The organism is Ilumatobacter sp. (genome assembly GCF_030065885.1).
In the GTDB taxonomy this organism is placed as follows: Bacteria; Actinomycetota; Acidimicrobiia; order Acidimicrobiales; family Ilumatobacteraceae; genus Ilumatobacter.
The window spans coordinates 1-56,247 of sequence record NZ_JASJCS010000016.1 but is presented as its reverse complement, the minus strand read 5'-3'; the positions used below and the strand labels follow the sequence as shown (position 1 = coordinate 56,247).

Genomic DNA, 56,247 nt, shown 5'->3' with positions numbered 1-56,247 from the left:
CGGTCGCGGCCGCCCTGGTGAGCGTGTCCGGCCGGATGCGACCACCCGTCAGGAACTCGTGGTTCTCCTCGGTGTCGGAGCGGGTGACCTCACCGGCGGCGCGGGCCGTCTGCAACCGGAGGCTCGTCAGCAGGTTGATCTCGTCCACCTCGGAGCGGAGCGCGACCGCCGCTGCCGACTCGTCGTCTGCGAGGACCTCGTCCAGCCGCTTCGCGAACGCGCGGTTGAGCGCCGACTCGAGCACCACCAGATCGCCGGATCGCTCGTAGGCGGGCCACGCGTCGCGCACCGCTTGCGCCGTGGCACGAGACGGGATCCGCCAGGCGACCATGAGATCGATCACGTACCGCAGGCTGGGCTGCATGGCGAGCTCGCTCAGTTCGGCGGTGCCGAGCCGGCCGATCGGCACGGTCATCCGGAGCATCTCGTCGGCCGCCTCGAGGCGCGACGCGCCCCGGATGATGGTGCGGAGGTTCTGGAGGTCCCAGCGGTCGGTGAGCAGGCCGACGATGCCGTCGTGGGGGCGCTCGTAGAAGCGGGGCAGGGCGCCGAGCACGCGCACGAGGTGGTGGCGCACGACCTCGTCGAACCGGCGCAGGCCGGTGAACCGCGGCAGTGCCGCGTCGAGGTCGGCGGCGTACGCCGTGGTCGCGAGGGCGGCGACCAGGCCGTCCATCGACTCGACGGCGACGAGGCCGTCGTAGTCCGCCTCCGACAGGAGTCGCGATCGCATCGCCCGCAGCCGGGCGTTGCCGTAGTCGAGGCCGACCATCATGCACCTCCACCGAGCGGTGGCACCCTCGCCGCGGCGAGCGACCGGAGCGCGCGGTCCGCCCGCCAGGTTCGCGACTCCAGCGTGTTCCGGACCGACCGGCGCCCGTCCGCAGTGGCGATCTCGAGACCGCCAGCAGATCTCAGCGTGCCGTCGATGGTGAAGCCGTCATCGGTCGCCAGCACGTCCCGGCACAGCGGCTCGTCCGCCGGATCGATGCGAACGACCCGACCCTCGGGCAGGACGGCCCGGCACTCCTCGAGCAGACGGCTGAACAGGTCCGCATACTCGGGCTCGCCGCGCAGCTCCACGAGGCGCCGCTCCACCGCGGTCAGTAGGTCCTGATACACGTCCTCGACCGCCGCGCTCAAGCGCCGCTCGACGACGAGGTGGGCCCGGTTGACGATCTGGGCCCTGCGCCGCGCGCTCTCGTCGTCGAGCGCCGACGCTGCAGCGCGCTCGGCCATGTCCGCCTCGTCGCGGGCCTCGTTCCGGATCTGCGCCGTCTGCTCGGCCGTCTCCGCCACGACGCGCGCGATCTCCTGGTCGGCCTCCGCGTCGATCGCGGCGAGGATGTCCGCGAGTGCCATGCCGCGCGCCGGTCAGGGCGCGAGTATCAGGATCACCATCGCCGCGACGGCGAAGCCGAGGATCACCAATGTCTCGGGGATCGCCAGGAGCAGGATCACCCTGCCGGTCAGCTCCTCCTTCTCCGCGATCGCGCCGATGCCGGCGGATCCGATCTTGCTCTGCGCGATCCCGGTCGCGATCGCCGCCAAGCCGACGGCGAGACCGGCCCCGATGGCGATGAGTCCGAGCTCCATCTCCCTCTCCTCTCTGTTCACCTGACGTTGCGATCGCTTGCGGCGTCGTCGGCACCGAAGGGACGGAACGCCTCGCCGCCCGTCTCGTGGAACTTGTCGAAGAACTCGACGTAGTGCAGACGGAGCGACTGGATGGTCGGGCTGAAGGCGCCGAGCGCGAGGTTGAGCGCGTGGAAGAGCGCCGCGACGATGATCCCGAAGGCGAGTGGGGCCGCCGCCCCCAGCTCGTTGGCGACCCTCGCCAGGTACACCGACGCGAGCCCGATCGCAGCCAGCCTGAGGTACGACAGCACGTTGCCGACCGTGCCGATCAGTTCGAGCGGTCCGAGCAGCGCTCCCATCGGCCCGCCGAGCGCGATGAGGACGGCCAACCCGACGGCGACGGCAGCCGCGGCCGGTGGCACGACACCGGACGGGAGCGCGTCGGCAGCGACGCCGACGATGAGGAACAGCCCGATCAGGGAGACCAGCATGGCGACGCGCTCCGAGAGCACGTGCCGGTTGCGAGCACGGATCGCCTGCACGCCACCGAGCACCAGGCCGAGCACGACGTGGGCCGCGCCGATGGCCAACGCGAACACCAGCAGCGGTTCGATCGCCTCCTCCCGGTTGATCCAGATCGGTTCCCAGCCCCAGAGCCGGTGGCCGAGGTCGCCGAAGAACTCGCCGTACACGATGCCCCACAGCGTCGCCCAGCCGGCCGACATCATCAGCACGATGGTCAGGTCGCGGCCGACCGCCGACCGATCGCGGACGGCTCGATGGCCGAGGTACGACAGCACCAGCAGCAGCACGCCGTACGCGACGTCGCCGAGCATGATCCCGAAGAAGAACGGCAGGAACAGCGCCATCAGTCGGGTCGGGTCGATGGTCCCGTACTTCGGTAGCCCGAGCAGCCCGACGAGGAACTGGAACGGCCGGGCCGGTGCCGGGTTCCGCATGAGGACCGGCGGTTGATCGGTCTCCGCGACGGGGGGCTGCTCGACCACCACTTCCGGGCCGATCTCCCGCACCAGGTCGTCGGGGAGGGACGCCAGCTCGCTCTCGGGCACCCAGCCCGAGATGACGAAGGTGTGCAGCGTGGCGCCGAGGTGGGCGACGGCGTCGAGCTGATCGAGCCGGTCGACCAGGTGTGCTCGACAGGCCGACCAGTAGCCGAGCGGCCTGACCACCTCGTCGATCTCGGCGTCGGTGACCTCGATCTCGCCCGGCAGTTCGGTCAAGCGACGCTCCATGGCCGAGATCGCCTCGCGGAACGGCATGCCGCGGAAACGGACCGGGAGACGGACCTGGGTGAGCTGCTCGCGGCCGAGGAGCGAGCGGATCTCCGCGGCGCGGCCCTTGGGGAACACGAGGACGGCGCCGATCGTGTCGGGTCCGACGTGGTCGGAGATGACCTCGAAGTTGGCACCGAGGATGCCCGCGAGCGACACGTTGAGCTCTCCGAGGACTTCGGCCGAGCGGCTGTCGACGAGCAACGCCGTCGTGTCGTAGCCCGTGAAGTCGGTCATCTCGGGGACGAGCGGCATCAGGCCGCGCAGCGACGACAGATAGCGCGGCAGGACGTCGAGCTCGTTCGTCAGATCGTCCCGGCGACGCACCAGCTCCTCCAGCCGGGGGCCCACCTCCTCGAGCTGCGCGCGCAGCACGTCGAGGTCGTCGGCGCCGGTCGCGTCCGGCCCGCGATCTGGTGGCGGCGGCTGTGGAACGAGGCCGAGCACGGCATCGATGCGCGCCTTCAGGTACCGAAGCTCCTCGATCTCGCGCACCTGGTCTTGGTCGGCTCGCAGCGGCGGCAGTCGCACGTCGGCGTCGTCGGTGACGTCGATCAGGTGGAGCGCTTGCCGCTGGTGCAGGAACGTGAGCACGTCGTCGAGCTGCCGACGGTGCCCGATCACGTGCACCTTGGCCATGGAGACGAGCATCGCTACTTCCCCTCCTCGAGCGGTGGCGCCAGCAAGAGCTCGACCATCTCGGTCACCGCGCCCGCCAGGTGTGGCTCCGCGGCGCGGCGCAACGACTTGATGCGGTCGTCACAGCCGCTCAGGATCGCCTCGGCCTCCCGTTCGGCGTCGGCGACAGCGGCGTCGAGCCGGCGCTTCGCCTCGGCGCGTCCGCGCTGCCGGGCGTCGGCGACCGCCTGCGCGTGCTCCTGGTGAGCGGCGGCGATCGACTCGGCAGCGTCGGTGCGCGCCTGCTCGACGCGTCGAGCTGCTTCCAGTTCCGCGACACGGATCGCGTCGAGGGCGCGGGCGGTCTCGCTCATCGGAGCTCCTCGCCGGCCTCGGCGCGCCGCGCCCGGCGCGTGGAGAACCGCTTCAGTCGGAACCGGTCCTGGCGCTCGCGCTCGTCGAGGATCGCCCGGATCTGGTCGCGCTCGCGCTCGAGCCTCGGGAGCACCACCGACTCCAGCGCGTTGATGCGGCGGGTGGTCGTGCCGATCTCGTCGGCAAGGCGTCTGAGTCGCAGCTCGACGGTGGCGAGATCGAGCAGCAGCGCCAGCTCGGCCTCGAACTGCTCGGCGACGCGGTCGAGGCGTGGACTCGATCCTGCGAGCGAGTAACCGCGAGCCGACCGCGGACGTCCGAGCGGTTCATGCCGGATGTCGGCGATCCGCACGCCCATGACGGACGTGGCCCGTGTCGTGAGGGAGATCTCGCTCGGTTGGGCGAGCGCGGCCGATCGCACCGCCTCGGGTCCGTCGCCGGCCTCGGCAACCGCCAGCGCCCGCCGACCTTCCGCCGCGGCCTCCTCGAGCGCCCCGCTCCCGGTGACCGCGACGTCGACGGTGGCGCGGAACTCGGCCATCAGCGAGTCGCGCTTCTCCTTCAGGACGTCACGGCCCTGCGACGCGAGCGCGATCCGAGCACGGCGTGCCAGCAGTTCGGAGCGCGTCGCCGTGACCTGTTGCACAACCGGCCTCCATCCTCGCCCTCCAGTGTGAGCGGGAGGATGTGGCGACCGAAACGGCCGGAAGTCCTTTGCGATGCCGCGTCCATGGTGACGCAGCCGGCGTCTTGGACGTTTCCTGGACGATCCTTGGCGGTTTGGCGGGCTCCCCTTGGCGGTTCGATGGCCGTGCCGTGAATACCGTCCGGGCTGCGGGTGGCGGCGTGTCCGAGCGCTGAACTGCAACTCACGGAGGGGTGTCCGAGGCATGATGTCGGCACGATCATTCACGCCCGTCGTCGCCAGCACGCTGGCGGCCGGGGCTCTGTATCTGGCGGCTTGGCCGCGGTCGGGAACGGCGCAGACGGTGCCCGTCGAGCGCGGCAGGGCACTGGCCGCCCAGTGCGCCCAGTGCCACGGCCCGGAGGGCAGGTCGGTGTCGTCGATCGACGAGCTGGTCGGCGAGCGGCCAGGCGAGCTGTACGCGGAATTGATCGAGATGAAGTACGGCGGCGGCGACGACATCATGGAGCTGCAAGCGCGTGCGTACACCGACAGCGAGCTGCGCCAGATCAGCGCCTACTTCGACAGCCTTCCAGCCGGCGACGACGACGACAGCAACGACGAGGACGACGGCTGATGCGCCCGTTCACGAGACGGCACTTCCTCGTCGCGGCTGGTGCGAGCACGGTGGCCGCGATGTTCCCGCATGCGGTCCGGGGTCAGGCGGCTCGGCCGCACGTCGTGGTCGTCGGCGGCGGGTTCGGTGGGGCCACGGCCGCCAAGTACCTCCGACACTGGGGCGCCGGCGCCGTCGACGTCACGCTCGTCGACTCGCGGCCCAACCACCCCTCGTGCATCCTGAGCAACCTCGTGCTCAACGATCAGGTCACGTTGCGCTCGATCACGTTCGGCTTCGACGGCTTGTCATCTCGGTTCGGGGTCCGGGTCGTCCGCGACCGGGTCGATCGCATCGAGCCGGACCTTCGCCAGGTCAGGCTCGCAAGCGGCGAACACGTCCGCTACGACCGCCTCGTCCTGTCACCGGGCATCACGTTCGACCGCGTCCCCGGACTGGACTCGCGGCTGGTGCCCCACGCATGGAAGGCCGGCGGGCAGACGCACCTGCTGCGCAGGCAACTCGCAGCGCTCCCGTCGGGTGGCACGTTCGTGATGTCGATTTCGCCGGTGCCCTACCGGTGCCCCCCGGGGCCCTACGAACGCGCCTGCGTCGTCGCCGACTACCTGCGGCGGGAGAAGGGCGGCGGTCAGGTGATCGTGCTCGACGCCAACCCACAGATCATCGCCGAGCGGCACACCTTCACGACGGCGTTCGAGCAGACGTATGCGGGCATCATCGACTACCGGCCCGACACCTCGGTCGTCGAGGTCGACTCCGCTGGTCGGGCGCTCCACACCGCAGCTGGGGAGGTCGTCCGCGGCGATGTGGCCAACGTCATCCCGGCGCAGCGTGCGCCGGGACTGCTCCGTCGCGCGGGGCTCGTCAACGATGCCTCCCGCCGGTGGGCCGGGGTCGACCCGCTCGGCTACGAGTCGACGGCCCACCCGGGCATCCACGTCATCGGTGACGCGCAGGCGACGGGCCAGCCCAAGGCCGGCCACATCGCGAACGCGGAGGCGAAGATCTGCGCCGATGCGATCCTGCGCGCGTTCGAGGGCCTGCCGCCCGACCCCGAACCGGTCACGAACTCGGCCTGCTACAGCCCGATCACCTCCGACACGGCGTCGTGGCTGACGGCGGCGTTCCGCTACGACGCCGCTACGGGGGCGATGAAGGTCGTGCCCGAGTCGTCCGGCGAGGCCGAGTCGCCGACACGCGAGAACTACCGCGACATGTTCGGCTGGGCGAACAACCTCTTCGCCGACACGTTCGGGCTCTCCTGAGCATCCGTTGGTCGATGCCGCCGAGCTGCTCCGCCGCGTTCGGGCTGCACGACGAGGCAGATGCTGACCCGCGCCGAGACCGCAGACACCCCCGACACCGCCGAGCTCGTCGCCGGGTCACGGGCGACGCGCCGCTTGTTCGAGCGCCACGGCGGGCGCGTGGAGCGAGGATCCGACGACGATGAGTCCGATGACGATGACAGCAGCGCATGACCCGGCGTCGCGCCGAGGCTGCCCCAGTTCGTCGGGCTCGGTCCGATGGTGCGGCGATCGAGCGCAGGACCAGACGGACCCGCGACTGCGGACGGGCGCTCGTCGTGCGGCGCGTTCGCCGACGGCTTCAGGCGAACAGCTCGGGGCGGGTGTCGGCGAAGAAGCGCCAGGCGATGTCGATCTCGTCGAGGAACGGCATGCACGCGTTGCCGTCCCCCTTGTTGAAGCCCTCGATGGCGCATCCTCCCGCGCAGATGAAGCGCACCTTGCAGCCGTCGCAGTACGGCATCCGCAGGACGCTGCGAGACGCCCATCGCGACGCCGCCTCCTCGTCGATGACGAACTCGGGGTCGTAGCGGCCGACGCGACGGTGCGGCTCGCCGACTGACTCGAGGCAGACGTACACGTCGCCGGCCGGGTCGAAGATGTACATCCCGCTGATCGCCTCGCAGCGATAGATGACGGGGAAGCGCGGTTCGTGGTCGACGAGGATCCGCTCGACGTAGTTGAAGCCGCGGAAGTGCCGGATGTCGAACACGTCGCGGATGCGCGGCGTCGCCTGCACCTCGTCGAGCAGTGCGGCGAGCAGGTCGGCCTCGTCGGCGGGTGCGGACTCGTCGCCTCCCAGCGACCCGTGATCGGTCACGGGCGAGACGTAGGCGAAGAAGTTGTCGCGGTCGAGCCATCCGCGCTCGACGACGAAGTCCGCCAACTCGACCAACCGTCCGACGACGTACATGTCGAGGTTCACCCGCATCGTGATGCTCCAGCCGAGGGCGAGCGCCCGATCGACACCGTCGACGATGCGGTCGAAGGACGGCTGTCCGCCGCGGAACGCACGGCGCAGGTCGTGCACCTCGCGCGGTCCATCGAGCGTCACCTGGATGTTGCGGCACCGATCGGTGAGCTCGTGACGGTCGACGAACCGAGCGAGCTCCGTGCCGTTGGTGGTGATGTTGAACGGCCAGTCGAGCTCGATCAGCCGCTCGACGATGTAGTCGAGCACCTCGGCGTTGGCGCGGTTGGGGAGCAGCGGCTCGCCGCCCGTGATCGAGATCTTCGGGATGGTCGGGCCCTCGGCCAACTCGGCGACGCGCGTCTCGCACCGCGTGATCGCCGCGATCGCCAGGTCGACCTGCGTCGGCGTGAGGAATCCCACCGAGTCGGCGTGCTCCTGCTGGAAGCAGTACGGGCAGGCCAGGTTGCAGTTCAGCGAGGTGATCAGCCCGTACTGCCCCCCCTTCAGCCCGGCCGCGATCTCGTCGCGCCCTCCGTACGTCGTGCCGAGTCCACGGACCATGTCCTCCTCGGCGTCGGCTTCGCTCCACAGGAAGCCCCGCTCCGTGAAGTGGCGAAGCACCTCGGGGTCGAGTCGATCGTCGTCGATGCCGCCATCTCGCTCGGCTCGGCTGAAGAACTCGAAGACCTCACGGTTGACGAAGTCGGCGCCACCGGTGAAGAGGTTCGAGACGATCCGTGCGTCGTCGCCGGCGCCGGTCGTGACCTCGATGAGGTGGTTGTAGCTGCTGGGATAGAGCATCGTGCCGAGTGCTCCTTGTCGTCGGGTGTCACCGTCTGAGCTGTCGGATGTCTCCATCCGATGCGGACCGGGGCGAGGAACGGCGTTCGCCGCGCCTCGCCCCGGACGAGGGTGTGGACGTCAGCTGATCTGGATGCAGCACCAACTGACGCAGCAGCCCTCGATGCAGCATGAGATGCCGGTCAGCGACGGGTCGCGAAGCATCTCACCGATACGATCGACGACTCCGTTGCTGATCTCGCGGAACGCGGGATCCGTCTTCGCCTGACGGCGCGCATAGATCTCGCGATTGAGGTTGATGGGTGCCATCTGGAACTCTGGCATACCCGGACCTCCCTTCTCTTGGTGGCAATTCGTATTGTTCGCGGGCCCTGGCGAGTTCGAATAGGGACCTTCGTCATGCGGCGACGGTCGCCTCAGTGAGACGGGCGTGGCCCGGTCGTGCAGCGCATCTGCCGCGCACCTGTGGCTGGATCGTCGACGGCTCGCACGCCGCACGTCGCGGCGTTCGAGCACATGCGCTGGGACGCCACGACCGATATCCGGAGTATCCGATTCGTATCGGCTCGCTATTTCGCGTCAATAACGCACCGCAATCGCTCGGCTGGAGGGCGAGTCGACCTCGGTACCGCTGCGCCGCGACGTCGTTGCTACCGTCAGCCGGGGGGACCTCGTCAACAGCTCGACTGGAAGGGGAAGTCGATGGAAGCAGCGACTCGGCGCGCGCAGGACTGGCTCGACGGCTTGGGGGCCGCGATCGATGCCGGCAACTACTCGGGTGCCGCAGACAAGTTCGCGGAGGACAGCTACTGGCGTGACCTCGTGTCGTTCACCTGGAACATCGTGACGATGGAGGGCCGCGAGGGGATCCGGGCGATGCTCGAAGCACGGGCCGACGACACCGCGCCGTCGAACTGGCAGGTCGAGGGGGAGGCGACCGAGGCCGACGGTGTCACCGAGGCGTGGTTCTCCTTCGAGACGGGGGTCTCGCGCGGCCGGGGGCAGCTGCGGCTCCAGGGCGACCTCGGCTGGACGATCCTCACGACGATGGACGAGTTGAAGGGGCACGAGGAGAAGACCGGCGAGGACCGGGTTCGCGGTGTCGAGCACGGCGTCGTCCCCGGCCGCAAGACCTGGCTCGAGCAGCTCGATGAGGAGCGCGCCACGCTCGGCTACGAGCAACAGCCCGAGGTGGTGATCATCGGTGGCGGGCAGGGCGGCATCGCCCTCGGCGCCCGGCTGCGCCGGCTCGACGTCCCCACGATCATCCTCGAGAAGAACGAGCGCGCGGGCGACTCGTGGCGAAACCGCTACAAGTCGCTGTGCCTCCACGATCCGGTCTGGTACGACCACCTGCCCTACCTGCCGTTCCCCGATCACTGGCCGGTCTTCGCGCCGAAGGACAAGATCGCCGACTGGCTCGAGTCGTACACGAAGATCATGGAGCTCAACTATTGGACGAAGAGCGAAGCGACCAGTGCGAGCTACGACGAGGACACCGGCGAGTGGACGATCCACGTGCGCCGCGACGGCGACGAGGTCGTCCTGCGACCCAAGCAGCTCGTGCTGGCGACGGGCATGTCGGGCCTGCCCAACGTGCCGGAGTTCCCCGGCGCCGACACGTTCCAGGGTGAGATCCACCACTCGAGCAGGCACCGCGACAGCGCCCAGTACGCGGGCAAGCGCTGCGTGGTGATGGGCTCGAACAACTCGGCCCACGACATCTGTGCCGCACTCTGGGAGAACGGCGCCGACGTCACGATGATCCAGCGCACGTCGACGCACATCGCCCGCTCCGAGACGCTGATGGAGCTGGCGCTCGGCGACCTCTACTCCGAGCGTGCTCTCGCGGCCGGCATCACGACGAACACGGCCGACATGATCTTCGCCTCGATCCCGTACAGGATCATGCACACGTTCCAGGTCCCGGTGTACGAGGAGATGGCGCGCCAGGACGCCGACTTCTACCAGGCGCTCGAGGACGCCGGGTTCATGCTCGACTGGGGCGACGACGGGTCCGGCTTGTTCATGAAGTACCTCCGGCGGGCGTCGGGCTACTACATCGACGTCGGCGCGTCGCAGCTGATCATCGACGGCAAGGTCAAGCTCGAGAGCGATACGACGATCGAGCGGATCAACGAGCACTCGGTGACGTTGACCAACGGCACGGAACTGCCCGCCGACCTGATCGTGCTGGCGACCGGCTACGGCTCGATGAACGGGTTCGCCGCCAAGATCATCTCCCAGGAGGTCGCCGACAAGGTCGGCAAGGTGTGGGGCCTCGGCTCGGGCACGACGAAGGATCCGGGCCCGTGGGAGGGTGAGGAGCGCAACATGTGGAAGCCGACCAAGCAGGACGGCCTGTGGTTCCACGGCGGCAACCTGCACCAGTCGCGCCACTACTCGCAGTTCCTGAGCCTCCAGTTCAAGGCCCGGTACGAGGGCATCCCCACCCCGGTCTACGGCATGGGCGAGGTGCACCACCTCAGCTGATCCCCCGACGTCACAGCTCGGCGAGGAGGTCGCGCGCCAGCTGGGCGACGTCGGGCGGCTGCACGACGGCGCCGCGGATCAGGTCGTCGAAGTGGTTGCTGAGGGTCCGGACGTGGTCGGCCGAGGTGAGGACGAGGTACATCTGGCCGAGGTAGAGCGCGGCTCGCTGCGGCCCGAAGATCGTGATCGGCACGGCGTAGCGCTGCAGGCCGTCGAAGAGGAACCAGCGGAACATCGGGTACAGCTCGTCGGCGAGCTCGGCGATCTGGCGGAGCTGGTCGCGCCGGTGCGCGATCGGGAACGTCCGCCAGACTCCCTCGCCGCGTGCGAACGACTGCAGCGACTGGAGGCTCGAGCAGCACTCGAGGTCGCTGCCCGCCGTCCGGATCGAGTCGAGGCGTACCGCTGCGGTCTCCATCTTCTGTTCCGGGCGCGACGCGACCGAGTCGTCGAGCTCGTGGCGGATCACCGCCTCGGTCTTCAGCAGGTCGGGGAGCGTCTGCGGGACGTATCGCACCTTGTAGCCGGCCGCCTCGCCGAACCACTCGATCAGGCGCTCGTCGTTGGGGGCGAGTGCGTTCATGGCGAACGACGTCTGCTCCTCCATCATCTCGGCCTGCATGGGACCGCCGTGGGTCAGGCCGAGCAGCCAGTCGATCGACACCTGGTGGGCGTCGGCCACCCGCGTCATGGTCTCGACGCGGGGGAGGCGCCGGTTCGAGGGTGACAGCAGCTGGGACAGCGTGGACCGGTCGACGCCCGTCGCGGCGGCGAACTTGCTCTGGTTGAGGCCGCTGCGCTCGATCACCACACCCAGTCGGTCCCGGAACGTGGCGAGCATCTGTCGGCGTTCCGTCATCAGACGTAGCGTATGCGCTGCAACTGTGTAGTTCCACAACATCGGCTGCCGTCGCGCCCGCAAGTGCGGCGCGATGTGCGCAAGTCCCGCTGAGCGCGGCCTTGACCAGGGATGACGTCGTTTCGATGATGGGTTCGCCATGTCCGACGAGCCGTTCCGAGCGCCGACGCCGGGCCGCGTCGAGTGGCCGACGGTGTTCCTCATTGCGACGTGGGCGGGCACCGTGGCCGTCGTCGTCGTGCTCCACCGGTCGATGCCCTGGTACGTGAGCGTGCCCAGCCTCGCCGTGCTGACCGGCTTCCAGTTCTCGCTCCAGCACGAGGTGATCCACGGCCATCCGACCCCGTGGCGTTGGCTCAACGTCGTGCCCGTCGGCCTCCCGCTCGCGCTCTGGTGTCCGTTCCGGGAGTTTCGGATCTCGCACCTCCGCCACCACGCGAGCGAGCTCACCGTGCCCGGCGTCGATCCCGAGTCCTTCTATGTCACTGCCGAGACGTGGGACCGATCCGGACCGATCGGTCGAGGGATGCTCCGACTGAATCGCACGCTCGCGGGCCGGCTGCTGATCGGACCGTGGATCGTGGTCGCGACCTCGCTGTCGCGCGCCGCCGGTGCGTGGCGGGATCGCGAAGCTCGCAGCACGTGGGCGCTCCACGTGACCCTGGCGGTCGGGACGGTCTGGTTGGTCGTCGGGGTCGCTGGGCTCCCCGCGTGGGAGTACGTCGTCGGCATCGTGTGGGGTGGGACCGCGTTTCCGCTGCTGCGGAGCTTCGTCGAGCACAGGGACACGGCGGGCACCGGCACGCCGTCAGCGGTGGTGCGCTCGAACGCACTGTTCTCGCTGCTGTTCCTCAACAACAACCTGCACCACACGCACCACGCGCGCCCGGGCAGCGCCTGGTACGCGCTGCCACGTCTGCACCGTGAGCTCGGTTCGGACGAGCTGGCACGCGCCGGCGCCGGCTGGTATCGGGGCTACGGCGAGATCGCCCGCCGCTACCTCGTGCGCCCGTTCGGCGAACCCGTCCATCCTTCGGAGTGCGGCGCCGGTCTGATGCGGACCGGCTTCGCCGCCCGCGCTCGCTGACCTGCGACCGTCAGGACCTCGGCTCGAGGACGACCACCGCGGTCTCTCCCGAGCGACGTGTCGCGTAGGCTTCGGTGTTCTCGTCGATCTCGCACCATCGCGCCCAGAGGCGGTCGCGCTCGTCGCCCTCGGCGGCCCGGCCGGTCACGAGACGTGGGCCGTCGACCAGGTCGATCTCGGCGTCCGGTTGGGACTGCAAGTTCAGCCACCAGGCCGGCTCGCCCTCGCCCCAGCCGTTCATCGCCAAGGTGACGACGTTCGGCCCATCCTCGTAGTAGCCGAACATCACGCTGCGTTCCTGGCCGGTCCGGCGACCGACCGTGGTCAGGCGGCCGATGCCCCATCCTCCGGGCTTCGGCCGCCGCAGGCCGAGGCGGCCACGCGTCAGGCGGTAGAGGCGGCGATGGTTGAACCAGGCGAACCGGATGAACCAGCGAGGTGGGAGTCGTGGTGAGTTCGTCGACATGCGGCGTCCTCCTCGTCGGGAGGCCTGCGCTCCACGCTAACCACTCGAGCGAGACCAGGGTCGCCGGCGACCTGTGGATAGCCTCCGACGCGTATCGGCTCCGACGGGAGGTGTCGCTGTGGGCCTGTATCGCGATCACGTGTTGCCGCGGCTGGTCGACCGCGCGTGCGGTACGGCCGAGCTCGCACGCTGGCGCGCGCAGGTCACCGCCGGCTTGTCCGGCACGGTCGTCGAGGTCGGGTTCGGGTCGGGTCTGAACATGCCCGCCTACCCGCCCGAGGTCACGCTCGTCTACGCCGTCGAACCAGCCGACACGGCCCGGCGTCTCGCCGCCCGCCGGATCGCCGACGCAGAGATCCCGGTCGAGCACGTCTCGCTGCACGGCGAGTCGATCGAGCTCGACGACGACAGTTGCGACGGCGCGCTGTCGACGTTCACGTTGTGCACGATCCCCGACGTCGGGCAGGCACTGTCCGAGATCAGGCGCGTCCTCCGGCCCGGCGGCCGCCTCCACTTCCTCGAGCACGGCCTGTCGCCAGATGCCGGGATCGCCCGCTGGCAGCACCGCATCGAGCCCGCCCAGAAGCTGTTCGCCGGCGGTTGCCACCTCACCCGCCGCCCGGTCGAGCTCGTCGCGGCCGCCGGGTTCCGGATCGAGCGGGTCGAGGCGCGGTACGGAGTCGGCCCGAAGCCATGGAGCTGGTTCACCGAGGGCGTGGCCGTGTCGCCCCGCTGACCGGCGGCAGCACCGTCGACGCGGATCGCTCACGAGCCTTGGCATGACGGCCGGCTACGGCACGTGAGTCGGGATCGGCCGAATCGAGACCGTGGCGCGTCAGGGACGACGTCGATGCGGCCGTTCACCGGCCATCCTGGAGTCGATGCGATCACGCCAGGCCGTCATCTGGGGCGCCTCGCTGGTCCTGCTCGTCGCGCTGACGGTGGTCGTGATGGTCGCCGACGGTGCACTGCCCGGCGAGGTGGCGATCATCGAGTGGTTCCAGCAGTTCGGGCAACCGGTTCCGGCGTTCGGCAGCGCGGTCCGCGCCGTCACCGGCACGGAGGCCAACATCGTCGTCGGCATCGCGCCGGCGGCCTGGCTCATCCACCGCCATGGCCGCCGCGGAGTTGCCGCCGTGGTCATCTGCCTGGTGGCGATGCTGGTGGTGCAGCCGGTCGCGAAGGAGATCGTCGACCGTGACCGACCGAGCGAGACGCAGGTCGACGTCCGTGGTGAGCACACCAGCCGCAGCTACCCGTCCGGGCACGCGCTCGGCACGACGGTTGTCTGGGGCACGGCAGCCGGCTACGCCGACCGGTCGGGGCGGCGGCGACGGGCCGTGGGGTGCCTGGTGCCGATCCCCTGCACGGCGACGGCCAGCGCGATCCAGGGCGTGCACTGGCTCAGCGACGCGGTCGCCGGTGCGATCATCGGTGCCATGGCGGCAGCACTGGCGCTCCGGGTCGTGGCCGGCGACCGGGTCGGGGACCGCATCGGGCGTTGACGAGGCTGCCGGATTCGACCACGACTGCGACCGGTCGGGCGTCGAACGACGATGCACCCGACCCGCGTCGCCCGAAGTCGCTCCGAGGCCAGGACCGAGCACAGAGGCGCTCAAGATGAGTGGGCGCTGTCCTCCGGGGCGTCGACGAGCGCTCCGAGATGACGCTCGACGAGCTCGGCGAGGTGCAACGGGTCGGGGATCATGCGGGAGTCGGTCGCGACGCCGACGTTGACCGTGCCGTCGTAGCTGAACAGACAGACGCCGAGTGGCTGGTCCCCCGACGTGGGGACCCACCCGAGGATCGACCGCACCGGTGCGCCCGCCATCGTCAACCCGACCCGTGGGCCGGGGACGTTGCTCAACACACCGATCGTCTTGCCGGCGAAGTAGTCGGTGACACGGCGGGCGACGGCGGACGGTGACTCGGCGACGACCCGCTGGAAGCCGAACGCGACGAGCGGCTCGACGGAGTGCTTGAGCCGCGTCGTGCGCTGGTGGAGCTCGTCGACGAGCGCACCCGGGTCGCGGATGCCGAGCGGCATCGAGAGCATGACGACGACGAAGTGGTTGCCGAGCTCGGCGGGCAGCCCGCCGTCGATCGGTTGCAGCGAGACCGGCATCATCCACGACAGGTCGCTGACGTCGCTGACGCCGCGCTCGTCGAGGTAGTCGGTGAGCGCCAGTGAGACCGCGGCGATGAGCACGTCGTTGATGGTCGCGTCGCGGGCCTTCGCTGCGGCGCGGATGCCGTCGAGCGGGAACCCTTCGATCCAGGCGACCGACTTGTCGACGCCCGTGTGCCCGCTCCACGCCTCGGCGTCGTGGCCGTCCGACAGCAACATCCGCCCGATCTCGCGCCAGGAGTTGGCCACCTCGTTGTCGACCGAGGCGATCCCGGTCAGCGCGTCGATCAGCTTGACGGGATGGCGGACCAGGTCGAGGGCGTGGCCGACGTGGTGCGCGAGGTCCAGCGGGTTCGTCGTCGACACCAGACTCCGCCCGGCCGCGGCGGCCGCCTGACCGGCGTGACCCACGTAGTCGAGCGTGTCGGTGACCGCGTGCTCGACGACGTGGAGCACGCGTTCGAGCGGATGGTGGTGCTCGCCGGCGGTGTTGCGTCCGACCGCGGTCGGTGTGGCGCCGTCGGCTGGGTCGCAGGTCCCGATGAGCATCTGCACCAGGCGGATGCCGTCACCGATCCCGTGGTGGAACCGGCTGTACAGGTACCCGCCCTTCCCGTCGTCGTCCGGCCCGGAGACGAGGTTCAGCTCCCACAGCGGGTGGGACCGGTCGAACGGCACCGAGAACTGGTCGGAGACGTACGCGTTGACCGCTTCGATGCCGGCGTCGTCGAGGACCACCCGGCGGACGTGCCGGTCGATGGTGAAGTCGGGATCGTCCTCCCACATCCAGACGCCGTCCCGCTCGACCGCGACCTGCGACAGGATGCGGTACTTCCCGACCATGCGCTCCATGATCAGGTCGCGGAAGGTCTCGAAGTCCGGGAGCTCGTCGAAGCCCATGAGGCCGTTGACCTGCATGAGGTTGTTCGGCCGATCCATCAGCAGCCACGTGAGGTCCTCCGCCGCGATCTGCGTGCCCATGCCTCTCTCCTCCATGACGTGCGGGGGGCGACGGCCGTCGGGCCCCGTCGTTCGTGATGAGTCCATTATGCGCGGCGGTCCGGTTGCAGTCGCATGGTCGAACTCGCGTCGGTCGGGCGAGGGACCATGGGCCCTATCCCGTATCGCCGCGTTGCGCGGGGATCGAGGTATGGCCAGTGCGCCCTACTCGCCGCGGGCGGGCGCCGACGTGGGGCCGGCGGGCCGTCGGGTCACGAGACGGTTCGTGATCGGCGGACTCGGCGCCCTGATCGCGTCGCCCGCCGCCGCGGGCTGCCGCACCACCGAACGAGAGGAGGATGCCGTGCCACCCTCGATGAGCCCATCGTCAGTGGTCGACTTCCCGTCACCGACCGAGAGCACGCTTCCGCTCGAGGTCACGCTGCGGCGTCGGCGATCGGGCCGAGAGTTCGGTGCCGACCCGCTGACGGTCGCCGAGGTCGGTCAGCTGCTCTGGGCCGCGCAGGGCATCACCGCGGACTGGGGCGGGCGCACCGCACCGTCCGCAGGTGCGCTGTATCCGCTCGAGCTGTATGCGATGACGTCCAGCGGGGCGATGCGGTACGTCCCGGACGGTCACCGGGCCGAGTCGACAGCCGAGCGCGATCTGCGTGCCGACCTGATGGCCGCCGCCCTCGATCAGGAGGCCGTCGGACGGGCGCCGCTGGTCGTCGCGGTGATCGTGGTGCCGGCGCGAACCGCCGCCAAGTACGGCGACCGAGCACCGCGCTACGCGGACCTCGAAGCCGGGCACGCAGCACAGAACCTGCTGCTCCAGGCAGTCGCGATCGGCCTCATCGCGGTGCCGATCGGTGCATTCGACGACGAAGCGGTCGGCGGTGTGCTGCAACTCCCGGACGGTCAGGAGCCGCGCTACCTGCTCGCCGTCGGCCACCCACCCGCCTGAGTGGACGACGCTCGCGAAGGAGTGGACGGTGCGATGCCTCCCCCCGCCGGTCACATCCGATGCCGACGAGGCGCTCCGATCGGCAGGGGCGCTCGGCACTCGACGGTTCGGGTTGCTGCGCGACGTGCCCGATCCGGTCGCTCGATCAATGCAGCGACGTTCTTGATTCGTGGTGATCGTCGACGCGGGTCGAAGAGACCTCCGTCTCTATCGAGAAGCAACGACGCGCGCATATGAACGTCGTATGTCATCTCCCGAGAACCCATGAGGAGGGATCATGGAGAGCATCTATCCCAAGAGGGGACCGCGCAACCTGTTCATGGGCGGCATCGCCGCCCTGCTCCTCGGCATCGGAGCGCTCGCCGGGTCGCTGAGCGTGAACTTCGCCAGCGCCAGCTCGTCGGCGGCGAATGCCCGGTACATCGGGGTGCTCAGCAAGCCCGAGCGTATTGCGGACTTCACCGTCTATCCGGGCCAGACCCGCACGATCAACTGGGGTAACGGATTCCAGACCTGCCATGAGGCGCTCGGTGCGAACGTCGCCGTCATCCCGACGGGTGGTCAGCCCGGTCACGTCACGATGTGGAAGAGCGGCACGCGCCCGAACACGTCCGTCATCAACTACGACAACACCGGTGCGGTCGAGAACGCCTTCGTCTTCACCGAGATCTATCTGAACGGCAGCTACGGCTACTCGAAGATCTACTCGCTGCAGAAGGTGCGCGTCATCATCGATTGGAGCACCACGATCCACAACTGCTAGGCGCTCGGGCCGGTTGCTCGAGGGGCGGCCGTCCCACAGTCGGGAACCACGGCGCGGGTCCGCGAACGAGTCCTTCAGCCCTAGGTGAGCTCTCCTCGGTGGGGGACACTGAACATGGAGGGGCTTCCGATGCCCGACGTTCGAGGTCTTCCCGCGTCACGACGTGCGCGGTATGACGCGTTCCTCTCCTACAGCCACGCCGCGGACGGGCGCCTCGCACCGGCGCTGCAACGCGGTCTCCGCCGGCTGGCCAAACCGTGGAACCGGCGAACTGCGCTCACCGTCTTCCGCGATGAGACCGGTCTGTCGGCCACCCCCGATCTGTGGGGATCGGTGTGCGCGGCGCTCGACTCGTCCGAGTGGTTCGTGGTCCTCTGTTCGACGGAGGCAGCGTCGTCGAAGTGGGTTGGGCGGGAGATCGAGCACTGGAAGAAGACGCATCCGTCGGGTCACATCATTCCCGTCGTCACCGAAGGTGAGTTCGAGTGGGACGATGAACGCAACGGCATCGACTGGGAGCGATCCACCGCCGTGCCGAGCGCCCTCCGCGGAGCGTTTGCGGATGAGCCCAAGTTCGTCGATGTTCGCTGGGCCAAGGACGAGCCGCAACTCGATCTGCGCCACTCGGGTTTCCGTGATGCCGTAGCGAGCATCGCCGCGCCGATCCACGGCATTCCCAAGGACGAACTCGAGGGCGAGGACATCCGGCGCCACAGGCACTCACAGCGGCTTCGGCGCGTGGCGGTCACGGGCTTGGTGCTGCTTGCCGTCGTGGCTGCGTCGGCGGGCTTGATCGCACTCGCCAACGCGCGTCGCGCCGACCGTGAAGCCGAGCGGGCCAACGATGAAGCCGACCGAGCGAACGCCGAGGCGCAGCGAGCCAGCGACGAGGCCACCCGTGCCGTTGCTGCCGAAGCCGACGCTCTCGAGCAGCGCGACATCGCGGAGGCCGAGACGGCACGGGCGACGAACGAGGCCGAGATCGCCGAGTCGCGACGGCTGGCCGCGGAGTCTCTGCTCGCCCGGGAGAGCAGGCGCGACCTCGCCTTGCTGTTGGGCCTCGAGGCGTACCACATTCGACCTACCCCCGATGCGGCCAACGCCTTGTTCTCCAGCCTGGTCACCGACACCGAGAGCATCGTCGTGCGGACCGAACACACCGACGAGGTGACAGCGCTCACGGCTGTCTCGGACGCCGGCACCTTGGCATCCATCGGCGACGACGGCCGGATCGTCGTGTGGGACGTAGCAACGCGATCGTCGATCGCCGAGTTCGAGGCGTCCAACGAGACGGTCGTGCTGCAGCTGTCGATGAGCCGCGACGGCACCACGATCGCCGTCGACGACATGGATCGAATCCGACTGTGGGACGTCATCACCGGTAGCGAGTTGGCGTCGATCGACGTGCCCCGAGTCGACTCGGTCTCGGTGAGCTCGGACGGCTCACGCGTCGTCGCATCGACCAACGACGGAGCGCTCGGGCTCTGGGAGACGGATACGGGCGTGCTGCTCGCGGCCGGGGAGGTGTCTCCCCTGACACTGTCGGTCGCATTCGACCCGCTCGACAGGTACGTGGTGGTCGCCTCGATGCCCGGGATCAGCTTGTTCGATGCGACCACGCTCGAGCACCTCATGACCTTCTACGAGTCGCACGAGGACTTCCTGAGCTTCAAGCATCCGGTCTTCAGCCCGAACGGCGACGTCGTGGCCGTGAAGTTCGGATCGTGTGGAGCGGTTGCGGTGTTCGCAGCGACGACCGGTGATCGCGCAGAAGTCACCGGTTGCCACTCGGGTGCCAGCGTCGCGGTCGAACCAGAGCTGCGACGTGTCGCAGCGTGGGACCAGGAACGCTTGACCATCACCGATCTCTCGACCGGAGAGACATCGACGGAGGATGGCGTACTCGGTGGTGTCCGCCCACTCCGGTTCGCCGAGAACGGGAACCTGCTCATCGCCGGCCGTGTCGACGGCTCGGTCGTCTTCCGGTCCTTGCGCGGTGGGCAATCATTCGGACGGACGATCGGCGAGCATCGTGACGCAGTCCTCGCGGTCGACGCCTCCGACGACGGGGCACGCCTGCTGTCGGGAGGGCAGGGCGGCGAGCTGTGGCTGTGGGACATGACCACCGACCCGATCACAAGGACTGAACTGATCGGCCACGAGGACGGTGTCATCAGCGTCGCGCTGAGCGTCGACGGGACGCTGGCCGCGTCAGGATCCAGGGACAAGACGGTGCGGCTCTGGTCCGGGGTCGACGGCACGCCGATCGGAGCCCCCATCGCTCACGACAACTGGGTCGACGGAGTCGCTTTCAGCCCTGATGGCACCCTGCTGGCCACGGCGAGCACCCTCGAGTACGGCGAAGCGAACGTGTACCTGTGGGACGTCGAGTCGCTTCAGCGGACGACGACGCTCGCGACCGGGTTCAGCGGGCCGCTCGAGTTCAGTCGTGATGGTTCGATGCTCGCCGTGGGCGGAGCACCAGCGCGGGTCTGGACGATTCGCGACGGCGATGCTGTCGGCGAGCCACTCGATCTGGTCCGGGAAGCCTGGGACGTCGCATTCGATCCCGACGGAGAAGCGGTTGCTGCTGCGTACAACACGGTGACGGAATGGAATCCGGCAACGGGCGAGCAGATCGGTGTGCCCTACGTCGGAGAGGGTGCGTTCATGCCGACTGCGATCGACTACAGCGACGACGGGCACCTCATGGCGTGGACCGTCGGCCCGCACATCTCGCTCTGGGACCGCGACGCCCAGCGGTCGTTCGGCGGGCCATTCGTCGCGCAGGACTCCACGAGCGACGGCGGTCGCATCAGCTTGTCCTTCACCGACGGTGGCGATGCGCTCGTGAGCGGTGGGCTCGATGGCGCCGTGCGTCTCTGGGATCTCCGCATCGAGACCTGGAAGGAGATCGCGTGCGACGTGGCCGGACGCAACATGACCGAGGACGAGTGGAGCCGGTACTTCCGCGACGCCGATTACCACGCGAGCTGCCCGGACCACCCAGCGACGGCGTGACGGCGCCCACGACTGGAGCGACAGATCGGCTCGTCGTGCCCGAGGGATCCTGTCCAGCGGTACCGGAGCGAGCACCGGTCAGGTGCCGCTCGATCAAGACCGAGCCGCGGCCCGGGTTCCACGTTGCAGCGCCGGTAGCCCTTTGGCCCTGGTGAGGTCGGGGCAGTAGCGAGTACACACGTGGTCGTGGTCGCAGGCAATCACGAGATGGGGCCGGAACCACCGTCCTCCGGGCCGCGTGCGGCAGAGATCGAGGCGCAGATTCCGTGGCTGCTCGACGGCGACGCGGCGATTCGCTGGCAGACCCGACGCGACCTGCTCGACCAGCCGCAAGACGCCTACACCCGCGACCGGGCGGCCGTGTCAAGCACCGGCTGGGGCGGTCGCCTCCTTGGGCTCCAAGCGCCTGACGGCACGTGGGGCGGTGGGCTCTACGGCCCGAAGTGGACATCGACCACCTACACGCTTCTGCTCCTGCGAAGGTGCGGACTGGACCCGACCGATCCTGACGCTCGCCGGGGGGTCAACAAGCTCTGGGACGGAGCGCGCTACTTCGACGGCGGGCTGACCGCGGCCGTGACCATTGACCTGCCCGAAGCATGCATCACCTCGATGTACGTTGCGCTGGCCTGCTACTTCGGCGTGGACGATCCCAGGGTCGACGAAGCCATCGCATGGTTGCTCGACAACCAACTCGCCGACGGCGGCTGGAACTGTCAGACCGTCCGCTTCGGTGACCAACACAGCTCCTTCCACACGTCGATCTCGGCTCTCGAGGCGCTCGCCGAGGCTCGGCGCGTTGGTCGGCGCCGGCAGAGTGCCCTTGCTGCGGCACTCGACGGCGGACGGGAGTTCTTCCTCGCCCACCACTTGTACAGGTCGCATCGAACCGGCGAGGTGGTCGACCAGGTGGTCACTCGCTTGTCATTCCCGCCCAGGTGGCGCTTCGACATCCTTCGGGGGCTCGATCACTTCGCGTCAACCGATGCGCCCTGGGACGAACGGTTCCAGGACGCACTCGACACACTTCTCCGCCGGCGCCACAGGGACGGCCGGTGGCCAGTCCAGCAGAAGCACGCCGGCCGAGTCTGGTTCGACATGGAGACGACCGGCGGCCCGTCCCGGTGGAACACTCTTCGAGCACTCAGGGTGCTGCGGTGGGTCGATCGCGCCCAAGCGGTGCACACCGGCCACGGGCCCCTGCGTCATGACCATCCGGTATCCGCCTCCTGTCAGAACTCGTGGTGATCCGGTGCGAAGGCCAAGCTTCGAGTCGGGGTCCCTGGTCGGTTCCGCGAGCCCGTCCGTGACGAGCGAGATCGGCCCTTCCTTCTCTCCCGATGGCGCAATCACCAGGGGTGCTTGCGAGACGATCGGCTGATACCCAGCAGGCTGGCCGCGAGGATTGCGGTCATGCGGTGGGCCGCATGGGGAGTCGGCGACAGCCGGATGAGTGCCGGTGCGGTTCCGGCGATACCGAATGAGCGGTCGAACAGCGAATCTCCGGCCAGACGTGCACCGCACCACGGATTGCTTCCGCCCGACGTCGTCCGTCCGAAATCAGTCCTCGGGCAAATGCGGTGACGCACTGGGCGCGTGCCGATGCCGAGCGTTTCGTTCTGATGGTGCGTCGTGAACTCGTCGACGTGTCCCGCCGGGCAACTGCCTCGTGGGTGACGGGCGTTGTGACTGCGTTGATCGTCCGGACCGGTGCCTTCGTGACCGGGCGGGGGATCGTCGCAGGGCAGACTGGCGCGATGGCCGAGATCATCGAGACGAGTCTTCCGGGTGTCGGGCTGCGGCACGAGCTGGTGTGCGAGAGCGGTGAGCGGGTGGGGGTGATCACGCGGCATTCCGGGCGTCGCGATCTGCTGGTCTTCGACGTGGAGGATCCCGACTCGGTCAGCAGGTCGGTCGCGATGAGCCCCGACGAGGCGCGCATGCTGGCAGATCTGCTGGGCGGTGCGACGCTCGTCGAGCGATTCGAGGATCTGCGCCAGCACATCGCGGGGTTGTCGATCGATTGGTTGCCGGTCTCGTCGCGCAGTCGATTCGCGGGAGAGGCGTTGGGCGCGACCGAGATGCGCACGCGCACCGGTGTCTCGGTGATCGCGTTGTTGCGGCACGGGACGGCGATTCCTGCTCCTGGTCCCGACGACGTGCTGGAGGCCGGTGACACGGTGGTCGTGGTCGGGCTGGCGGAGGGGATCGACGCCGCCGCTGGTCTGCTGTCCGCGGCGGAGCCGTGATGCTCGCAGCGTCGCCGGGTGCTGCGACCCTGCTCGTCGAGCTCGGGGGGATCCTGATCGGTCTTGCGGTGCTGGGTCGGCTCGCGGGCCGGTTCGGGTTGCCGGCGATCCCGCTGTACCTGGTGGCGGGGTTGATGGTGGGCGAAGGCGGTGTCGTCGAGCTGGTGACGGCCCGTGAGTTCATCGAGTCGGCGGCGCAGATCGGGGTGATCCTGCTGCTGTTGCTGCTCGGGTTGGAGTACTCCGGCTCCGCGTTGACGGGCGCCCTTCGCCGCAACAGTCGCGCCGGGGCGTTCGACCTCGTCCTGAACTTCACGCCCGGCGTCGCCGTCGGTGCTCTGCTCGGCTGGGGGCTCAACGGCGCCCTGCTGCTGGGCGGGATCACCTACATCTCGTCGTCGGGGATCATCGCCAAGGTGCTCGACGATCTCGGGAACACCGGTAACCGGGAGACGCCCGTCGTGTTGTCGATCCTGGTGATCGAGGACCTGGTGATGGCCTTCTACCTGCCCTTGATGGCGGGTTTGCTGATCGGTGGCGGTGCGTGGGAGATCGGGCTCGAGGTCGTCGCCGCAGTCGTCGCCGTCACCGTCACGTTGTTCGCCGCCGTGAGGTTCGGGCCGCGAGTGAGCGCAATGATGTTCACCCATTCCCGGGAGACGTTGCTGTTGACGCTGGTCGGTGTGGCGCTGCTCGTCGCGGGGGTCGCCGAACATCTGCAGGCGTCGGCGGCGGTGGGGGCGTTCCTGGTCGGGATCGCTCTCTCGGGACCCGCCGAGCACTCTGCTCGCGAGCTCCTCGTACCGTTGCGGGATCTGTTCGCCGCGATGTTCTTCGCGTTCTTCGGGTTGCAGATCGACCCTGCCGAGCTCCCCGGCGTGCTCGCGGCCGCAGCCGGCCTGGCGGTCGTCACGGCAGCGACCAAGGTCGTGACGGGATGGTGGAGCGCAGCTCGTGCGGGTGTCGCACGCCCGGGCCGGCTGCGCGCCGGCACGGTCTTGACCGTACGCGGCGAGTTCTCGATCGTCATCGCCGGGATCGCCGTCGCTGAGGGCGTGAACGCCGAGATCGGGCCGCTCGCCGCGGCCTACGTGCTCATCCTGGCGGTCGGCGGATCGCTGCTCGCACGTGCTGCGGACCCCGTCGCCCGCCGACTCAGAATGCGGTGACGCTACGCCGGGACGAGACGCTCAGGCGCCCGTGCCGAGCTCGGTGAACAGCTCGAGGAGCGCACCGATCTCGACGCCTTGCTCGTGGGGGTGGCGGAGGGGAGCTCTGCGGCTCACCCGGTAGTGGTTGCGACGGCCGATTCGCTCGTGGCTCAGATAGCCGGCGGCCTCGAGGTCGGCCACGATCCGCTGAGTGGATCGCTCGGTGATGCCCGCCAGCGCGGCGATGTCTCGGGACCGAGTATCCGGGTTCTGCGAGATGATCAAGAGCACCCGGGCGTGGCTCGTCAGGAAGGTCCAGGGTCGATGCTGGGCCTCGCTCTCTACCGACTCGCTCATCGCCGCCATCGTACGTCGCGAATGTCACGGATTTCGGGGCATCAGGTCTCGACAACGACATAAATGTCATGTTAAGCTCGTCGCACAAGGGGAGTATCCCGCTACAGCGATGCCGTCAGCACGGCCATCGGCCCGGCACGCTGGCCTCCGGGTGGGAGAGACCTTCGTAGTAGTCACTGGACTCGACGAACGGACAGGAGCCCTGACATGTCGGCCGCACCCCCGCTTCCGAAAGGGCGGCGCCGCACCGCAACAACGGGCCGGACCGCGACCTGGTGGGAAGAGCGCCGGACACGCCGCGAACAGCTGGCGCTGCTGCGGGCCCTCCGCCCCTGCCCCGACCTGAGCAGCGGTGGGAGGACCTTCCGGCCCTTGCCCAACAACAACTGCGTCGCGCGGAAGGCGACAGGACGGACGCAGCGGTGATGGACCGCTTCAAGCGCATCCTGGTGGCGGCGTCACCAGGACACCTCGAACCGGCCATGTTGCGCGCTGCGGCCGAGCTCGCCGAGACGAGTCGCGCCCGGTTGACGATCCTCGACGTCGTCGAGCCCGTCGGCCGACTGCGGCGGTTCGCGATGGTGCGGCGTGGAACGGTCGATGCTCACTCCGAACTCGTGCGGCAACGGTCTGAGCGGCTGCACCGACTCATGGCAGACACCCCGGTCGCCGACGGCGCCGAGGTCAAGGTGCTGGTGGGCCAGCCGTGCATCGAAGTGATCCGGCACGTGCTGGAGCACGACAACGATCTGGTGATCGTGGGCGGCCCGAGTGCCGACGGCCCGGGAGCGCCGGATTGCCCGAACGGTGTCTTGCAGCTGCTGCGGAAGTGCCCGGCAGCGGTCTGGGTGATGCGCCCACCACAGCCCGGCGCGTCCCGCATCCTGGCGCTGGTCGACCCGGACTCGGACGATCCGGCGCGGGACGGCCTGAACGGTCGCGTGCTGGCGCTGGCAGCGTCGCTCGCGGGCGGCGATCACGGGGAGTTGCACGTGGGCCACGCGCTGGAACGAACCGGTGAGCGCGCCGTACGGTCCTCGCCGCATGTTCGCCCGTCGCACGAGGTGGCGGACGTTCTGGCCGCGTCGGCCGACGCAGTGCACGGCGAGCGACTCGGTTCACTGCTCGAACGACACGACGTCGCCGAGTCCGGAGCCGAGGTGCACCTGGTCGAGGGTCACGCCGGCGAGGTGCTGCCGGAGCTGGCCCACGGCCTCAGCACCGAGCTGATCGTGATGGGCACGGTGGCGAGGACCGGGATCAGCGGCGTGATCATCGGCAACCTCGCGGAGACGATCCTGCGTTCGGTCCAGTGCTCGGTGCTGGCCGTCAAGCCGGACGGCTTCGTGGCCCCGGTCGGGCCGACCCCGGCGATGGTGGCGTGACGCCGACGACCCGCCCCCGGTCGCGGCCCGGGTGAGCGCCGGCGGCGAGGCAGCACGTCGAACGCAGTTGGCCCGCACCCACTCGGTGTCCGTTCGCTGTGCCGCCTCCTGGGGTCCCCTCGTGCCTCGTCGGCGCGCTCTGCGTCGTCTGTGGCGAGGGTCCGCTGTCCGAGCTTGCTCGGCCTCGTCGCTCGTGCGATCACTCGGGCGCGTCTAGGCTCCGTGCTCGGGCCCCTCAGATGAGTGGAACCGCCCGATAACCCCACGTGAAAGGGAACTCCCATGCGTGAACGACGACGGAGCCAACGCCTCGTGGCATTCGCAGTGTCCGCTGCCGTGGTGTTCGCCGCCTGTGGCGGCGACGACGAGGACGATGCTGACGATGCTGACGAGTCGGTAGCCGACGAAGCGGCAGACGACGAGCCAGCCGCTGACGAACCGGCAGCCGACGAACCGGCAGCCGACGAACCGGCAGCCGACGAACCAGCGGCCGGCGACGACATCGTGATCCCCGTGTGGATCGCGTTCGAGGACTACCGCCTCGACTGGACCAACGACGTCGCGGCGGCGTTCAACGAGCAGGTCGACGGTTACACCGTCGAGATCACCGGCTTCGCCAGCTACAACGACGCCTTCGAAGCCGCCATCCAGGCGATCAACACGGGTGAGCCCCCGGGGGTTGTCCACTTCTTCGAGGCGGCGACGCAGGAAGCGCGTGACGCGATCAGCAACGATGGTGAGCCCGTGTTCGCCGACCTGGAGGAGATCATCGCCGGCCGAACCGAGGTGGCCGGGGTGCCCGTCGTCCTCGATGATGTCGTGGCCTCCGCAGCGACCTACTACCAGCTCGACGGCTCGTACACCTCGATGCCGTGGAACACGTCGTCGGCGATCATGTTCTTGAACCGGACGTTGCTCGACGCCGCCGGTGTCGAGGGCACGCCCACCACGTGGCAGGAGCTCGAGGCGGCGTGCGCCGCATTCATGGCGTCTGATGCCGCCACGGATTCGTGTGTGACCTGGCCGAACCACAGCTGGTTCGTCGAGCAGGACATGGCCCTCCAGGGCGCGCTGCTGGCCAACAACGACAACGGCCGCTCCGACCGCGCCGACGAAGTGTTCATCGATTCTGACGCCATGGTCGATTACGTCACCTGGTGGAAGGGCATGGCCGACCAGGGGTACTACACCTACACGGGTACCCAGCGCGACTGGGGCGGCACGTACGACTTGTTCGCAGCCCAGAACGTCCCGTTCCTGCTGTACTCGTCGTCGGACACCACCGCCCTCACCGACGAAGGTGTCAACGGCGGCTTCGACGTCGAGGCTGCCTTCCTGCCCCGCAACGCTGAGGCCACCGGCGGCGGCGCCCTCATCGGCGGCGCCACCAACTGGGTGATCAACGGCCTCGACGAGACGACCCAGGACGGCGCGATCGCCTGGGTGAACTTCGTGTCGAACCCCGAGAATGCGGCGTCGTGGCACCAGACGACCGGGTACATCCCGATCACCGAAGGTGCGATCTCGGCCCTCGAGGCCGAAGGCTGGTACGAGGCGAACCCCAACCAGCGGATCGCCAGCGAGCAGCTGGCGGCGTCGCCCGACACGCCGGCCACGACCGGGGCGCTGATCGGCAACTTCGTCGCCATCCGCGACGTGATCACCGAGGCGATCGAATCGGTGCTCGTCAACGGCGATGATCCGGCCGAACGGCTGGCCAGCGCCCAGGAGGACGCCCAGATGCTCCTCGACGAGTACAACTTGCTCTTCGGCGACGGCTGACACCTTCGGCCGAATCGACGGGCCGGGGAGCTGTTCGGCTCCCCGGCCCGTCGGTATCGGCTCCATCTCGTGCCTCCGCTCGCACTCGTCGCCCTCCTCGTTGCCGCCGCTGTCGGTGCAGCGGGTTTGTCGCGAGTCGGGTCGCGCGCGATGCCGCTGCGACTGCTCGGCGGCGCGCTGGGCGGAGGTCTCGGTGCGCTGGCGGTGAGCGCTCCGTTGGACTTCTGCACCTTCAGCGACGAGTACGAGACCAAGGACTTCGTCTTCGGCCTGTTCCTGATGGCGCTCGGTGCGGCGGCGGGATTCGCGGCCGCTCGGGCCGTCCTCGCGCCGCCGAAGGAGACGGGGAGCGAAGCCAGCCACAGCGTGTGGCGAAGTTGGTGGATGCCATGGGTGCTGCTCTCGCCGACGCTGGCGGTGTTGGTCGTCTTCCTCTACTGGCCGGCGCTGCGCACGATCCGGTACTCGACGAAGCTGGCTCGCCTCTCCAACCCGAGGCGTGTCGACCGGTGCACGTTCAACTTCACCGAACTGATCGGTCCGTCGCGGCCGTGGCTGGCGCTGGTGCTCGCGGGACTGGGCATCGCCGGCATCCTCGCCGGCCTGCTGCTCGACCGCCAGGGCACGCGGATGAACCGCAGCGCCCGCTCCTTTGCCGCCTCGGTCAGCACGGTGGCGTTGCTGAGCGCGTTGGCGTTCGTCTTCACCGACGACTACCGCCAGGTGTACGTCGTCACGATGATCATCTCGGTCGGCACGGTGGTCGGCGGGCTCGCCATCGCACTGGGCATCGCCTTCATCTCGTACCAACCGATCCGCGGCGCATCGGTCTATCGCACCCTGCTCATCTGGCCGTACGCAGTCAGCCCGCCGATCGCCGGCATCTTGTTCTTCGTCATGTTCGACGCCAACACCGGCATCATCGACCATTGGACCACCTCCCTGCTCGACACCGGGCTCGCCGACTACCGCACGAGCGCGGTGCTCGCGCAAGGGGTCGTCATCATGGCCAGCATCTGGAAGACGCTCGGCTACAACCTGTTGTTCTACGTCGCCGGGCTGCAGACGATCCCGCCCGACCAGGTCGAAGCAGCGATGATCGACGGCGCCACGGCGTGGCAGCGCTTCCGCTACGTCATCATCCCGGCGCTGTCGCCGATCACCTTCTTCCTGATCGTCACCAACCTCACCTACGCGTTCTTCGAGACGTACGGGACGATCGACTTCCTCACCAAGGGCGGCCCCGCCGGCGAGACGAACGTCGCGATGTACGAGATCATCCAGGTGTTCAACACCGGCGGTGACCTCGGGCGGGGCTCGGCACAGTCGATGCTCCTGTTCGCCGGTGTCGTCGCGCTGACGATGTGGCAGTTCCGATCGACCGGAAGGCGGGTGAGCTATGGCTGAGACGAACGCCGCTGCACGATCCGGCAGCTCGACGGTGACCTCCGATGTCGCTCCGCCGAAACGTCGCCGCAAGGGTGCGCCCGGGCAACAAGCCCACTGGTACACACACGTCATCCTGATCGCCATCGTCGCGGTGATCGGCTTCCCACTGGCCTACGCGATGCTGGTGGGCACCCAGACCAACCAAGAATACTTCTCCCACCAGCTGTCGCCGGGGAGTGCGCTACGGGACAACTTCGACACGGTCTGGAACCAACGCGACATCGGCCTCTACATGCGGACGTCGACGATCCAGTCGGTGGTCATCGCGGCAGGGAAGTCGGTGACCGCGGTCCTCGCAGGCTTGGCCTTCGTCTACTTCAAGTTCAACCTCAAGGGCCCGGTGTTCTGGTTCGTGCTGGTCACGTTGATGATGCCCACGGAGATCTCGATCCTCGCCCTGTTCGAGATCGTCTCGGGCTTCGGTTGGACCAACTCGATGCTCGCGATCACCGTGCCGTTCCTGGCCTCGGCGACCGGGGCGTTCCTCTTCCGCCAGCACTTCTTGTCGATCCCCGCCGAGCTCTCAGAGGCCGCACGGGTCGACGGCGCCGGGCCGCTCCGATTCCTCTGGTCCGTCTTGCTCCCGTTGTCGTGGAACGTCTTCGGTGCCCTCGCCGTCATCCAGTTCCTGTACTCGTGGAACATGTACCTCTGGCCCAGCCTCATCATTCGAGAAGATGACTCGCAGACCGTGCAGATCGGGCTTGGTGCTTTGCAGAACATCGGTGGAGGGCTCTCCTACGGCCCCTTGATGCTCGGCGCCGTGCTGGCCTCGATCCCCCCGACGCTCGTGTTCGTGCTGCTGCAGAAGACGTTCCTCAAGGGGTTCGCGATCACCGCCGGGAAGTGACGGGGCTGCAGATCCCGTCCGCGCGAGGTCGACCGGACACTCGACGTTGCGGGACGCGAGCAGTTGCTCCGAAGAACGCCTGGTAGATGGCACTCTTCGTGGAGCTGGGGCACCGAACCACCGTTCGTCCGGTCGCGTTGCGCCTGATCACGGCATTGCGTCCCTGGTCAGGGTGCGTTCCGAGTAGCCGTTGGCGACCAGTGTTTCCCGTCCTTTCGCCGTTCCGTCCGTCCTCTTTCCGTCCGAGCACCGGTGTCGTTCGTGAGCAGATTCGGGCCGGCCGGCAGGTGGGTCGGAGCCTGCAGCACGATCACGGGGGCGTGGGATCGATCCGGCGGCGGGCACGCTCGATCGAGGCGGCCGCGGCGGAGCGAAGGTCGGACTCGCTGGACGAGTCGGTCGAATCGCTCCGATCGAGCGGCTCTTGCCGGTGGCGGGACTCGGCCGCCTCGGCTGCTGCCCGCGCGACCACGATCGCCTCGTCGTAGAAGCCATGGTCGGCGAGCGTGTCGGCCCTCATCAGCAGGCGTTCGGCCAATGGTGTGGCCACGACCGGGCGGAGGATGCTGAGTCCCCTTCGTCGCCGGAGGTGCAACAGCGTGACGAAGGCCAAGAACCCCGCCAGCGCCAGCACGCCGACCCACGTCGCAACACGTACTGCAACCGCAAGACACGCGGCGGCGACCCAAGCCAGTTCGAGACGCGTCTCCAGGCTGGCATAGACCTGGCCGCGGCGGGCACCTGGCGCTTTCGTCTGGATCGTCGCGTCGAGCGCCCGCCGGCCGACGCTCACCGCCACCCCGAGCACCAAGACCGTCAGCACGAGCGTGATGCGGTTGAACGCCACACCGCAGATCGCGGTCATGATCGCGGGGCCGATGAGTGCAACTGTGAACATCGACCGCTCCGTGAGACGCCGGCGCATCAACGGCGCGATCAGGGTGCCGACGAACGCGCCGACACCGTTCGCGAGGATCAGTGAGCCGAAGACCCAGGTCGGCTCTCCATCGGATCGCAGTGAGAACCCGAACTGGAACAGGGCGAATCCGATGGCGGCTCGCAGCACCATCATGTCCCAGACCGCTCCCGACACGTCCGGGCGGGCGAGTTCGAGGAGGGCGCTCGGGTCGATCGGTGCGATCGGGCGTGCGACCGATCGCACCCGCCACGCTGCCAGCGCCCCGAACACGTAGACCAGCGCGCCGATGCGCAGCGTCCACACTCCTGAGGACACCGAATACAGCCACACGGCCATGCCGGCCGCGACCGCGCCCGCGATCGTGGCACTGCGTGAGAGACGAGCGTTCGCCGACACCAGATCCTGCTGATCGTCGACCAGCGACGGTAGGAGCGCGTTGCGCGAGACGGTGTAGGTCTTCGCGACGACGAGCACGCCGAACGCGAGCGGGAACAGGAGCAGCGTCCGCAGGTGCTCGGCCAACAACCACGCCAGTGCGGCCCGAAGCATGAACGTGGCAACCATGGTGGTCGCCAGCCCACCGCGGACACGATCGACGACCGGGCCGACCAGGGGCGCCATCACCAGGAACGGCGCGAGCGTCAGCACGAGGAAGAGCAGCACGCGTGGGCGGGCAGCCTCGGCGGACACGCTGAAGAAGATCGATCCGGCCATCGACACCGTGAAGAAGGCTTCGGCTGCGCTGTGCGCGCAGTGGGTGATGGTCAGCCGGGAGAGTCGCGCAGGACCGAGAAACCAGCTCCGAACGAATCCAGCCGGCTGGCGCAGACGAGTTCGCAGTCGATCGGAATTGGCGGGGTCGGCACCCCTGTGAGCCGTCGCCTCACTCATCGCCGACGAGTACCTCGGGTTCGACCGGCTCGACGGCATCGATCACCCAGACGCCCGCCTGGTGAACAACCGTCACCAGTTGTGCATCGATCTCATCGGCAGCGACGTAGACCTCGACGCGAACGGTATGAGGTGGGGCGTCGGTGATCTTGCCAACGCCGATCAGCACACCGTCGTCACGTGGCGGAGCGCCATCGAGATCGGGGTCCACCGCCGCGTCGAAGTCGTCGACGAAGCGCACGTCGTACTCCGCCTCGAAGCTGTCGATGATCTTGACCTGATCGTCCAACGACAACGTGGCCCCGCCGACGCCGGCCACGTAGACGACCTGCGTCGATCCCGAACTCCGGGGCGGCGGCATGAACCGATCGATCACTGCCTCGTAGGTCGCCGCGTCGACTGCATCCCCGGAGCTGAGCGGACCGGTGTCGCCGCACGCGACCAACCCGACCATCGCGAGCCCGACACCCGCGAACCTCAACGCACGGGAGGTGCGACAACGTTGCACCACCCGCGGAGCCTACTCGTCGACATCGGTCGTGTCCGTCGTCCTTGCTGCCACTCGATCTGGCTCGGTCGGCGTCCTTGCACGGGCGATCGATCACGGTCCGCATCGTCGATCCCCGACGCCGGATCGGATCCCTCCGCAGCAAGGCGTCGATCAGCTCATCGACGAGCGCGACCGGCTTGGGCCTGGATTCGGGGTACGAGCCTCCGTCTATCCGCGGCATCTACCCTGGTAGATGGCGCTTTTCGTGGAGCTGGGGGGAATCGAACCCCCGTCCACCAGTCCGTGAACGGATCCGCTACGACCATTCCCGGCGCTGAGCCTGACGCTGGCTCGCTGGCGGGTCAGCTGATCTTGCGATCAACGCCCGAGCTTTCCCGGGAGTCAGCGGTCTTTCTCGCCGTCAGCGGTCTTTCCCGCCGTCATCGGCTACTTCTGTTGCCGGGCTGTAGCTGACTGGCCCCGTGCGGCATTTCTGCTCACGATGACTCTGCGCTCACCTGAGGATCAGGCGGCGAGAGTGAACTGCTCATCGGCAATTCTTTGGGTTGCCCCGTTTAGCGAGTCTGAGCAACTCGGGTCGCAAACCCGCCCAACAGTTCTGATGTCGAAACCAGTCAGCCCCGTGAACGGTATGTCACCACTCAACCTACTGGCTCGCCGGCGCGATCCCGGTCGGGATTCTGCGAATCGGCTGGCTACAGCAGCAGCTGGCCGGTCCAGCCGAGCAGGACCGCGCCGACGATCAACAGCGCGACCACGAGTGCGACGACCCGCGCCCGGGCGATCACGAACAGGCCGGTGATCGCGCCGACGCTCGTGCCGGCGCCGGTCACGATGAACGCCAGCGCCGGGCCAGGTCCCATGCCGCCGTCGACGAGTGTGGCGACGAGGGGGAGTGAGCCTTCGGTGTTGAGGTACACGGGGATGCCGAGCAGCGCGGCGAGCGGCACGGCGAGCGGGGAGTCGCCGCCGAGGTGGTCGGTCAGCCAGGCGGTCGGGATCGCCTCGATCATCAGGTAGCCGATCGCGGTGTAGGCGAAGAAGAACACGAGCAGCCGGCGGCCGAGTGTCCACACCTCACGTCCGTAGTCGGGAAGCCTCAGGCGCTCGTGCCACGGCGCAGCCGGCACGGTGTTCGCCACCGCCGCGCCGACCGAGTGGGTAGCCGGCGGGCGGGCGCCGTCCGTCGAACACGACCCGGCCTCCGGCTGCACCCGCGCTTGGCCCGCCAGCCAGCCCGTCCGCTCGATGGCGTGGGCCACCAGACCGGCGCCGACACCGAGCACGATGGTGCCGACGAAGAACACGAGGGCGAACGACCACCCGAAGAGCCCGGCGGAGAACACGAGCTCGGACGGACTGGTCAGCGGCGACGACACCATGAACGCCACCAGCGGCGCCCACGGCGACGACGAGGCGATCATCCCGAGCAGCACGGCGGTGGTGCCGCACGAGCAGAACGGGGTGAGCGTCGCCAGCGCCACCGCACCGAACGTCGCCAGCCACCACTTGCGACGCAGCAGCACCGAGACGCGATCGAGCCCTACGTAGACCGGCACCGCGGCGGCGACCACCACGGCGATCGCCAGGAAGGGCCAGACGTTGCGGAAGGTGCCGAGTACGTCATCGCCCACCCGCCCGAGGAGGTCGGTCAGCCACGACACGGTCGGTCCTTCGCATCGATGATCATCGATATGATCGTAGCAACGGATCGACTGATGTCAATACGTCACGGGTGGTGCCGCGTTCCGTCGGCGCCCGTCGGCGCGGGCGGCTCGTCGCTGGTCAGCGCCGGTGCGTCGAGCAGTAGCCGCGGCGGTTCTGCCGGGCGACGATGTCGAGCACGAAGCGGGACGGCGAGATCTGGTACCCGGTGCCGATCGCGTCCTCCCAGGCGCGCGAGCAGTAGTCCACGCGCGCAGGCCGCGGCCGAGTCGTGGGGTCCGAGGTGGAGTACAGCTTCATGGTCGTCCTCTCTCCACTGCCATCGTGACGGTTGCGACGCCGCACGGCGAGAGGCGAAGGTCCCCGGGACCCGTGATGAGCCCGGCGGCGCGCCCACGCTCGCAAGCACCCCGAGCGGGTCCCTCCCTGGAGAGGCCCGCCCGGGGTTGTCGAAACGCTGGGCGGGATCAGTTCGTTTCGAGCTGCTTGCCCCTCGACGGCGTCCGGCGGTCAACGCCTCGAGGATGACCGGCGCCCGGTTGCCATGATGATCGTTGCGGGAGCAATTGATGAGGGCCGAAGGTCCCGAGCGCACTGGGCCTTGGCCCGCAACGTGCCTGGTCAGACCGGTCGTCCAACGTCGAGCGCCGTTGCTCGGCTCGCGAGCGACGTCTCGTCCCAGCGCTCGCTGCAGCAAGCTGGCGACGTGCGGGCCGCCGCGCAGGCCGCGCCAGCTGTCGACTGCTGCGGGAAACCTACCCGGCTGCCGATCATCGGCCCGCGAGGGATCGGCGGTGCCACGGGTCTCGCCGGCGCCCCGCCGCGGCGTAGCGTCGCGGCCATGTCCGAAGCGTTCATCGTCGATGCCGTCCGCACTCCCGTGGGTCGCCGGGGCGGCGGTCTCTCCCAGATCCATCCCGCCGACATCGGTGGGCACGCGATCAAGTCGCTGATCGAGCGCAGCGGCGTCGACCCCAACGCGGTCGACGACTGTGTGTTCGGCAACGTCGACTCGATCGGCGTGCAGGCCGGTTGCATCGCTCGCACGTGCTGGCTCGCCGCCGGGTTGCCCGAGCACGTCCCCGGCGTGACGATCGACCGGCAGTGCGGCTCGGCCCAGCAGTCGGTGCACTTCGCTGCGCAGGCGGTGATGTCGGGCACGATGGATCTCGTCGTCGCCGGCGGCGTGCAGAACATGTCGATGGTGCCGATCACGTCGTCGTTCACGATCGGCCAGCCCGAGGACTTCGATCCGTTCACCGGCTCGACCGGCTGGACGACGCGGTACGGCACCGGTGACGTCACTCAGTTCCGCGGCGCCGAGATGATGGTCGACAAGTGGGACCTCACGCGCAAGGAGATGGAGGCGTTCGCCGTCGAGTCCCACGAGCGGGCGTTGCGGGCGCAGGCCGAGGGCCGGTTCGACAACGAGATCGTGCCGCTCGACGGCCTCGACCGCGACGAGGGCCCGCGCGAGCCCGACCTCGACAAGATCCGCTCGCTGCCGACGCTGACGCCCGACGGCAAGCTGACCGCGGCGGTCGCCAGCCAGATCTCCGACGGCTCGGCGGCGATGCTGATCGCCAACGAGCGTGCCGTCGACGAGCACGGGCTCACGCCGCGGGCCCGGATCCATCACATGTCGGTCCTCGCCGACGACCCGATCATGATGCTGTCGGCGCCGATTCCCGCCACGCATCGGGCGCTGGCCAAGACCGGCATGAAAGCCAGCGACATCGACCTCGTCGAGATCAACGAGGCGTTTGCGCCGGTGCCGATGGCGTGGCTGCGCGAGACCGACTTCGAGCACGAGCAGATCAACGTCAACGGCGGCGCAATTGCGCTCGGCCACCCGCTGGGCGCCACCGGCGCGCGGCTGATGACGACGCTGCTGAACGAGCTCGAGCGCACCGGCGGCCGCTACGGCCTCCAGACGATGTGCGAAGGCGGCGGCCAGGCCAACGTGACCATCATCGAACGCCTGTAGAACCGTTACAGAAGGTGTCAGACACCCCCTGTAACGTCGTGGTGGTGCGGCTGGCGAGCGAGTCCGACATCGCCCGGTTGACGCGGACCGCGACGCTCGCGTTCGCCCACGACCCGGTGATGCGGTGGTTCTTCCCCGACGACGAGTACTTCGAACTGCAGCCGGGCCTCGTCGAGTTCATGTGCCGTCGGTGGCAGGCGACCGGCTCGCTGTGGTGCACCGAGGACGGGGTCGCGATGGCGGGCTGGGTGCCGCCCGGCCGCCCGGAGGTCGACGTCGAGGCGCCCGCCGTCGAGCATCCGCCCTGGCGGCTCGAACGGTTCGGAGCGATCCGCGCCGCGCTCGAGGCGAACACCCCGCCGGAGCCGCACTGGTACCTCAACATGCTCGCCACCCACCCCGACTGGCAGCGGCAGGGCCTCGGCGCGGCCCTCATGGATGTCGTGTTCGAGCAGGCCGATGCCGCCGGTCTGCCGTGCTATCTCGAGACCGAGTCCGTCGAGAATGTCGCCTACTACCGCCGCCACGGCTTCGAGGTCCGCACCGAGTGGGACCTCCGCGCCGGCGATGATCCTGGCCCGCACATGTGGGGCATGCTGCGGCCCGCACGATGACCACGCCTCGCTTCCGAGTCGCCGGCACCGTGCTCGCCACGCGCGACGCGCAGGCGCTGGCGGCGTTCTACGAACGACTGCTGGGCTGGCCGCGGCGGGCGAGTGAGCCGGGTTGGGTCGTGCTCCGTCCCGACGGTCGGTCACACGGTCTCTCGTTCCACGAGGACGCGGCATACGTGCCTCCCGTGTGGCCGTCACGTGTGGGCGAGCAGCAGATCATGATCCACCTCGACATCGCCACCGACGACCTGGACGCGGCGATCGGCGAGGCGGTCGCTGCCGGCGCGACCGTCGCCGAGCACCAGCCGCAGCCCGGCGTCTGGGTGATGCTCGATCCCGACGGTCACCCGTTCTGCCTCTTCGAGTCGGATCTCGACTGACCGGGAACGATCGGGCGGACGGGATCAGACGGCCTGCGCGACGGTCAACTCGTCGCAGACCTGCTCGGCGAGCTCGACGAACCGCTCGAGTGCCGGCGGCACCGTCGCCCGTGACCGCCATGCGAGCGTCACCTCACGCGGCGGGATCGGTGGGTCGATCGGGAGCACGGCGACGCCGTCGTCGCCGGTCTCGACGGCGAGCAACGGCATCACGGCGATGCCCAGCCCCGACCGCACCATGGCCTGCAGCGCCGCGTTGTCGGAGGAGCGGAAGACGTAGCGCGGCGATCGTCCGTGGGCGAGGATCGATGCATTGACGCGGGCCTGGCACGAATCGCCGTCGCCGTGGCCGACCAGCGGCGAGTCGCCGAGCTCGCGCATCGTGACGACGTCGCCGGCGTGGTCGGCGGGTACGACGGCGACGAACGGGTCGGTCATCAGGCGCCGCTGCTCGAAGCCGGCGAGCACATCGCCGTTCGGGAGGAACGTCGCGTCGAGCTCGCCCTCGTCGACCATCTTGAGCAGCACCTCGGCGTTGTCGTGCTCGGTGAGCGCAAGCTCGAGGTTCGGCCGCTCGGCGGTGAGCAGCGCGACGATCCGCGGCAGGATCGCAACCGACACGCTCTCGAACGAGCCGATCGCAAGACGGCCGCGAGCACCGGCGGCGACCTCGGCGAGCGCCTCCTCGGCCTCGTTGAGCTGCCGGAACACCGACTCGGCGTAGGGGAGCAGTTGCCGGCCGGCATCGGTGAGGTCGACGGGTCGGGGCCCACCGGGACGATCGAACAGCGCGGTCCCGACCGTGCGCTCGAGACCGGCGATCTGCTGGCTCACGGCAGCCTGCGAGTACCCGAGGGCCCGGGCGGCGTGCCCGAACGAACGGTGCTCGCAGACCGCCAGGAAGGCAGCCAGGTGCCGGATCTCGATGTCGGTCGACCACATCTCATCCATAAGCCTACCTGATCGACTCGTTCGAAGATCATCGCTGGACTCGATCGAAGTCGATCCGTACCGTCGGAGTCGTCCACCCACCCCCCACGGAGGCAGCGACATGAACCGCATCGACCCGACCGCGATCGCCCGACAGGTCGCCACGTTCGGCCTCGACCGATCCGAGCCCGAACTGGCCGCACTGGCACAGCACGCCATGCGCCTCGGCGTGCTCCCCGCGATCGTCTCGCTGCTCACCGATCGCAGCGCCCCCGAAGTGGCGCGCGAGCGTGCCGTGGCCCGCATCAGCGCTGCCATCGTCGCGTTGCCGGCGGCACCGCTCGTCGATGTCGCCTGATGCTCGCTACAACGCGAACCCGCCGAGCTTGGTCTCGAGGTACTCCTCGATGCCGTCGTGACTGCCCTCCCGACCGATGCCCGAGTCGCCCATGCCGCCGAACGGTGCCGACGCCGCGGTGGGATTGACGTCGTTCACGCCGATGATGCCGAACCGCAGGCCCTCGAACGCCCGGATCGCCGTCGAGAAGTCGCGGGTGTACACGTAGGCGGCGAGCCCGTAGTTCGTGTCGTTCGCCAGGTCGATCACTTCGTCGACGTCGCCGTACGTGATCACCGGCGCGACCGGGCCGAACGTCTCCTCCCGGTAGATCTTCATGCCGTCGCCGACGCCGGCGAGCAGGGTCGGTGCGTAGAAGTGGCCACGCGTGAACTCGCCGTCGCCCAGCCGGTGCCCGCCGACGAGCGGGTCGGCGCCGCGCCCGACTGCGTCGTCGACCTGGTCGGCCACCTTGGCGACGGCGGCCTCGTCGACCAGTGGCCCGACGCCGACGCCGTCGTCGAACCCGTTGCCGGCCCGTACCTTCGACACGCGCTCCACCATCGTGGTCACGAACGCATCCTCGTGCTGCTCGTGGACGTACATCCGGTTCGGTGAGATGCACGCCTGCCCTGCGTTGAGGAACTTGAGTGCCGCCGCACCCTTGGCGGCGCGCACCGGGTCGGCGTCGGGGAACACGACGAACGGAGCGTGCCCGCCGAGCTCGACCGACACCCGCTTCAGGTTGCCGGCCGCGACGCCGGCGAGGTGGCGCCCGACGGCGGTCGAGCCGGTGAACGTCAGCTTGGCGACGTGCGGGTCGGTGGTGAAGACCTCGCCGATCGGCTTCGGGTCGAGCGCGGTCACCAGGTTGACGACGCCGGGCGGCGTGCCGGCCTCCTCGAAGATCTCGAACACCGCGCGTGCACACAGCGGCGTCGCCTCGGCGGCCTTCAGGACGAGCGTGCAGCCGGCGGCCAGCGCCGGCGCCATCTTCCGGGTCAGCATCGAGACCGGGTAGTTCCACGGCGTGATCATCGCCACGACGCCGACCGGCTGGCGCAGCACGAGGAAGCGCTGGTCCGGCCGCGCCGAGGGCAGCCACTCGCCGGTGACGCGCGTCGCCTCCTCGGCGTAGAAGCGGAGGAAGTCGGCGGCGTACTTCACCTCGGCCCGGCTCGCCTTCAACGGCTTGCCCTGCTCGCGGGTCATCAGCTCGGCCAGCGCCTCGCTGCGGTCGGTCATCAGCTGCCAGGCGCGGTACAGCAGGTCGGCCCGCGCCGCCGCTGTGCTCGTCGACCAGCCCTTGAACGCATCGTGGGCCGCCGCCACAGCGGCGCGGGCATCGTCGGCGCCGCCGTCGGGCACGCTCGCGATCACCTCGCCGGTCGCCGGATCCTCCACCTCGAACGACCCACCGCTGCGTGCATCTCGCCACTCACCGCTGATGAACATCCCGCCGACGATACGACCCGGTCTGTCAGGATCGGCACGTGGAGTGGTGGGAGGCGTTGCTGCTGATCCTCGGCGGCACGGCCGCCGGCGCGATCAACGCGGTGGCCGGCGGCGGGTCGACGCTGACCGTGCCGCTGCTCGTGCTCGCCGGCGTGCCTGGCAACAACGCGAACGCCTCGAACCGCGTCGGCATCCTGACGTCGAACGCAGCGGCCGCCGCGGCGTTCCGCCGCTTGGGGGTGCGGGGGCTGGGCCAGGCGATCCCGGTGCTGGCGCCCGTGGTCGTCGGATCGCTCGTCGGCTCGCTGCTGATCACGCGGCTGACCGACGAGACGTTCGAGCGGGTCTTCGGCCTGCTGATGCTTCCGATCATCTTCCTCTCGATCCGCCCGCCGAGGGTCCGCACCGACGCACGGGCTTGGAGCACGCCACTCACCGCGACCGTCTTCCTCGGCGTCGGCGTCTACGGCGGCGCCGTGCAGGCCGGCGTGGGACTCGTGATGCTCGCCGCGCTGACGCGCGCCGGCTACGACCTGATCACCGCCAACAACATCAAGGTCGTCGTCAACCTGGTCGTGACGGCGGTGGCGCTGCCGGTCTTCATCGCCCAGGGCAAGGTCGAGTGGCTGCCGGCGGTGATCCTCGCGGTGGGCCTGACCGCGGGCGCGTGGATCGGGGCGCACGCGGCGGTGAAGGGTGGCGAGCCGTTCATCCGCATCGTCATGGTGATCGCGGCGCTCCTCCTCTCCGGTCGCCTCCTCGGTCTGTACGGCTGATCCGGGCTTCGCCGACCGGTCGAGCCGGGTCGGTTGCACCTTCCGAGCTCGCGGTCTCCGCACCGGCGGTCTGGCGCCGCCGCTTCGACGCTCGCCCACCGCACGTCGGTGCGCGGCCGCCGACCGGTCGAGCCGAGTCGGTTGCACCTTCTGAGCTCGCGGTCTCCGCACCGGCGGTCTGGCGCCGCCGCTTCGACGCTCGCCCACCGCACGTCCGTGCGCGGGCCCACCCGGACGTCGGTCCGTTCAGAGCGACAGCGGGTCGAGGCTGAGCAGCTCGGGCCCCGACTCGGTCACCAGGATCTGCTGTTCGAGCTTGACCCCCTCGCCTCCCGAGCGCCGACCGACGAACGACTCGACCGAGATCACGTTGCCGGCCTCGACCACACCCTCGAAGCCAGCGACCTCCCACTGCTCGCGGGTGTAGAGCGACGGGTACTCGTCGCACAGGCCGACGCCGTGGGCGAGGACCGTGTACCCGTTGAACTCGTCCACGGGCGGATAGCGCAAGCGCTCGGTGATCTCGCGGTACGTCGCTCCCGGCACGAACAGCGGGATGTTCGACTCGATGCTGTCGACGGCGCGAGCGAACAGGTCCCGCTGATCGGCGGACGGAGTGCCGCCGCCACACAACCACGTCCGGCTCACGTCGACGCACATCCCGTAGGCGCCGACGAGGTCGGTGTCGAACGCCACCAGCTCGCCGTCCTCGATGAGCTTCGCACTCGCCTCCTGGTACCACGGGTTGGTCCGCGGGCCGGACGACAGCAGCCGCGTCTCGACCCACTCGCCGAACCGCTCCCAGTTGCCCACGTGGAGCATCGACCACAGCTCGACCTCGGTCATCCCGGGGCGGAGCGCGGCCCGCATCTCGGCGATCACCCGATCGCACGAGAAGCACGCGAGCCGCATCGCGAGGATCTCGTCGGACGACTTCACCACCCTCGCGTTCTCCATCAGCCGCTGGCCCGAGACCAGCTCGACCCCGCGCGCCTCGAGCGCGCGGATCGCATCGAGACCGAGCACGTCGATCGCCAGCCGCCGGCCGCCCGAACGCGCCGAGCCGTCGATCAGCTCGACGATCTCGTCGGCCCAGACCGCGGCGATCTCGTCGACGCGATCGCCGACGTAAAACGGGTGCAGCGAGCGCGCCGGACGGATCTCGTCGACCACGTCGTTGTGCAACGACAGGAACTCGCCGTTCGAGTACTCGAACATCACGAGCGGCCCATCGGTCGCCACGAAAGCGAACCGCACGGCGTTGTGCATCGTCCAGACCGACATGTTCGTCGAGTCGGTCGCGTAACGGATGTTGAGCGGGTCGTACAGCAGCGCCCCGTCACAATCGTGGGCGGCGAGCTGCTCGCGGATGCGGGCGACCCGGTACCGCCGCATCGCGGCGAGGTCGGGCAGGGTGAGCCCGGCCGCCGACCACTCCGCCATCGTGGCCGGCGACGGCCCGACTTCGTGCAGGTTGCGGCCGGTGTGCTCGACCAGCCAGGCCGGTGGCGGCCCCGACCGGATCTTGGTTCGGTCACCGATCATCGACGCTCAGTGTCGCGCGCCGGCGAGCCGCCCTCCCGAGCGCGTTGCCGCCGTTACCCTCGATGCTGGTGACGACGTCGGGTGCACTGCGTCGGCGATGGTGGCTCATCGCAGGCCTCGTCCTGACGACGGTCGTGGTCGCGGTGGTGTTCGTTCGCTTCGTCGTGCTGCGCGACCAGGCTCGTGCCGTGCCGATCACGGAAGTCGTCGAGGACTTCCGTGCCGCGACGATGACCACACCGACCACCGCCGGAACCGACGCGACGCCCGCCACGACCACGCGGGTCACGGGGGCCACGCCGACGATCGCCGACCCGACGACGACCACATCGGCGCCCCCGGCGCCGACACCGGCCACCATCGAACTCGGCGTCTACCGGTACCGGACGACGGGCTCCGAGGAGATCGACGCCCTCGACGGCGCAACACATCGGTACCCGGCCGAGACGACGATCACGGCGACCGAGGGTGGCTGCGGCATCCATCTCCGGTGGGATGCCCTCCGCGAACGCCGCGAGGAATGGAGCCTCTGTCCGACCGCGAGCGGCGTCGAGCTGCAACCGGAGGCCGTGCAGTACCACGAGTTCTTCGGCCAACCGGAGGAGGAGGCGGTCGCGTGTGATCGCGGCGTCGTCCTGGTGCCCTCGGCCGACGAACCAGCGGCGCTCGGTCGGACGCAGCTCATGTGCACGCTCGGCGACGACCCGTGGCTCCCGACGTGGGAGGTGCTCGAACGGGATGTGCGCGTGGTCGCCGGCGAGACGGTGCCGGTCCGCCACGTCCGCATGACGGTCATCGACCATGACGACTACTGGGAGGACCAGGTGATCGACTGGTACCTCGCGGAGACGGGGCTCCCCGTCGAGGCCACGGCCGTCAAGTCGTCGCGATCACCGTCGCCGATCGGTGGGGTCGTCTATCGAGAGGAGTACCACCTCGAGCTGGCGTCTCTGGAGCCGACCCGATGAACGGGCCCGCTCGGATGCTCATCGACGTTCGTCGTCGACCAGCCGGAGGCTCATCGACACGACCTCGTCCATCGAGTAGCCGATCGATTCGTAGAAGCGGATCGCGTCGAGGTTGGTCGTGCGGATCTGCAGGTTGATCTTCGGGCAGCCGAGCGCCCTCAACCGTGCCTCGGCCGCCTGCATGATGGCGGCACCGTGGCCGGCGCCCTGCGCCGACGGGTCGACCGCGAGGTAGTTGATCCAGCCGCGATGTCCGTCGTAGCCGGCCATCACCGATGCCACCAGGCGATCGTCGACCGTGCCGACCAACAGACCGTCGCCGTCGACGTCGAGCTTGCGGTCGATGTCGCGATCCGGGTCGTTCCACGAGCGGGTCAACCCGCAGCGCTCCCACAACTCGATCAGGCGCGGTCGATCATCCGGTGCGAACGGTCGGACCAGCAAGCCGCCCGGGCCCGCCATCACATGCCCTTGCGGTAGCGGGCGAGCTCGCGCTCGGTCTCGCGCTGGGTGTCGCGCTCGACGATCGCCTGGCGCTTGTCGCCCCTGGTGCGGCCCTTGCCGACGCCGAGCTCGACCTTCACCCGACCCTCCTTGAAGTAGAGGCTGAGTGGCACGACCGAGACACGCTCTTGGTCGATGCGCGCTTTGAGGCGCGTGATCTCGTCGCGGTGGAGCAGCAGCTTGCGGGGGCGATCGGGGTCGTGGGCGCCGATACCCACCGCGAACAAATACGGCGCGACGTGCACGCCCTCGAGCCACGCCTCGCCGTCGCGGATCCGCACGTAGCTGTCGGCCAGCTGCACCTGGGCCTCGCGCATGCTCTTGACCTCGCTGCCGAGCAGCACGATGCCTGCCTCGAGCGTGTCGTCGATCGCGTAGTTGCGGCGCGCGACGCGGTTGCCGGCGATCAGCTTGGTTCCGGGCTTGGCGTCGCGCGTCTTCTTCTTGGCCATGGCCGTGTCGAGGCTACCGAGCGCCTCGTGCCGCCGAGGTCGAGAGGTCGCAGCGCCGCATCGGGTTCGCACCATCGCAAGCACCGGCGATCGAGCCGGTGGTCCGAACGCTGGAGCCGGCCGGATCGGCAACGCGCCCCTCCGGGCTCGCCTGACCGTGCTCGCCGCCTCTCCTCCACACGATCCACTCCCACCGGCTGGAGGGTGCGATCGGCACGTCACGGGTGGCGGCGCAGCGTGGGTGCCGCCGCACGGGCGATCCGGGTCGAGAAGTAGTTGACCCGCTTCAGGTTGGCGATCACGTCGACCTCGAACCGGTAGTTGGCGACGCGTCGCGGCGCCTCCACCAGGAGTCGCTCGGCCTGATGGGCGCCGGCGCTGCGCTCGAGGCGGTTGATCTTCGACTTGAGGCGCCGTGCCCGTCTGGCCGCTTCGGGATCACGCTCGATCAGCGCGTTGGTCGCCTGGGACAGGCCCTCGGCGACCGCTTCGTGCAGCTCGCGGAGGACGTCGAGCGACTCCGCGCTGACGACGAGTCCGTGGTCGACGCGGTCGAGGCCGAGACCGACGAGGTTCGTCTCGATCACGTCGCCGATCGCCTCGAGGCTGTCGGCGGCGTGCATCATGTTGGTGAGCTCCGCGGTGGCCGGCTTCGACAGCTTCTGTGTGCCGATCTCGCGGAGGTAGTCGATGATCTGGGCGTGGAGCGCGTCGACCTCGTTGTCGACGTCTTGGATCTCCAGCAGGTCCCAGCGGGTGCCCGTCGTCAGCGCCGGGAAGACGTCGTCGAGCATCCCGCGCGTACGGGTCGCCATCCTGGCGATCTCGAGGCGCGTGCGTGCGAGGGCCAGTTCGGGCGTCGACAGGAGATCGCGGTCGAGGTGCTTCACCGGAACCACGGCGGCGTCGCCGTCACGGTCGGGCAACAGGCCGGACACCAGGCGGGCGAGCTGTGGTACGAACGCGATGAAGATCGCCGCGTTGACGACGTTGAACAGCGTGTGCGCGTTCGCGACCTGGCGCTCGATCGGTCCGCCGATCGACCCGACCCAGCCGGTCAGCTGACCGATGAACGGCAGCCACAGCACGGCCCCACCGACGTTGAACAGCGCGTGGCCGAGCGCCGCCCGCTTGGCGGCCCGCCCGTTGCCGATCGTGGCCAGACCCGCGGTGACGGCAGTCCCGACGTTGGCGCCGAGGATCAGCGCGACGCCGGTCTCGATGCTGATCAGGTTCTGCTGGGCCAGCACGATCACGATGCCGGTCGTCGCCGACGACGACTGCACGATCGCCGTGAACGCCGCCGCCGCCAGGATGCCGAACAGCGGGAACTCCAGCCTGGTCATCACGTCGACGAACGTCTCGGAGGTCTCGAGCGGCGCCATCGCATCGCCCATCACGGCCATCCCGAAGAACACGAGTCCCAACCCCATCACGGCACTTCCGACCGCCTGACGCGCCTGGCTCTTCGACAGGAACGTGATCGCGAAGCCGACCGCCACAGCGAGCAGCGAGTAGGTCGTGATCTCGAACGCGATCACCTGTGCCGTGACGGTGGTGCCCACGTTGGCGCCGATGATCACGCCCAGCGACTGCGTGAGCGTCATCAGGCCCGAGGAGATGAACCCGATCACCAGCACCGTCGTGACCGACGACGACTGGATGACCGCCGTGACGCCCGCTCCCGTTGCCAGTCCGGCGAAGCGGTTGGTGGTGAAGCGCGACAGCACCTCGCGCATCTGCGTGCCCGCGATCAGGCGCAGCGACTCGGTCATCTGGCTCATGCCGAGCAGGAAGAGCGCCAGTCCACCGAACAGCTCGATCAGGAGCGTGAACGAGATGTCGTCGGTCGGCTCGACCTGGGCGAGCAGGGGGGCGACGAGGGCGAACGTGCTCACCGCCGACACCTCGTGTCCACCTCTCGTTCACACACCACCGATCCTCCCGCGTGAGTGGTGGGGTGTCAACGAACCGGGCGAGTCGCCGGCCGCGCGGGCGCGCTAGCTTGCCGTCGATGCTCCGCCTCGACCACGCCGCGTTCGACGCCATCTGTGACCTGGCGTTTCGCGAGTACCCGTTCGAGATGTGCGGGCTGATCGCCGGTGAACCTGGCAGCGACGACGCGACGATCTTCTACCCCTGCCGCAACGCCGCCGAGTCGGCCAGGGTCTACACGATCGACCCGAAGGACCACCTGCGCGCCGAGCGCGACGCCGACGATCGTGACTGGGAGATCAACGGCGTGGTACACAGCCACACCCATTCCGAGCCGTACCCCAGCCCGACCGACGTCGCCCAGGCGCCGGTGCCGGGCTGGCACTACGTGATCGTCTCGCTGAAGCGGGACGCGCCCGAGTTGCGCAGCTACCGCATCGTCGACGGCGACATCACCGAGGAACCGGTCGAGCTGACGTAGCGGCGGTTCGGGTGGCCTGTCTCGCTCCCGCCCCCTACAATCATGACTACTCACATCGGATTTATCGGAATGATCCGGATTCGGTCGTGGTTGGAGCAAGCATGACCCTCGAGCAGACGATGTACCCGCAGACCGGGACCGTGCCCGGCATCAGCGCCGTGCACGCCAACGTGCTCGACCTGATCGGCGACACCCCGGTCGTCGACGTGTCGAACCTGTCGCCGAACCCGAACGTGCGCATCCTCGCCAAGCTCGAGATGCAGAACCCGTTCGGCTCGGTCAAGGATCGCATCGCCAAGGCCATGATCGAGGCCGCCGAGCGCGACGGGCGTCTGCTGCCCGGCCAGACGATCCTCGAGCCGTCGTCGGGCAACACCGGCATCGCGCTCGCCGCGATCGCCCGTCTCAAGGGGTACCCGATCAAGATCCTGCTCCCCGAGAGCGTGTCGATCGAGCGGCGCCAGATGCTCGAGATCATGGGCGCTGACATCATCCTGACGCCGGGCGCCGAGGGCTCGAACGGCGCCGTCCGGCGCGCCCAGCAGCTCGCCGAGGAGCATCCCGAGTGGTGCTTCACCTACCAGTACGCCAACCAGGCCAACCCGACCGCGCACTACGAGGGCACCGGGCCCGAGATCTGGCGCGACGTGCCCGACATCACCCACTTCGTCGCCGGCCTCGGCACGAGCGGCACCCTGATGGGCACCGGCCGCTACCTCAAGGAGCAGAACCCCGACGTCCAAATCGTCGCCGTCGAGCCGCCGCTCGGCGAACGGGTCGAGGGGCTGCGCAACATGGACGAGGGCTACATCCCGCCCGTGTTCGAGCTGTGGCACGGCCAAGATCTGCTCGACCGCAAGCGAGTCGTGCGGCCGCGCGAGTCGATCGAGTGGACCCGCCGCCTCGTCAGCGAATGCGGCGTCTTCGCCGGGTTGTCCTCGGGTGCCGCCCTCGCCGGCGCCGCGAAGGTCGCGAGCCAGATCGAGTCGGGGACGATCGTGTTCATCGTCTGCGACGGCGGCTGGAAGTACCTGTCGACCGGCGCCTACACCGCCGACCTCGACGAAGCCGAAGCCAACGCCGAAGCGATCATCTACTTCTGATCGCGTACCGGCGCGGAGCGCCGGCGTCGTCGTCCGCTTCGCTTCCTCCTCGCGCCGCGTCCGGCGGGGCTCCCTGGCGGTCGCTGACCGCCACCTGATCAGGCAGTGCCGGCGGGCTCAGGTGCCTCTGAGGCCGATGCCCTGAGCGCCGAGGAAGCGGCTCGTGTAGCTCGTCAGGTTGCCGATGTAGTTGGCGCGCTCGTAGGCCGTCGGGTCGGCGGCGGCGTCACGACTGACGGCCCCGCACATCTCGTCGACCGAGCGGTACTCGTGATCCGACATCCACTGGCGGAGCTCGGCCTCGATCGTGGCAAGGTACCCGGCGCCGTGGAACAGCAACGCCGACGTCGTCATCGTCACGTTGGCGCCCGCCAGGATCAGCTTCGCGGCATCACGCCCGCTGTGGACGCCCGTCGACCCGGCGATCGAGATCGACAGGAACTCGCGGGCGATCCCGATCCACCGCAGCGGCAGCCGCAGCTCGGCCGGGCTGCTCAGCGAGACCTTCGGCTTGATGTCGAGGGTCTCGAGGTCGAGGTCGGGGAGGTAGAAGCGGTTGAAGAGCACGAGGCCGGCCGCGCCCGCCTCCTGCAAGCCGTGCAGGAACGACGCCAACGACGAGTAGTGCGGCGAGATCTTGACCGCCACCGGGATGCCGACCTCGTCGGCGAGCAGGGCGACCAGTTCGAGTTGCTCGGCCTCGATCGCAGCGCCGCTGATCGCAGGATCGGCGGCAACCGTGTACAGGTTCAGCTCGATCGCGTCGGCACCGGCGTCCTCCAACAGCCGGGCGTAGCGCAACCAGCCGCCGACGTTGGTCCCGTTGAGGCTGGCCATCACCGGGATCGCCACCCGGTTCTTCGCCGCCTCGATCAGGCCGAGGTAGGCGTCGGTGCCGGTGTTGTAGTCGTCGACCTCGGGGAAGAACGACGACGCCTCGCCGAAGCTCTCGTGGTGCACCGAGAACAGCCGGTCGATCTCAGCGGTCTCGTGCTCGATCTGCTCTTCGAACAGCGAGGGGAGCACGATCGCGCCGGCTCCGGCTTCCTGGAGCTCGACCATCTTGTCGAGATCGCCGGTGTACGGCCCCGCCGACGCCACCAGCGGCGACCTCAGCCGGAGCCCGAGGTAGTCGGTGTGCAGTTCGGTCGCATGGGTCATGGCTGTACCCCCTCCTCGCCGGGTTCGAGCTCGATCTCGACGATCTCGTCCTCGTCCTCGAGGTGCGGGATCGCACGCTCGATGTCGGTGAACTGCTCGAACAGCTTCCAGCGCTCGTCGATGTTCGCCTGCGCCAGATCGAGCAGATGCTCCGAACGCGCCGGGTCGGACCGGGCGAGCATCGCGTAGCGAGCCTCCTTCAGCGCGAACTCGCGCAGCGGTACCGTCGGCGCTGCGGAGTCGAGCTGGAACGGGTGCTCGTGCTCGTCCTCGGACGGGCGGTACCGGTACAGCGGCCAGTACCCCGACCGCACCGCCAGCTTCTGGTGCGCCATCGACGTCTCCATGTCGATGCCGTGAGCGATGCACGTCGAGTAGGCGATGATCAGCGAGGGGCCGTCCCACGCGTCGGCCTCGCAGAACGCCTTCACCGTCTGCACGTCGCTGCCACCGAGCGCCACCTGCGCGACGTACACGTTGCCGTAGCTGCGGGCGATCGCACCGAGGTCCTTCTTGCTGGTCGGCTTGCCGGCGGTGGCGAACTTGGCGACCGCGCCGAGCGGTGTCGCCTTCGAGGCCTGGCCACCGGTGTTCGAGTACACCTCGGTGTCGAGCACGAGGAGGTTGACGTTGCGGCCGGTGCCGAGGACGTGGTCGACGCCGCCGTAGCCGATGTCGTAGGCCCAGCCGTCGCCGCCGACGATCCACGTGCTCGTGCGCACGAGCTCGTCGGCGATCGTGTCGAGACGCCGGGCGCGGACGTCGTCGATCTCGGCCAGCCGGGTCCGCAGTTCGGCGACGCGTTCGCGCTGGGCGAACACGTCGGCTTCGGTCGGCTGCGTGTTCGCCAGCAGGGCGGTCGCGAGTTCGGGCCCGATCTCCCCGGCCAGCTCGTCGACGAGGCGGGCGGCCTCGTGCTGGTGCTGGTCGATGCCGAGCCGCATCCCGAGCCCGAACTCGGCGTTGTCCTCGAACAACGAATTGGACCACGCGGGCCCGAGGCCCGCGTCGGTCTTGGCCCACGGCGTGGTCGGCAGGTTGCCGCCGTAGATCGACGAGCAGCCGGTCGCGTTGGCCACGACGAGCCGGTCGCCGAACAGCTGCGTGAGCAGCTTGACGTACGGCGTCTCGCCGCACCCCGAGCAGGCACCCGAGAACTCGAACAGCGGTTGCAGCAGCTGGCTGTTCTTGACGTTGTCGTGGCTGATCGCCGTGCGATCGAGCTCGGGGATCGTCAGGAAGTAGTCCCACCGCTCACGCTCGTGATCGCGATGCTCGAGGGCATCGCGCATGTTGATCGACTTGCGCTTCGCCTCGGTCTTGTCCTTGGCCGGGCAGACGTCGACGCAGATGCCGCATCCGGTGCAGTCGTCCGGTGCGACCTGCACGGTGAGCGAGTGGTCCTTGATCTCCCGCGAGCGGAACTTCTTCGTGGGGAATCCGTCGGGAGCGTCGGCGATCGTGGCCGGCTCGTACGCCTTCAGCCGGATCGCAGCGTGGGGGCAGACGATCGCACACTTGCCGCAGTCGATGCAGAGATCCGGCTCCCAGATCGGGATCTCGGCCGCCAGCTTCCGCTTCTCGTACTGCGTCGTGGCGGTCGGGAACGTGCCGTCGACCGGCAGCGCCGACACCGGGAGCAGGTCGCCGCGCCCGGCGATCATCGTCGCGGTCACGCGCTCGACGAAGTCGCCGGCACCGTCGGTGGGCAACGGCAACGCCTCCTCGGCGCTCGGCTCGGGCATCGTGGCCGGGACGGCGACCTCGGTCATCTCGCCGAGCGCTCGGTCGACGGCCGCGTGGTTGCGTTCGACGACGAGGCTGCCGCGGCGGCCGTAGACCTTCTCGATCGACGTCTTGATCGCGTCGACGGCGCGATCGATGTCCATCACCTCGGCCAGTGCGAAGAAGCACGGCTGCATCACCGTGTTGATGCGGCCGGGCATGCCGAGCTCGCGGGCGATGTGCGCGGCGTCGATCGTGAACACCCGCAGGCCCTTGTCGATGATCTCCTGCTGGATCACTCGCGGGAGGTGGTCCCACACCTCGTCGGCGGGATAGGGCGCATTGAGCAGGAACGTGCCGCCGGGCCGGGCACTCTCGAGCACGTCGAAACGGTCGAGCAGGCCGAACTGGTGGCAGGCCACGAGATCGGCGTCGTCGATCAGGTAGGTCGAGCGGATGTGCTCGGGCCCGTACCGGAGGTGCGAGACCGTCATTGAGCCCGACTTCTTGGAGTCGTAGACGAAGTAGCCCTGTGCCTCGAGGTCCGGCTCGCTGCCGATGATCTTGACCGACGCCTTGTTGGCGCCGACCGTGCCGTCGCTGCCGAGCGCGTAGAAGACGGCCGAGCGGTTGCCGTTGGTGACGCGGAAGCCGTCGTCGACCGGCAGGCTCAGCCCGGTCACGTCGTCCACGATGCCGACCGTGAAGCGGCGCCGGGGCGCGTCATTGGCGGCTTCGTCGAATGCGGCCTTCGCCATCGCTGGCGTGAACTCCTTCGAACCGAGCCCGTAGCGACCGCCGATCACCCGGACCGAACCACGGCCCGCGTCGGCGAGCGTGGTCACGACGTCCTGCAGGAGCGGCTCGCCGACCGCGCCCGGCTCCTTGGTGCGATCGAGCACGACGATCGACTGGACGCTGTCGGGCAACGCGGCGACGAACGCCTCGGTCGGGAACGGGCGGAACAGCCGGATGGTCACCAGGCCGACCCGCTCGCCGGCGGCCGACATCTGGGCGACTGCCTCGCCGGCTGCGCCGGCGCCCGACCCCATCATCACGATGACCCGTTCGGCGTCGGGAGCGCCCTCGTAGTCCACCAGGCCGTAGCGCCGGCCTGTCAACGCCTCGAGCTCGGCGAAGACCTCGGCGACGGTACCCGGTACGGCGTCGTAGAACGAGTTCGACGCCTCGCGACCCTGGAAGAAGACGTCGGGGTTCTGCGCAGTGCCGCGCAGCAGGGGTGCCGTCGGGCGGAGCCGGCGGAGCCGGTGGGCGGCGATGTCGTCGTCGCGGACCAGCGACCGGAGGTGGTCGTCGTCGAGCAGCTCGATCCGGTTGATCTCGTGCGAGGTGCGGAACCCGTCGAAGAAGTGCAGGAACGGCACGCGGGAGCGTAGCGTCGCGGCGTGCGCGACGGCGGCGAAGTCGTGGGCCTCCTGCACCGAGCTGGCGGCGAGCATCGAGAAGCCGGTCGTCCGGGCTGCCATCACGTCGCTGTGTTCGCCGAAGATCGACAGGGCGTGCGTGGCGACTGCCCGTGCGGCGACGTGGATGACGGCCGGGGAGAGCTCGCCGGCGATCTTGAACATGTTGGGCAGCATCAGCAGCAGTCCCTGCGACGCCGTGAACGTCGTCGCCAGCGAGCCGGCCTGCAGCGCACCGTGCAGCGCGCCGGCGGCGCCCGCCTCGGACTGCATCTCGACGATGTCGGGCACGGACCCCCAGACGTTGGGCTGGTCGGCGGCCGCCCAGGCATCGGCGGACTCGCCCATCGGGGACGCGGGCGTGATGGGGTAGATCGCCACGACCTCGGACAGCGCGTACGCAACGCGCGAGGCGGCCTCGTTGCCGTCAATGCAGGCAGCGGTCATCGTCGGGTCCTCCTGGCTCGGTCGGCCCTCCGGCAATCGTGGCGGCGCCCGCGGGGGCGCATGCACAGGAGGCCATACCGTCATTGTGCGAGTGCTCCGGACGCGGTGGTACCGCCCAAAGTCCCATTCGGGGCCGCCCGTCGGCCGTTCCTGATGGGGCGTCGCCGACCCGGCGGAGCCGGCTCGGCGTTGCCTGCCGGGCTCGCCGTCTCCGCCACGGCGCTGTGCGCCGCCGCTTCGACGCTCACCCACCTCGGTGACGTGGCGCGTTCGGTCGGGGCGTGGCCGATTGGCGGAGCCGGCTCGGCGTTGCCTGCCGGGCTCGCCGTCTCCGCCACGGCGCTGCGCGCCGCCGCTTCGACGCTCGCCCACCTCGGTGACGTGGCGCGGTCGATCTGTGGCCGTTGGCCGTGGCTACTCGAGGCGACGAACGGCTGCCTCGACCCGTTCCGGTCGACGCAGCACGACCCGTGCGTCGGTGACGATGCACGCGTCGTTGCTGACGATCAGCGGATTGATGTCGAGCTCCGCGACCTCGGGGTGGTCCGACGCGAGTTGGGCGACCCGGCAGATCGTCTCGGCGACGGCGTCGAGCACCGCGTCGTCGAGCACGATCGCTGCACGCGTCGACTCGATCATCGACCTCGCGGCGGACGGTGAGATCGGTGCGAGCCGGCTCGACTCGTCGCCGATCGCGTCGGCCTGCACGCCGCCCAGGCCGGCGGTGATGACCGGGCCGAGCCGCGGGTCGGCCACTGCATGGACCCGCAGGTCGACACCAGGGGCGGCCATCGGTTGCACGAGGACCTCGCTCGCGTCGTCGCCCAGGTGTTCGACCATCGTCGCGACCGCCTCGGCGACATCGGCCGGATCGCCGAGGTCGAGCGCGACGCCCGCCTCGGCCGACCGCCCGAGGTGTCGGCGGATCGCCTTGACCGCGACCGGGTAGCCGACCCGGTCTGCTGCAGCGACCGCGTCATCGGGCGGTACGAGCTCGGTGCGGGACATGGGTACCCCGTACGTGCCCAGCAGCACGCGCAGCGCCTGTGGCGACATCGTGCCCTCGTCGAGGTGGCCGTCGATCATGGCGCTCGCCCGAGCCGGGTCGATCCGTGCCGGCGACGGCCCGTGGTCGGCGCCCTCGGTGCGCCGCCAGTGCGAGTAGGCGGCGATGCGGGCGATCGCCGCCGCGGCCTGCTCGGGGAAGGCGAAGTTCGGGATCTGCGAGCCGGGGAGCGGGCCGTCGTCGGCTCCGAGCATCACCGTGACCACCGGCTTCGTCCCGCGCTCGGCGGTGGCGGCGATCGCGGCCGCCGGTGCCTCGAGGTTCGCCACGGCCGACGGTGCGTGGATGACGAGCACCGCATCGACACCCTCGTCCGCGAGCGTGGCGGACAGGGTGCGTGCGTAGTCGTCGGCATCGCTGCGCCAATCGAGGCGGTCGGCGCCGGGCACCACCTCGAGACCGGCGGCGGCCAGCGTCCCGGCGGCCAACTGCTCGGGGTTGGCCGCGTTGCACAGGACCGCGACGCGGTTGCCGGCCATCAGTGGCTGGGACGCGAAGACGCGGGCGGTGTCGAGCAGTGCGGTCACCGTCGGTACCTCGATCACGCCGGTGCGCTGGAACAGGGCGGCGTTGGCGGCGCCGAGCAGCGCGGCGCCGGTGCGGACCGCCACGATGGGCCGCCGGCGTGAGACGCGCCGCGCGATGCGGGCGAACTTGCGCGGATTGCCGAGCGATTCGGTGTACAGCGCGACGACGGCGGTGGCGTCATCGTCCTCCCAGAACTGGAGCAGGTCGTTGGCAGACACGTCGCGCTTGTCGCCGAGCGACACGAACCACGACGTGCCGAGGCGACGATGGGCGGCCAGCCGCAGCAGCGCGCTGCCGAGCGTCCCGGATTGCATCGAGATCGCGACGCGGCCGGGCGGCAGCGCGACGTCGACCACGGCGCCCTGGAGCCCGATGTCGGGACGCGGCGACGCGACGCCCATGCTGCTCGGGCCGATGATGCGGAGCCCGTTGCGCCGGGCGTGCGTGACGAGCGCCTCGACGTCGATCGATTCGTCGGTCACGGCGGTGACGACGACTGCGCCCCGGACCCGCTTCTCGATGCACTCGTCGATCGTCTGTCGCAGTGCGGCTTCGGGCACCGCGATCAGGGCGAGGCCGATCTCGTGCGGCACGTCGAGGATCGACCGGAACGCCGTGACTCCGCCGACCTCGTCGTGCGCCGGGTTGACCGGGAACACCGGGCAGCGGGGTCGCCGCGTGGCGTTGCGCCACAGCGACTCGCCGACCGTTCCCTCGCGATCGGACGCGCCGATGACCGCGACCGCCGTCGGCAGCAGGAGCCGTGCGATCGCGCGGGAGTCGGCGCGCTGCTCGCGGCGTTCGACCGAGTCGATGAACTCGGTGGTGTCGTCGAGCGAGAAGTCGACGTCGATGACACCCGAGTCGAACCGTCGCTGCAGCGGCCAGCCGGCCTTGGCGAAGACCGCCAGCATCGCTCGGTTCTCGCCCATCGTCTGGGCGGTGAAGCCGGAGATCCCGTTGTGGCGCGCGACAGCGGCAAGGTGTTCGAGCAGCAGCGTCGCGATGCCCTGCCCGTGGTGACGGTCGTCGACCATGAAGGCGACGTCGGCGTCGTTGCGGTTCTTCCACCGCTCGTAGCTGCCCCACCCGATGAAGTTGCCGTGCTCCTCGACGACCAGCGCTGCGCGGTCGACGAAGTCGACGTTGGTGAAGCGTTCGAGCTCGGCGTCGGTCAGGGTCGGCTTCGGCGAGAAGTAGCGGAGGTAGCGGCTGTCGCTCGATTGCGCCTCGTGGAACGTCTCGAGCGCGTCGGCATCCTCGGGCGTGATCGGCCGGATCACGGCCGACGTGCCGTCGCTGAGCACCACCGTCGACGTCCACCGCTCGGCGACGTCGGCGGTCGACACATCCGCGGCATCCATGGCCGTGAGCTTGCCACGCTGGACGCCCGACCCAGCTACCGCTCCCGGGTGACCGATGGCACGTAGCCTGTCGCCGATGCATCGGCCGATCGGCATGTTCGACTCGGGTTTCGGCGGGCTGACGGTCGCCCGCGCGCTGATCGACCTGCTTCCCGGCGAGGACCTCGTCTACATCGGCGACACCGGTCGGTACCCGTACGGATCCAAACCGCTCGGCGACGTGCGCCGATTCGCCCGCGAGCTGGCGCGGTCGATGGTCGACGACTTCGACGCCAAGGCGATCGTGGTGGCCTGCAACACGGCGACCGCGGCCGGCCTCGACGAGCTGCGGGCCGAACTGTCGGTCCCGATCCTCGACGTGATCGAACCAGGTGCCCGCGCGCTCGTCCAGACGACCGAGTCCGGCCGGGTCGGTGTGATCGGCACGGTCGGCACGATCTCGTCGGGGGCCTACGTCGAGGCCATCGAGGCCGTCGACGGTTCCGTCGAGCTGACGTCGGCCGCATGCCCGGGGTTCGTCGAGTTCGTCGAGCGCGGCCAGACCACCGGCGACGAGGTGATGGTGCTCGCAGAGCGGTTGCTCGCTCCGGTCCGCGAGGCCCGGGTCGACGCGCTGCTGCTCGGCTGCACGCACTACCCGTTCCTCGCACGGACGCTGAGCGACGTCATGGGGACCGGCGTCACGCTCGTCAGTTCCGCCGACGAGACGGCGTTCGCCGCGATGGGGCGCCTCGCCGACCTCGGGCTGCTCCGCGAGACCAGCCAGCCGGGTCGACACCGCTTCCTCTCGAGCGGGGACATCGACGCATTCCGCGAGCTCGGCGGCACACTGCTCGGACCCGAGCTCGACCACACCGAGCGGTGGCCGCTCGAGACCACCCGAACACCAACACCTCGATGCCGAGGAGAGGAGCAACCATGAGCCGTCCCGACGGACGCACCGCCGACGAACTCCGGCCGATCACCTTCGAGCGCGACTTCACTGAGATG

The 56,247-nt window shown here is 69.2% G+C and carries 50 protein-coding genes and 1 other RNA gene (1 of these 51 only partly in view); 25 read left to right on the top strand and 26 right to left on the bottom strand.

The window, feature by feature from the left end:
- The 6 genes in view from QNJ12_RS06005 to QNJ12_RS05980 are tightly spaced (at most 17 nt apart) and all read right to left on the bottom strand, a layout consistent with a single transcriptional unit that may run on beyond the window.
- A protein-coding gene (locus tag QNJ12_RS06005; protein WP_300620213.1) for a V-type ATPase subunit crosses the window boundary here: on the bottom strand, positions 1-775 show its 5' portion. It extends 302 nt beyond the left edge of the window; the window shows 775 of its 1,077 coding nt (coding positions 1-775); the start codon lies at positions 773-775; its stop codon lies beyond the left edge, outside the window.
- Positions 772-1,362: a V-type ATP synthase subunit E gene (locus tag QNJ12_RS06000; protein ID WP_300620210.1), complete on the bottom strand. Its 591-nt coding sequence runs from the start codon at positions 1,360-1,362 to the stop codon at positions 772-774. The genes QNJ12_RS06005 and QNJ12_RS06000 overlap by 4 nt, the downstream gene beginning before the upstream one ends.
- Before the next feature lie 12 nt (positions 1,363-1,374).
- Positions 1,375-1,596, bottom strand: coding sequence for a hypothetical protein (locus QNJ12_RS05995; protein WP_300620207.1), 222 nt, complete (start codon positions 1,594-1,596; stop codon positions 1,375-1,377).
- Positions 1,597-1,613: 17 nt separating this feature from the next.
- The gene (locus tag QNJ12_RS05990; RefSeq protein WP_300620205.1) at positions 1,614-3,509 is read right to left on the bottom strand and encodes a V-type ATPase 116kDa subunit family protein; all 1,896 of its coding nucleotides are present in this window, start codon (positions 3,507-3,509) and stop codon (positions 1,614-1,616) included.
- A gap of 14 nt (positions 3,510-3,523) precedes the next feature.
- Positions 3,524-3,862: a hypothetical protein gene (locus QNJ12_RS05985; RefSeq protein WP_300620202.1), complete on the bottom strand. Its 339-nt coding sequence runs from the start codon at positions 3,860-3,862 to the stop codon at positions 3,524-3,526.
- On the bottom strand, positions 3,859-4,509 hold the full coding sequence (locus QNJ12_RS05980) for a V-type ATP synthase subunit D (protein ID WP_300620199.1): 651 nt from the start codon (positions 4,507-4,509) through the stop codon (positions 3,859-3,861). Before QNJ12_RS05980 ends, QNJ12_RS05985 begins: the two co-directional genes overlap by 4 nt.
- 244 nt (positions 4,510-4,753) lie before the next feature.
- Between QNJ12_RS05980 and QNJ12_RS05975 the strand changes: the two genes are divergently transcribed.
- Positions 4,754-5,125: a c-type cytochrome gene (locus QNJ12_RS05975; protein ID WP_300620196.1), complete on the top strand. Its 372-nt coding sequence runs from the start codon at positions 4,754-4,756 to the stop codon at positions 5,123-5,125.
- Complete coding sequence (locus QNJ12_RS05970; RefSeq protein WP_300620193.1) at positions 5,125-6,390, top strand: FAD-dependent oxidoreductase; 1,266 nt, start codon at positions 5,125-5,127, stop codon at positions 6,388-6,390. Before QNJ12_RS05975 ends, QNJ12_RS05970 begins: the two co-directional genes overlap by 1 nt.
- Before the next feature lie 340 nt (positions 6,391-6,730).
- Here QNJ12_RS05970 and QNJ12_RS05965 read toward each other — a convergent pair whose 3' ends face one another.
- Positions 6,731-8,143 (bottom strand): radical SAM protein, encoded by a 1,413-nt coding sequence (locus QNJ12_RS05965; protein ID WP_300620190.1) that lies wholly within the window; start codon positions 8,141-8,143, stop codon positions 6,731-6,733.
- Between the two features lie 120 nt (positions 8,144-8,263).
- On the bottom strand, positions 8,264-8,467 hold the full coding sequence (locus tag QNJ12_RS05960; protein ID WP_300620187.1) for a hypothetical protein: 204 nt from the start codon (positions 8,465-8,467) through the stop codon (positions 8,264-8,266).
- Between the two features lie 378 nt (positions 8,468-8,845).
- Between QNJ12_RS05960 and QNJ12_RS05955 the strand changes: the two genes are divergently transcribed.
- Positions 8,846-10,636, top strand: a complete 1,791-nt coding sequence (locus tag QNJ12_RS05955; protein WP_300620185.1) for an NAD(P)-binding domain-containing protein — start codon at positions 8,846-8,848, stop codon at positions 10,634-10,636.
- 10 nt (positions 10,637-10,646) lie between these two features.
- Here QNJ12_RS05955 and QNJ12_RS05950 read toward each other — a convergent pair whose 3' ends face one another.
- A complete protein-coding gene (locus QNJ12_RS05950; protein ID WP_300620182.1) occupies positions 10,647-11,495 on the bottom strand; it encodes a helix-turn-helix transcriptional regulator in 849 nt (282 codons plus the stop codon).
- Between the two features lie 139 nt (positions 11,496-11,634).
- On the opposite strand from QNJ12_RS05950, the gene QNJ12_RS05945 reads away from it, so the two are divergent.
- Complete coding sequence (locus QNJ12_RS05945; protein WP_300620179.1) at positions 11,635-12,582, top strand: fatty acid desaturase; 948 nt, start codon at positions 11,635-11,637, stop codon at positions 12,580-12,582.
- A 10-nt stretch (positions 12,583-12,592) separates the two neighbouring features.
- On the opposite strand, the gene QNJ12_RS05940 is transcribed toward QNJ12_RS05945, so the two are convergent.
- Complete coding sequence (locus tag QNJ12_RS05940) at positions 12,593-13,048, bottom strand: nitroreductase/quinone reductase family protein (protein ID WP_300620175.1); 456 nt, start codon at positions 13,046-13,048, stop codon at positions 12,593-12,595.
- A gap of 118 nt (positions 13,049-13,166) precedes the next feature.
- Here QNJ12_RS05940 and QNJ12_RS05935 point away from each other — a divergent pair, with 118 nt between their 5' ends.
- Both QNJ12_RS05935 and QNJ12_RS05930 read left to right on the top strand, forming a co-directional pair.
- On the top strand, positions 13,167-13,784 hold the full coding sequence (locus tag QNJ12_RS05935; protein ID WP_300620173.1) for a class I SAM-dependent methyltransferase: 618 nt from the start codon (positions 13,167-13,169) through the stop codon (positions 13,782-13,784).
- Positions 13,785-13,929: 145 nt separating this feature from the next.
- On the top strand, positions 13,930-14,553 hold the full coding sequence (locus tag QNJ12_RS05930; RefSeq protein ID WP_300620170.1) for a phosphatase PAP2 family protein: 624 nt from the start codon (positions 13,930-13,932) through the stop codon (positions 14,551-14,553).
- Positions 14,554-14,663: 110 nt separating this feature from the next.
- Here the strand turns inward: QNJ12_RS05930 and QNJ12_RS05925 are convergent, their stop codons facing one another.
- Complete coding sequence (locus tag QNJ12_RS05925; protein ID WP_300620167.1) at positions 14,664-16,157, bottom strand: WS/DGAT domain-containing protein; 1,494 nt, start codon at positions 16,155-16,157, stop codon at positions 14,664-14,666.
- Positions 16,158-16,326: 169 nt separating this feature from the next.
- On the opposite strand from QNJ12_RS05925, the gene QNJ12_RS05920 reads away from it, so the two are divergent.
- From QNJ12_RS05920 to QNJ12_RS05895, 6 genes are all read left to right on the top strand, one after another.
- The gene (locus QNJ12_RS05920) at positions 16,327-17,082 is read left to right on the top strand and encodes a SagB/ThcOx family dehydrogenase (RefSeq protein WP_300620164.1); all 756 of its coding nucleotides are present in this window, start codon (positions 16,327-16,329) and stop codon (positions 17,080-17,082) included.
- 277 nt (positions 17,083-17,359) lie between these two features.
- Positions 17,360-17,845, top strand: coding sequence for a hypothetical protein (locus tag QNJ12_RS05915; RefSeq protein WP_300620160.1), 486 nt, complete (start codon positions 17,360-17,362; stop codon positions 17,843-17,845).
- A gap of 129 nt (positions 17,846-17,974) precedes the next feature.
- A complete protein-coding gene (locus QNJ12_RS05910; RefSeq protein WP_300620157.1) occupies positions 17,975-20,866 on the top strand; it encodes a TIR domain-containing protein in 2,892 nt (963 codons plus the stop codon).
- Between the two features lie 186 nt (positions 20,867-21,052).
- The gene (locus QNJ12_RS05905; protein ID WP_300620154.1) at positions 21,053-22,114 is read left to right on the top strand and encodes a hypothetical protein; all 1,062 of its coding nucleotides are present in this window, start codon (positions 21,053-21,055) and stop codon (positions 22,112-22,114) included.
- A gap of 509 nt (positions 22,115-22,623) precedes the next feature.
- Positions 22,624-23,115, top strand: a complete 492-nt coding sequence (locus QNJ12_RS05900; RefSeq protein WP_300620152.1) for a cation:proton antiporter regulatory subunit — start codon at positions 22,624-22,626, stop codon at positions 23,113-23,115.
- Positions 23,115-24,284 (top strand): cation:proton antiporter, encoded by a 1,170-nt coding sequence (locus QNJ12_RS05895; RefSeq protein ID WP_300620149.1) that lies wholly within the window; start codon positions 23,115-23,117, stop codon positions 24,282-24,284. The genes QNJ12_RS05900 and QNJ12_RS05895 overlap by 1 nt, the downstream gene beginning before the upstream one ends.
- Before the next feature lie 21 nt (positions 24,285-24,305).
- Here QNJ12_RS05895 and QNJ12_RS05890 read toward each other — a convergent pair whose 3' ends face one another.
- On the bottom strand, positions 24,306-24,632 hold the full coding sequence (locus QNJ12_RS05890; protein ID WP_367281757.1) for a helix-turn-helix transcriptional regulator: 327 nt from the start codon (positions 24,630-24,632) through the stop codon (positions 24,306-24,308).
- Between the two features lie 416 nt (positions 24,633-25,048).
- Between QNJ12_RS05890 and QNJ12_RS05885 the strand changes: the two genes are divergently transcribed.
- The 4 genes from QNJ12_RS05885 (at position 25,049) to QNJ12_RS05870 (ending at position 30,089) form a co-directional block, all read left to right on the top strand.
- Positions 25,049-26,008, top strand: a complete 960-nt coding sequence (locus QNJ12_RS05885) for a universal stress protein (protein ID WP_300620144.1) — start codon at positions 25,049-25,051, stop codon at positions 26,006-26,008.
- Positions 26,009-26,320: 312 nt separating this feature from the next.
- Positions 26,321-27,790, top strand: a complete 1,470-nt coding sequence (locus QNJ12_RS05880) for an extracellular solute-binding protein (RefSeq protein ID WP_300620142.1) — start codon at positions 26,321-26,323, stop codon at positions 27,788-27,790.
- A 150-nt stretch (positions 27,791-27,940) separates the two neighbouring features.
- Entirely contained in the window at positions 27,941-29,197 is a 1,257-nt protein-coding gene (locus QNJ12_RS05875) for a carbohydrate ABC transporter permease (protein ID WP_300620140.1), read from the top strand.
- The gene (locus QNJ12_RS05870) at positions 29,190-30,089 is read left to right on the top strand and encodes a carbohydrate ABC transporter permease (protein ID WP_300620138.1); all 900 of its coding nucleotides are present in this window, start codon (positions 29,190-29,192) and stop codon (positions 30,087-30,089) included. The genes QNJ12_RS05875 and QNJ12_RS05870 overlap by 8 nt, the downstream gene beginning before the upstream one ends.
- 310 nt (positions 30,090-30,399) lie before the next feature.
- Here the strand turns inward: QNJ12_RS05870 and QNJ12_RS05865 are convergent, their stop codons facing one another.
- The 5 genes from QNJ12_RS05865 to QNJ12_RS05845 all read right to left on the bottom strand — a co-directional run bounded on the left by QNJ12_RS05865 (position 30,400) and on the right by QNJ12_RS05845 (position 34,375).
- Positions 30,400-31,722 (bottom strand): hypothetical protein, encoded by a 1,323-nt coding sequence (locus tag QNJ12_RS05865; protein WP_300620136.1) that lies wholly within the window; start codon positions 31,720-31,722, stop codon positions 30,400-30,402.
- Between the two features lie 169 nt (positions 31,723-31,891).
- The gene (locus QNJ12_RS05860; RefSeq protein ID WP_300620133.1) at positions 31,892-32,410 is read right to left on the bottom strand and encodes a hypothetical protein; all 519 of its coding nucleotides are present in this window, start codon (positions 32,408-32,410) and stop codon (positions 31,892-31,894) included.
- A gap of 242 nt (positions 32,411-32,652) precedes the next feature.
- Positions 32,653-33,032: a transfer-messenger RNA gene (gene ssrA, locus QNJ12_RS05855) on the bottom strand.
- Between the two features lie 73 nt (positions 33,033-33,105).
- Entirely contained in the window at positions 33,106-34,074 is a 969-nt protein-coding gene (locus QNJ12_RS05850) for a permease (RefSeq protein WP_300620131.1), read from the bottom strand.
- 121 nt (positions 34,075-34,195) lie between these two features.
- Positions 34,196-34,375 carry a hypothetical protein gene (locus QNJ12_RS05845; protein ID WP_300620128.1) on the bottom strand — a complete coding sequence of 60 codons (180 nt, stop codon included), beginning with the start codon at positions 34,373-34,375 and terminating at the stop codon, positions 34,196-34,198.
- Positions 34,376-34,916: 541 nt separating this feature from the next.
- Here QNJ12_RS05845 and QNJ12_RS05840 point away from each other — a divergent pair.
- The 3 genes from QNJ12_RS05840 to QNJ12_RS05830 are packed head-to-tail and all read left to right on the top strand — an operon-like array spanning position 34,917 to position 37,056.
- On the top strand, positions 34,917-36,062 hold the full coding sequence (locus QNJ12_RS05840; protein WP_300620125.1) for an acetyl-CoA C-acetyltransferase: 1,146 nt from the start codon (positions 34,917-34,919) through the stop codon (positions 36,060-36,062).
- 14 nt (positions 36,063-36,076) lie between these two features.
- Complete coding sequence (locus tag QNJ12_RS05835; RefSeq protein ID WP_300620123.1) at positions 36,077-36,676, top strand: GNAT family N-acetyltransferase; 600 nt, start codon at positions 36,077-36,079, stop codon at positions 36,674-36,676.
- Positions 36,673-37,056, top strand: a complete 384-nt coding sequence (locus QNJ12_RS05830; protein WP_300620121.1) for a VOC family protein — start codon at positions 36,673-36,675, stop codon at positions 37,054-37,056. Before QNJ12_RS05835 ends, QNJ12_RS05830 begins: the two co-directional genes overlap by 4 nt.
- A gap of 24 nt (positions 37,057-37,080) precedes the next feature.
- Here QNJ12_RS05830 and QNJ12_RS05825 read toward each other — a convergent pair whose 3' ends face one another.
- The gene (locus QNJ12_RS05825; protein ID WP_300620119.1) at positions 37,081-38,007 is read right to left on the bottom strand and encodes a LysR family transcriptional regulator; all 927 of its coding nucleotides are present in this window, start codon (positions 38,005-38,007) and stop codon (positions 37,081-37,083) included.
- Between the two features lie 100 nt (positions 38,008-38,107).
- Here QNJ12_RS05825 and QNJ12_RS05820 point away from each other — a divergent pair, with 100 nt between their 5' ends.
- Positions 38,108-38,344, top strand: a complete 237-nt coding sequence (locus tag QNJ12_RS05820) for a hypothetical protein (RefSeq protein ID WP_300620117.1) — start codon at positions 38,108-38,110, stop codon at positions 38,342-38,344.
- A 6-nt stretch (positions 38,345-38,350) separates the two neighbouring features.
- Here QNJ12_RS05820 and QNJ12_RS05815 read toward each other — a convergent pair whose 3' ends face one another.
- Complete coding sequence (locus tag QNJ12_RS05815) at positions 38,351-39,778, bottom strand: NAD-dependent succinate-semialdehyde dehydrogenase (RefSeq protein WP_300620115.1); 1,428 nt, start codon at positions 39,776-39,778, stop codon at positions 38,351-38,353.
- Positions 39,779-39,816: 38 nt separating this feature from the next.
- Here QNJ12_RS05815 and QNJ12_RS05810 point away from each other — a divergent pair, with 38 nt between their 5' ends.
- A complete protein-coding gene (locus QNJ12_RS05810) occupies positions 39,817-40,554 on the top strand; it encodes a sulfite exporter TauE/SafE family protein (protein WP_300620112.1) in 738 nt (245 codons plus the stop codon).
- A 246-nt stretch (positions 40,555-40,800) separates the two neighbouring features.
- Here QNJ12_RS05810 and QNJ12_RS05805 read toward each other — a convergent pair whose 3' ends face one another.
- Positions 40,801-42,099, bottom strand: a complete 1,299-nt coding sequence (locus QNJ12_RS05805) for a Xaa-Pro peptidase family protein (RefSeq protein ID WP_300620109.1) — start codon at positions 42,097-42,099, stop codon at positions 40,801-40,803.
- Between the two features lie 68 nt (positions 42,100-42,167).
- On the opposite strand from QNJ12_RS05805, the gene QNJ12_RS05800 reads away from it, so the two are divergent.
- The gene (locus tag QNJ12_RS05800) at positions 42,168-43,067 is read left to right on the top strand and encodes a hypothetical protein (protein ID WP_300620106.1); all 900 of its coding nucleotides are present in this window, start codon (positions 42,168-42,170) and stop codon (positions 43,065-43,067) included.
- Between the two features lie 18 nt (positions 43,068-43,085).
- Here QNJ12_RS05800 and QNJ12_RS05795 read toward each other — a convergent pair whose 3' ends face one another.
- The 3 genes from QNJ12_RS05795 to QNJ12_RS05785 all read right to left on the bottom strand — a co-directional run bounded on the left by QNJ12_RS05795 (position 43,086) and on the right by QNJ12_RS05785 (position 45,921).
- Complete coding sequence (locus QNJ12_RS05795; RefSeq protein WP_300620104.1) at positions 43,086-43,529, bottom strand: GNAT family acetyltransferase; 444 nt, start codon at positions 43,527-43,529, stop codon at positions 43,086-43,088.
- Positions 43,529-44,023 (bottom strand): SsrA-binding protein SmpB, encoded by a 495-nt coding sequence (smpB, locus tag QNJ12_RS05790; protein WP_300620101.1) that lies wholly within the window; start codon positions 44,021-44,023, stop codon positions 43,529-43,531. The genes QNJ12_RS05795 and smpB overlap by 1 nt, the downstream gene beginning before the upstream one ends.
- A 218-nt stretch (positions 44,024-44,241) precedes the next feature.
- Positions 44,242-45,921: a Na/Pi cotransporter family protein gene (locus tag QNJ12_RS05785; protein ID WP_300620098.1), complete on the bottom strand. Its 1,680-nt coding sequence runs from the start codon at positions 45,919-45,921 to the stop codon at positions 44,242-44,244.
- A gap of 116 nt (positions 45,922-46,037) precedes the next feature.
- On the opposite strand from QNJ12_RS05785, the gene QNJ12_RS05780 reads away from it, so the two are divergent.
- On the top strand, positions 46,038-46,439 hold the full coding sequence (locus QNJ12_RS05780) for a M67 family metallopeptidase (protein WP_300620095.1): 402 nt from the start codon (positions 46,038-46,040) through the stop codon (positions 46,437-46,439).
- 101 nt (positions 46,440-46,540) lie between these two features.
- On the top strand, positions 46,541-47,542 hold the full coding sequence (locus tag QNJ12_RS05775; protein ID WP_300620092.1) for a PLP-dependent cysteine synthase family protein: 1,002 nt from the start codon (positions 46,541-46,543) through the stop codon (positions 47,540-47,542).
- Between the two features lie 117 nt (positions 47,543-47,659).
- Here QNJ12_RS05775 and QNJ12_RS05770 read toward each other — a convergent pair whose 3' ends face one another.
- The 3 genes from QNJ12_RS05770 to QNJ12_RS05760 all read right to left on the bottom strand — a co-directional run bounded on the left by QNJ12_RS05770 (position 47,660) and on the right by QNJ12_RS05760 (position 55,257).
- Positions 47,660-48,703: a dihydroorotate dehydrogenase-like protein gene (locus tag QNJ12_RS05770; RefSeq protein WP_300620090.1), complete on the bottom strand. Its 1,044-nt coding sequence runs from the start codon at positions 48,701-48,703 to the stop codon at positions 47,660-47,662.
- A complete protein-coding gene (nifJ, locus tag QNJ12_RS05765; RefSeq protein ID WP_300620087.1) occupies positions 48,700-52,299 on the bottom strand; it encodes a pyruvate:ferredoxin (flavodoxin) oxidoreductase in 3,600 nt (1,199 codons plus the stop codon). Before nifJ ends, QNJ12_RS05770 begins: the two co-directional genes overlap by 4 nt.
- 414 nt (positions 52,300-52,713) lie before the next feature.
- Positions 52,714-55,257 carry a GNAT family N-acetyltransferase gene (locus tag QNJ12_RS05760; RefSeq protein ID WP_300620084.1) on the bottom strand — a complete coding sequence of 848 codons (2,544 nt, stop codon included), beginning with the start codon at positions 55,255-55,257 and terminating at the stop codon, positions 52,714-52,716.
- A gap of 76 nt (positions 55,258-55,333) precedes the next feature.
- Here QNJ12_RS05760 and murI point away from each other — a divergent pair, with 76 nt between their 5' ends.
- Positions 55,334-56,179 (top strand): glutamate racemase, encoded by an 846-nt coding sequence (gene murI, locus QNJ12_RS05755; RefSeq protein ID WP_300620081.1) that lies wholly within the window; start codon positions 55,334-55,336, stop codon positions 56,177-56,179.
- The last annotated feature ends 68 nt before the right edge of the window (positions 56,180-56,247 follow it).

Bases quoted from the DNA above. Each gene is read 5' to 3' on its own strand.
- QNJ12_RS06000 (WP_300620210.1), bottom strand. From the start codon at position 1,362: ATGGCACTCGCGGACATCCTCGCCGCGATCGACGCGGAGGCCGACCAG.
- QNJ12_RS05995 (WP_300620207.1), bottom strand. From the start codon at position 1,596: ATGGAGCTCGGACTCATCGCCATCGGGGCCGGTCTCGCCGTCGGCTTG.
- QNJ12_RS05990 (WP_300620205.1), bottom strand. From the start codon at position 3,509: ATGGCCAAGGTGCACGTGATCGGGCACCGTCGGCAGCTCGACGACGTG.
- QNJ12_RS05985 (WP_300620202.1), bottom strand. From the start codon at position 3,862: ATGAGCGAGACCGCCCGCGCCCTCGACGCGATCCGTGTCGCGGAACTG.
- QNJ12_RS05975 (WP_300620196.1), top strand. From the start codon at position 4,754: ATGATGTCGGCACGATCATTCACGCCCGTCGTCGCCAGCACGCTGGCG.
- QNJ12_RS05970 (WP_300620193.1), top strand. From the start codon at position 5,125: ATGCGCCCGTTCACGAGACGGCACTTCCTCGTCGCGGCTGGTGCGAGC.
- QNJ12_RS05965 (WP_300620190.1), bottom strand. From the start codon at position 8,143: ATGCTCTATCCCAGCAGCTACAACCACCTCATCGAGGTCACGACCGGC.
- QNJ12_RS05960 (WP_300620187.1), bottom strand. From the start codon at position 8,467: ATGCCAGAGTTCCAGATGGCACCCATCAACCTCAATCGCGAGATCTAT.
- QNJ12_RS05955 (WP_300620185.1), top strand. From the start codon at position 8,846: ATGGAAGCAGCGACTCGGCGCGCGCAGGACTGGCTCGACGGCTTGGGG.
- QNJ12_RS05950 (WP_300620182.1), bottom strand. From the start codon at position 11,495: ATGACGGAACGCCGACAGATGCTCGCCACGTTCCGGGACCGACTGGGT.
- QNJ12_RS05945 (WP_300620179.1), top strand. From the start codon at position 11,635: ATGTCCGACGAGCCGTTCCGAGCGCCGACGCCGGGCCGCGTCGAGTGG.
- QNJ12_RS05940 (WP_300620175.1), bottom strand. From the start codon at position 13,048: ATGTCGACGAACTCACCACGACTCCCACCTCGCTGGTTCATCCGGTTC.
- QNJ12_RS05930 (WP_300620170.1), top strand. From the start codon at position 13,930: ATGCGATCACGCCAGGCCGTCATCTGGGGCGCCTCGCTGGTCCTGCTC.
- QNJ12_RS05925 (WP_300620167.1), bottom strand. From the start codon at position 16,157: ATGGGCACGCAGATCGCGGCGGAGGACCTCACGTGGCTGCTGATGGAT.
- QNJ12_RS05920 (WP_300620164.1), top strand. From the start codon at position 16,327: ATGGCCAGTGCGCCCTACTCGCCGCGGGCGGGCGCCGACGTGGGGCCG.
- QNJ12_RS05915 (WP_300620160.1), top strand. From the start codon at position 17,360: ATGGAGAGCATCTATCCCAAGAGGGGACCGCGCAACCTGTTCATGGGC.
- QNJ12_RS05910 (WP_300620157.1), top strand. From the start codon at position 17,975: ATGCCCGACGTTCGAGGTCTTCCCGCGTCACGACGTGCGCGGTATGAC.
- QNJ12_RS05900 (WP_300620152.1), top strand. From the start codon at position 22,624: ATGGCCGAGATCATCGAGACGAGTCTTCCGGGTGTCGGGCTGCGGCAC.
- QNJ12_RS05895 (WP_300620149.1), top strand. From the start codon at position 23,115: ATGCTCGCAGCGTCGCCGGGTGCTGCGACCCTGCTCGTCGAGCTCGGG.
- QNJ12_RS05890 (WP_367281757.1), bottom strand. From the start codon at position 24,632: ATGGCGGCGATGAGCGAGTCGGTAGAGAGCGAGGCCCAGCATCGACCC.
- QNJ12_RS05885 (WP_300620144.1), top strand. From the start codon at position 25,049: ATGGACCGCTTCAAGCGCATCCTGGTGGCGGCGTCACCAGGACACCTC.
- QNJ12_RS05875 (WP_300620140.1), top strand. From the start codon at position 27,941: ATGCCGCTGCGACTGCTCGGCGGCGCGCTGGGCGGAGGTCTCGGTGCG.
- QNJ12_RS05870 (WP_300620138.1), top strand. From the start codon at position 29,190: ATGGCTGAGACGAACGCCGCTGCACGATCCGGCAGCTCGACGGTGACC.
- QNJ12_RS05865 (WP_300620136.1), bottom strand. From the start codon at position 31,722: ATGGCCGGATCGATCTTCTTCAGCGTGTCCGCCGAGGCTGCCCGCCCA.
- QNJ12_RS05845 (WP_300620128.1), bottom strand. From the start codon at position 34,375: ATGAAGCTGTACTCCACCTCGGACCCCACGACTCGGCCGCGGCCTGCG.
- QNJ12_RS05840 (WP_300620125.1), top strand. From the start codon at position 34,917: ATGTCCGAAGCGTTCATCGTCGATGCCGTCCGCACTCCCGTGGGTCGC.
- QNJ12_RS05830 (WP_300620121.1), top strand. From the start codon at position 36,673: ATGACCACGCCTCGCTTCCGAGTCGCCGGCACCGTGCTCGCCACGCGC.
- QNJ12_RS05825 (WP_300620119.1), bottom strand. From the start codon at position 38,007: ATGGATGAGATGTGGTCGACCGACATCGAGATCCGGCACCTGGCTGCC.
- QNJ12_RS05820 (WP_300620117.1), top strand. From the start codon at position 38,108: ATGAACCGCATCGACCCGACCGCGATCGCCCGACAGGTCGCCACGTTC.
- QNJ12_RS05815 (WP_300620115.1), bottom strand. From the start codon at position 39,778: ATGTTCATCAGCGGTGAGTGGCGAGATGCACGCAGCGGTGGGTCGTTC.
- QNJ12_RS05805 (WP_300620109.1), bottom strand. From the start codon at position 42,099: ATGATCGGTGACCGAACCAAGATCCGGTCGGGGCCGCCACCGGCCTGG.
- QNJ12_RS05795 (WP_300620104.1), bottom strand. From the start codon at position 43,529: ATGGCGGGCCCGGGCGGCTTGCTGGTCCGACCGTTCGCACCGGATGAT.
- smpB (WP_300620101.1), bottom strand. From the start codon at position 44,023: ATGGCCAAGAAGAAGACGCGCGACGCCAAGCCCGGAACCAAGCTGATC.
- QNJ12_RS05780 (WP_300620095.1), top strand. From the start codon at position 46,038: ATGCTCCGCCTCGACCACGCCGCGTTCGACGCCATCTGTGACCTGGCG.
- QNJ12_RS05775 (WP_300620092.1), top strand. From the start codon at position 46,541: ATGACCCTCGAGCAGACGATGTACCCGCAGACCGGGACCGTGCCCGGC.
- QNJ12_RS05770 (WP_300620090.1), bottom strand. From the start codon at position 48,703: ATGACCCATGCGACCGAACTGCACACCGACTACCTCGGGCTCCGGCTG.
- nifJ (WP_300620087.1), bottom strand. From the start codon at position 52,299: ATGACCGCTGCCTGCATTGACGGCAACGAGGCCGCCTCGCGCGTTGCG.
- QNJ12_RS05760 (WP_300620084.1), bottom strand. From the start codon at position 55,257: ATGGATGCCGCGGATGTGTCGACCGCCGACGTCGCCGAGCGGTGGACG.
- murI (WP_300620081.1), top strand. From the start codon at position 55,334: ATGCATCGGCCGATCGGCATGTTCGACTCGGGTTTCGGCGGGCTGACG.